At 69.4% G+C, this 53,549-nt stretch carries 63 protein-coding genes (2 of these 63 only partly in view); 7 read left to right on the plus strand and 56 right to left on the minus strand.

The window, feature by feature from the left end:
* The 25 genes from JNK84_RS06425 to JNK84_RS06545 form a co-directional block, all read right to left on the minus strand.
* A protein-coding gene (locus JNK84_RS06425) for a sensor histidine kinase (protein ID WP_293421723.1) crosses the window boundary here: on the minus strand, positions 1-1,274 show its 5' portion. 205 nt of this gene lie to the left of the window's left edge; the window shows 1,274 of its 1,479 coding nt (coding positions 1-1,274); it begins with the start codon at positions 1,272-1,274; the stop codon falls past the left edge of the window.
* Positions 1,271-1,942, minus strand: a complete 672-nt coding sequence (locus tag JNK84_RS06430) for a winged helix-turn-helix domain-containing protein (protein ID WP_293421725.1) — start codon at positions 1,940-1,942, stop codon at positions 1,271-1,273. Before JNK84_RS06430 ends, JNK84_RS06425 begins: the two co-directional genes overlap by 4 nt.
* 207 nt (positions 1,943-2,149) lie before the next feature.
* Positions 2,150-3,718, minus strand: a complete 1,569-nt coding sequence (locus JNK84_RS06435; protein ID WP_293421727.1) for a Do family serine endopeptidase — start codon at positions 3,716-3,718, stop codon at positions 2,150-2,152.
* A 125-nt stretch (positions 3,719-3,843) separates the two neighbouring features.
* Positions 3,844-4,299, minus strand: a complete 456-nt coding sequence (locus JNK84_RS06440) for a cytochrome c-type biogenesis protein (protein ID WP_293421729.1) — start codon at positions 4,297-4,299, stop codon at positions 3,844-3,846.
* Between the two features lie 4 nt (positions 4,300-4,303).
* A complete protein-coding gene (locus tag JNK84_RS06445; protein ID WP_293421731.1) occupies positions 4,304-6,289 on the minus strand; it encodes a heme lyase CcmF/NrfE family subunit in 1,986 nt (661 codons plus the stop codon).
* Positions 6,289-6,768, minus strand: a complete 480-nt coding sequence (gene ccmE, locus JNK84_RS06450) for a cytochrome c maturation protein CcmE (RefSeq protein WP_293423502.1) — start codon at positions 6,766-6,768, stop codon at positions 6,289-6,291. Before ccmE ends, JNK84_RS06445 begins: the two co-directional genes overlap by 1 nt.
* A 38-nt stretch (positions 6,769-6,806) precedes the next feature.
* Positions 6,807-7,874, minus strand: coding sequence for a c-type cytochrome biogenesis protein CcmI (gene ccmI, locus JNK84_RS06455; RefSeq protein WP_293421733.1), 1,068 nt, complete (start codon positions 7,872-7,874; stop codon positions 6,807-6,809).
* 237 nt (positions 7,875-8,111) lie between these two features.
* Complete coding sequence (locus tag JNK84_RS06460; protein ID WP_293421735.1) at positions 8,112-9,575, minus strand: hypothetical protein; 1,464 nt, start codon at positions 9,573-9,575, stop codon at positions 8,112-8,114.
* A 47-nt stretch (positions 9,576-9,622) separates the two neighbouring features.
* Positions 9,623-10,069, minus strand: a complete 447-nt coding sequence (locus JNK84_RS06465; RefSeq protein WP_293421737.1) for a glycine zipper 2TM domain-containing protein — start codon at positions 10,067-10,069, stop codon at positions 9,623-9,625.
* Between the two features lie 88 nt (positions 10,070-10,157).
* Positions 10,158-11,546, minus strand: coding sequence for an ATP-binding protein (locus JNK84_RS06470; RefSeq protein WP_293421739.1), 1,389 nt, complete (start codon positions 11,544-11,546; stop codon positions 10,158-10,160).
* A gap of 3 nt (positions 11,547-11,549) precedes the next feature.
* Complete coding sequence (locus tag JNK84_RS06475; RefSeq protein ID WP_293421741.1) at positions 11,550-12,218, minus strand: response regulator transcription factor; 669 nt, start codon at positions 12,216-12,218, stop codon at positions 11,550-11,552.
* A 33-nt stretch (positions 12,219-12,251) separates the two neighbouring features.
* Entirely contained in the window at positions 12,252-12,566 is a 315-nt protein-coding gene (locus JNK84_RS06480; RefSeq protein WP_293421743.1) for a PepSY domain-containing protein, read from the minus strand.
* A 70-nt stretch (positions 12,567-12,636) separates the two neighbouring features.
* The gene (locus JNK84_RS06485) at positions 12,637-12,849 is read right to left on the minus strand and encodes a hypothetical protein (protein ID WP_293421745.1); all 213 of its coding nucleotides are present in this window, start codon (positions 12,847-12,849) and stop codon (positions 12,637-12,639) included.
* 58 nt (positions 12,850-12,907) lie between these two features.
* Positions 12,908-16,729 carry a baseplate multidomain protein megatron gene (locus JNK84_RS06490; RefSeq protein WP_293421747.1) on the minus strand — a complete coding sequence of 1,274 codons (3,822 nt, stop codon included), beginning with the start codon at positions 16,727-16,729 and terminating at the stop codon, positions 12,908-12,910.
* On the minus strand, positions 16,729-17,172 hold the full coding sequence (locus JNK84_RS06495) for a DUF6950 family protein (RefSeq protein WP_293421749.1): 444 nt from the start codon (positions 17,170-17,172) through the stop codon (positions 16,729-16,731). The genes JNK84_RS06490 and JNK84_RS06495 overlap by 1 nt, the downstream gene beginning before the upstream one ends.
* 34 nt (positions 17,173-17,206) lie before the next feature.
* Positions 17,207-18,097, minus strand: coding sequence for a DUF2163 domain-containing protein (locus JNK84_RS06500; RefSeq protein WP_293421751.1), 891 nt, complete (start codon positions 18,095-18,097; stop codon positions 17,207-17,209).
* A gap of 4 nt (positions 18,098-18,101) precedes the next feature.
* Positions 18,102-18,728 carry a DUF2460 domain-containing protein gene (locus JNK84_RS06505; protein WP_293421753.1) on the minus strand — a complete coding sequence of 209 codons (627 nt, stop codon included), beginning with the start codon at positions 18,726-18,728 and terminating at the stop codon, positions 18,102-18,104.
* Positions 18,729-18,738: 10 nt separating this feature from the next.
* Entirely contained in the window at positions 18,739-19,338 is a 600-nt protein-coding gene (locus JNK84_RS06510) for a phage tail tape measure protein (protein ID WP_293421755.1), read from the minus strand.
* A 9-nt stretch (positions 19,339-19,347) separates the two neighbouring features.
* A complete protein-coding gene (locus JNK84_RS06515) occupies positions 19,348-19,674 on the minus strand; it encodes a rcc01693 family protein (protein WP_367272252.1) in 327 nt (108 codons plus the stop codon).
* Entirely contained in the window at positions 19,557-19,904 is a 348-nt protein-coding gene (locus JNK84_RS06520) for a gene transfer agent family protein (RefSeq protein ID WP_293421757.1), read from the minus strand. Before JNK84_RS06520 ends, JNK84_RS06515 begins: the two co-directional genes overlap by 118 nt.
* Positions 19,905-20,024: 120 nt before the next feature.
* Complete coding sequence (locus JNK84_RS06525) at positions 20,025-20,432, minus strand: phage major tail protein, TP901-1 family (RefSeq protein ID WP_293421760.1); 408 nt, start codon at positions 20,430-20,432, stop codon at positions 20,025-20,027.
* A 40-nt stretch (positions 20,433-20,472) separates the two neighbouring features.
* Complete coding sequence (locus tag JNK84_RS06530) at positions 20,473-20,880, minus strand: DUF3168 domain-containing protein (RefSeq protein WP_293421763.1); 408 nt, start codon at positions 20,878-20,880, stop codon at positions 20,473-20,475.
* 3 nt (positions 20,881-20,883) lie between these two features.
* Positions 20,884-21,156, minus strand: a complete 273-nt coding sequence (locus JNK84_RS06535) for a hypothetical protein (RefSeq protein WP_293421766.1) — start codon at positions 21,154-21,156, stop codon at positions 20,884-20,886.
* Positions 21,153-21,473, minus strand: a complete 321-nt coding sequence (locus JNK84_RS06540) for a head-tail adaptor protein (RefSeq protein WP_293421769.1) — start codon at positions 21,471-21,473, stop codon at positions 21,153-21,155. Before JNK84_RS06540 ends, JNK84_RS06535 begins: the two co-directional genes overlap by 4 nt.
* Complete coding sequence (locus JNK84_RS06545) at positions 21,470-22,042, minus strand: head-tail connector protein (protein WP_293421772.1); 573 nt, start codon at positions 22,040-22,042, stop codon at positions 21,470-21,472. The genes JNK84_RS06540 and JNK84_RS06545 overlap by 4 nt, the downstream gene beginning before the upstream one ends.
* Positions 22,043-22,189: 147 nt before the next feature.
* Between JNK84_RS06545 and JNK84_RS06550 the strand changes: the two genes are divergently transcribed.
* Positions 22,190-22,936, plus strand: coding sequence for a S1 family peptidase (locus tag JNK84_RS06550; RefSeq protein WP_293421775.1), 747 nt, complete (start codon positions 22,190-22,192; stop codon positions 22,934-22,936).
* A complete protein-coding gene (locus JNK84_RS06555; protein ID WP_293421778.1) occupies positions 22,933-23,787 on the plus strand; it encodes a trypsin-like serine protease in 855 nt (284 codons plus the stop codon). Before JNK84_RS06550 ends, JNK84_RS06555 begins: the two co-directional genes overlap by 4 nt.
* Before the next feature lie 9 nt (positions 23,788-23,796).
* On the opposite strand, the gene JNK84_RS06560 is transcribed toward JNK84_RS06555, so the two are convergent.
* The 26 genes from JNK84_RS06560 to JNK84_RS06685 all read right to left on the minus strand — a co-directional run bounded on the left by JNK84_RS06560 (position 23,797) and on the right by JNK84_RS06685 (position 44,145).
* The gene (locus JNK84_RS06560) at positions 23,797-24,141 is read right to left on the minus strand and encodes a DUF6968 family protein (RefSeq protein ID WP_441343207.1); all 345 of its coding nucleotides are present in this window, start codon (positions 24,139-24,141) and stop codon (positions 23,797-23,799) included.
* A 50-nt stretch (positions 24,142-24,191) separates the two neighbouring features.
* The gene (locus JNK84_RS06565; protein ID WP_293421784.1) at positions 24,192-25,451 is read right to left on the minus strand and encodes a phage major capsid protein; all 1,260 of its coding nucleotides are present in this window, start codon (positions 25,449-25,451) and stop codon (positions 24,192-24,194) included.
* 88 nt (positions 25,452-25,539) lie between these two features.
* A complete protein-coding gene (locus JNK84_RS06570; protein WP_293421787.1) occupies positions 25,540-25,803 on the minus strand; it encodes a hypothetical protein in 264 nt (87 codons plus the stop codon).
* 4 nt (positions 25,804-25,807) lie between these two features.
* On the minus strand, positions 25,808-26,467 hold the full coding sequence (locus JNK84_RS06575; RefSeq protein WP_293421790.1) for a hypothetical protein: 660 nt from the start codon (positions 26,465-26,467) through the stop codon (positions 25,808-25,810).
* Positions 26,464-27,612 (minus strand): hypothetical protein, encoded by a 1,149-nt coding sequence (locus JNK84_RS06580; RefSeq protein ID WP_293421794.1) that lies wholly within the window; start codon positions 27,610-27,612, stop codon positions 26,464-26,466. The genes JNK84_RS06575 and JNK84_RS06580 overlap by 4 nt, the downstream gene beginning before the upstream one ends.
* Before the next feature lie 176 nt (positions 27,613-27,788).
* Complete coding sequence (locus JNK84_RS06585) at positions 27,789-27,989, minus strand: hypothetical protein (protein WP_293421797.1); 201 nt, start codon at positions 27,987-27,989, stop codon at positions 27,789-27,791.
* Between the two features lie 24 nt (positions 27,990-28,013).
* Positions 28,014-28,685 (minus strand): hypothetical protein, encoded by a 672-nt coding sequence (locus JNK84_RS06590; protein WP_293421800.1) that lies wholly within the window; start codon positions 28,683-28,685, stop codon positions 28,014-28,016.
* Positions 28,682-29,164: a hypothetical protein gene (locus JNK84_RS06595; protein WP_293421803.1), complete on the minus strand. Its 483-nt coding sequence runs from the start codon at positions 29,162-29,164 to the stop codon at positions 28,682-28,684. Before JNK84_RS06595 ends, JNK84_RS06590 begins: the two co-directional genes overlap by 4 nt.
* A 179-nt stretch (positions 29,165-29,343) precedes the next feature.
* Positions 29,344-30,030, minus strand: a complete 687-nt coding sequence (locus tag JNK84_RS06600; RefSeq protein WP_293421806.1) for a hypothetical protein — start codon at positions 30,028-30,030, stop codon at positions 29,344-29,346.
* Positions 30,031-30,104: 74 nt separating this feature from the next.
* Positions 30,105-30,377, minus strand: a complete 273-nt coding sequence (locus JNK84_RS06605) for a hypothetical protein (protein ID WP_293421809.1) — start codon at positions 30,375-30,377, stop codon at positions 30,105-30,107.
* Positions 30,378-30,427: 50 nt separating this feature from the next.
* Positions 30,428-30,877 carry a hypothetical protein gene (locus JNK84_RS06610; protein ID WP_293421812.1) on the minus strand — a complete coding sequence of 150 codons (450 nt, stop codon included), beginning with the start codon at positions 30,875-30,877 and terminating at the stop codon, positions 30,428-30,430.
* Positions 30,878-31,503: 626 nt separating this feature from the next.
* Positions 31,504-31,953, minus strand: coding sequence for an HK97 family phage prohead protease (locus JNK84_RS06615; protein ID WP_293423506.1), 450 nt, complete (start codon positions 31,951-31,953; stop codon positions 31,504-31,506).
* Positions 31,953-32,141 (minus strand): hypothetical protein, encoded by a 189-nt coding sequence (locus JNK84_RS06620; RefSeq protein ID WP_293421815.1) that lies wholly within the window; start codon positions 32,139-32,141, stop codon positions 31,953-31,955. Before JNK84_RS06620 ends, JNK84_RS06615 begins: the two co-directional genes overlap by 1 nt.
* Before the next feature lie 41 nt (positions 32,142-32,182).
* Entirely contained in the window at positions 32,183-32,710 is a 528-nt protein-coding gene (locus JNK84_RS06625; protein ID WP_293421818.1) for a retropepsin-like aspartic protease family protein, read from the minus strand.
* Between the two features lie 116 nt (positions 32,711-32,826).
* Positions 32,827-33,030 (minus strand): hypothetical protein, encoded by a 204-nt coding sequence (locus tag JNK84_RS06630; RefSeq protein ID WP_293421821.1) that lies wholly within the window; start codon positions 33,028-33,030, stop codon positions 32,827-32,829.
* Between the two features lie 24 nt (positions 33,031-33,054).
* Complete coding sequence (locus tag JNK84_RS06635; protein WP_293421824.1) at positions 33,055-34,212, minus strand: phage portal protein; 1,158 nt, start codon at positions 34,210-34,212, stop codon at positions 33,055-33,057.
* A gap of 83 nt (positions 34,213-34,295) precedes the next feature.
* The gene (locus tag JNK84_RS06640; RefSeq protein ID WP_293421827.1) at positions 34,296-34,673 is read right to left on the minus strand and encodes a hypothetical protein; all 378 of its coding nucleotides are present in this window, start codon (positions 34,671-34,673) and stop codon (positions 34,296-34,298) included.
* 524 nt (positions 34,674-35,197) lie between these two features.
* The gene (locus JNK84_RS06645; protein WP_293421830.1) at positions 35,198-35,413 is read right to left on the minus strand and encodes a hypothetical protein; all 216 of its coding nucleotides are present in this window, start codon (positions 35,411-35,413) and stop codon (positions 35,198-35,200) included.
* Between the two features lie 51 nt (positions 35,414-35,464).
* Positions 35,465-36,748, minus strand: a complete 1,284-nt coding sequence (locus tag JNK84_RS06650; protein WP_441343208.1) for a DNA-packaging protein — start codon at positions 36,746-36,748, stop codon at positions 35,465-35,467.
* Positions 36,708-37,220 carry a hypothetical protein gene (locus JNK84_RS06655; protein ID WP_293421833.1) on the minus strand — a complete coding sequence of 171 codons (513 nt, stop codon included), beginning with the start codon at positions 37,218-37,220 and terminating at the stop codon, positions 36,708-36,710. Before JNK84_RS06655 ends, JNK84_RS06650 begins: the two co-directional genes overlap by 41 nt.
* Before the next feature lie 181 nt (positions 37,221-37,401).
* Positions 37,402-38,415, minus strand: a complete 1,014-nt coding sequence (locus JNK84_RS06660) for an inorganic phosphate transporter (protein WP_293421836.1) — start codon at positions 38,413-38,415, stop codon at positions 37,402-37,404.
* A 15-nt stretch (positions 38,416-38,430) separates the two neighbouring features.
* On the minus strand, positions 38,431-39,075 hold the full coding sequence (locus JNK84_RS06665; RefSeq protein WP_293421839.1) for a DUF47 domain-containing protein: 645 nt from the start codon (positions 39,073-39,075) through the stop codon (positions 38,431-38,433).
* A gap of 144 nt (positions 39,076-39,219) precedes the next feature.
* Positions 39,220-40,998 carry a metallophosphoesterase family protein gene (locus JNK84_RS06670; protein WP_293421842.1) on the minus strand — a complete coding sequence of 593 codons (1,779 nt, stop codon included), beginning with the start codon at positions 40,996-40,998 and terminating at the stop codon, positions 39,220-39,222.
* A 48-nt stretch (positions 40,999-41,046) separates the two neighbouring features.
* Positions 41,047-41,487, minus strand: a complete 441-nt coding sequence (locus JNK84_RS06675) for a DUF1330 domain-containing protein (RefSeq protein ID WP_293421845.1) — start codon at positions 41,485-41,487, stop codon at positions 41,047-41,049.
* On the minus strand, positions 41,471-43,273 hold the full coding sequence (locus JNK84_RS06680; RefSeq protein WP_293421848.1) for a hypothetical protein: 1,803 nt from the start codon (positions 43,271-43,273) through the stop codon (positions 41,471-41,473). The genes JNK84_RS06675 and JNK84_RS06680 overlap by 17 nt, the downstream gene beginning before the upstream one ends.
* A 368-nt stretch (positions 43,274-43,641) precedes the next feature.
* Entirely contained in the window at positions 43,642-44,145 is a 504-nt protein-coding gene (locus tag JNK84_RS06685) for a YcgN family cysteine cluster protein (RefSeq protein ID WP_293423510.1), read from the minus strand.
* A gap of 156 nt (positions 44,146-44,301) precedes the next feature.
* Here JNK84_RS06685 and JNK84_RS06690 point away from each other — a divergent pair, with 156 nt between their 5' ends.
* From JNK84_RS06690 to JNK84_RS06700, 3 genes are read left to right on the plus strand one after another with little or no spacing between them, the layout of a single operon-like run.
* On the plus strand, positions 44,302-46,476 hold the full coding sequence (locus tag JNK84_RS06690; RefSeq protein WP_293421851.1) for a transglycosylase domain-containing protein: 2,175 nt from the start codon (positions 44,302-44,304) through the stop codon (positions 46,474-46,476).
* Positions 46,477-46,479: 3 nt separating this feature from the next.
* On the plus strand, positions 46,480-47,052 hold the full coding sequence (locus JNK84_RS06695; protein WP_293421854.1) for a DUF1214 domain-containing protein: 573 nt from the start codon (positions 46,480-46,482) through the stop codon (positions 47,050-47,052).
* A complete protein-coding gene (locus tag JNK84_RS06700) occupies positions 47,049-47,672 on the plus strand; it encodes a DUF1254 domain-containing protein (protein WP_293421857.1) in 624 nt (207 codons plus the stop codon). Before JNK84_RS06695 ends, JNK84_RS06700 begins: the two co-directional genes overlap by 4 nt.
* A 145-nt stretch (positions 47,673-47,817) precedes the next feature.
* Here the strand turns inward: JNK84_RS06700 and JNK84_RS06705 are convergent, their stop codons facing one another.
* Together JNK84_RS06705 and JNK84_RS06710 are read right to left on the minus strand one after the other, a co-directional pair.
* Positions 47,818-48,651: a hypothetical protein gene (locus JNK84_RS06705; protein WP_293421860.1), complete on the minus strand. Its 834-nt coding sequence runs from the start codon at positions 48,649-48,651 to the stop codon at positions 47,818-47,820.
* 71 nt (positions 48,652-48,722) lie between these two features.
* Positions 48,723-48,923 carry a hypothetical protein gene (locus JNK84_RS06710; RefSeq protein ID WP_293421863.1) on the minus strand — a complete coding sequence of 67 codons (201 nt, stop codon included), beginning with the start codon at positions 48,921-48,923 and terminating at the stop codon, positions 48,723-48,725.
* A gap of 267 nt (positions 48,924-49,190) precedes the next feature.
* Here JNK84_RS06710 and JNK84_RS06715 point away from each other — a divergent pair, with 267 nt between their 5' ends.
* Positions 49,191-49,910, plus strand: coding sequence for a hypothetical protein (locus JNK84_RS06715; RefSeq protein ID WP_293421865.1), 720 nt, complete (start codon positions 49,191-49,193; stop codon positions 49,908-49,910).
* A 289-nt stretch (positions 49,911-50,199) separates the two neighbouring features.
* Positions 50,200-51,300, plus strand: a complete 1,101-nt coding sequence (locus JNK84_RS06720; protein WP_293421867.1) for a hypothetical protein — start codon at positions 50,200-50,202, stop codon at positions 51,298-51,300.
* Between the two features lie 61 nt (positions 51,301-51,361).
* Here JNK84_RS06720 and JNK84_RS06725 read toward each other — a convergent pair whose 3' ends face one another.
* The 3 genes in view from JNK84_RS06725 to JNK84_RS06735 are tightly spaced (at most 6 nt apart) and all read right to left on the minus strand, a layout consistent with a single transcriptional unit that may run on beyond the window.
* Positions 51,362-51,715, minus strand: a complete 354-nt coding sequence (locus JNK84_RS06725) for a DUF1491 family protein (RefSeq protein WP_293421869.1) — start codon at positions 51,713-51,715, stop codon at positions 51,362-51,364.
* Between the two features lie 6 nt (positions 51,716-51,721).
* The gene (locus JNK84_RS06730) at positions 51,722-52,465 is read right to left on the minus strand and encodes a peptidoglycan-binding domain-containing protein (protein WP_293421871.1); all 744 of its coding nucleotides are present in this window, start codon (positions 52,463-52,465) and stop codon (positions 51,722-51,724) included.
* Positions 52,458-53,549 carry the 3' portion of a PAS domain-containing sensor histidine kinase gene (locus JNK84_RS06735; protein WP_293421874.1) on the minus strand. The gene runs 699 nt beyond the window's last position, so only the last 1,092 of its 1,791 coding nucleotides appear in the window; its start codon lies beyond the right edge, outside the window — the gene reads right to left on this strand; its stop codon occupies positions 52,458-52,460. Before JNK84_RS06735 ends, JNK84_RS06730 begins: the two co-directional genes overlap by 8 nt.

Raw genomic sequence — 53,549 nt, forward strand, 5'->3', positions numbered from 1 at the left:
CGGCCGCGATCGGCCTCGGCGACGCCCGGCCCCTCGTCGGCAATGGCGAGAACCGCGTCGCCGCCTTCGGTCTCGACGGTCAGCGCGACGCGTCCGCCGCCTTCGGCCGGCCGGCCATATTTCAGCGCGTTGTCGACCAGGTTCGCCACCACCTGTCCCAGCAGTTCGCGGTTGCCCGTCACCATGGCCGGCGCCGCATTGACCACGATGGCCATGCCGGCCTCCTCGGCCAGCGGTTCGTAGAGTTCGGCAACGCTCTGGGCGATGGCCGTAAGATCGACGGGCGCCATGTTCTCCCGCTGGTTGCCCGCCTCGGCGCGGGCGATCATCAAGAGTGCGTTGAAGGTGCGGATGAGCCCGTCCGATTCCTCGATGATGCTGCCGAGCGCCGCCTTGTGCGCCTCGTCGCTGGACGCGTTGCGCAGTGCCTCCTCGGCGCGGTTCCTGAGGCGCGTCAGCGGCGTCTTGAGGTCGTGGGCGATGTTGTCGGAGACCTCCTTCATGCCGGCCATCAGCGCCTCGATACGGCCGAGCATCTCGTTGACGCTGCCGGCCAGGCGGTCGAGCTCGTCGCGCGTGCCGGCGATCGGCAGCCGGCCCGCGAGGTCGCCGGCCATGATCCGCCGGGACATCTCCGTCATGGCGTCGACGCGGCTGAGCACGCGGCGGGTGACGAAATAGGCCCCGATCAGCCCGAGGATCAGCGCGACCAGCAGCGACAGGCGGAAGCCGCGGCCGAAAATCTCGCGCATCCGGTCACGCTCCTCGAGGTCGCGGCCGACCAGCAGGCGAAAGCCGCCGGGCAGGCCGTAGACCTGCGCCAGCGCCCGGTGCGGGCGGTCGCCGGCATCCTCGCCGGCGCGGCGATAGTCGGTCTCGATCCAGCCGGGCCGGCCGAGCGTACCGGCCGGCAGTTCGCCGATATTGCCGCCGATCACGTCGCCACCGAAGGTCGCGACCAGATAGAGCGAGGCGCCGGGCCGGCGGCCGCGATCCTCCACGGCCTCGACCAGCCGGCGGATACCGCCGACGGAATATTGCTCGGCAATGCCCCTCACCTCCGCCGTGATCGTCTCGGTGAGCTGGTCGGTCAACAGGCGCTGGGTCGCAAAGCCCAGCCAGCCGATGACGAAGCCCGCGAACATCACGAAGATGGCGAGATAGGCGGCGATGATCTTGAAGGCGGTGGTCGACAGAAGCGAGCGCAGACGCGCGAAGCGCCCCTGTTTCGGCCGCGCCGCCGGCGCCGCCTCGCGCGGCAGCACGGCGGTCACGCGCGCACCGTGTAGCCCGCACCCCGGATCGTGTGGATCAGCGGCTTGTCGAAGCCTTTGTCGATCTTGGAGCGCAGGCGCGAGACGTGGACGTCGATGACATTGGTCTGCGGGTCGAAGTGATAGTCCCAGACGTGCTCCAGCAGCATGGTGCGCGTCACCACCTGTCCTGCATTCTTCATGAGATATTCGAGCAGGCGGAATTCGCGCGGCTGGAGCAGGATTTCGTCCGCGCCGCGCGCCACACGATGCGACAGCCGGTCGAGTTCGAGGTCGCCGACCTTGTAGACCGTCTCGGGCGCCCCGGCCGCGCGGCGACGGGCCAGAACCTCGACGCGGGCGAGCAGTTCGGAGAAGGAATAGGGCTTGGGCAGGTAATCGTCGCCGCCGGCGCGCAGACCCTTGACGCGGTCATCGACCTGGCCGAGCGCGGAGAGGATCAGCGTCGGCGTCTCCTTGCCCGCGGCACGCAGCTCGCCGATGACGGAGAGGCCGTCCTTCTTCGGCAGCATGCGGTCGACCACCAGCACGTCGTAGGGGCCGTCCATGGCCATGGCGAGGCCGTCCTCGCCGTCCGCGGCATGGTCCGCGACGTGGCCGGCCTCCCGGAACGCCTTGACGAGATAGGACGCCGCCTCGCGGTCGTCTTCGATGATCAGGATGCGCATGGAGGGCATCTTAGCCGGGCTCTCGAATGCTTCGCCAGTGAACGGGCGGGACGCCGGGGCGAAGAAAAACGGGGCGGCCGGACATGGAGTACCGACCGCCCCGCTCGAGACGATCCAGGATGGCGGGGGGCGACTGGGGATGCCATTCCAGGATCACTCGTGAGTAGCTGCCGGCGCCGAAGAGGTTCGACGCCGATTTGATTTTTTTTAAGAGGGGTTCAGGGGGATGGCGACGAAGCGCTGGCCCTCGCCGGACCGCAGCCGGATCAGAGCCGAGCGGCGGCCGTCGGCACGGGCGGCGGAGAGCGCCTCCCGCACATCCCGCAGCGAGGCGACCGGACGGCCGGCAACGTCGAGGATGACGTCGCCCGCGCGGATGCCGCGCTGGGCAGCCGGTCCCGAAGGATCGACCTCGGTCACCACCATACCTTCGCCGCGACCCGCCGGCTCGATCGACATGCCGAGGCGGGGAGCCGCCGGGGCCTGGTCGCGGTTCAGCTCGCCACCACCACGATTGCGCCGGCCGTCCTCCAGCGAGGCGCGCCGCGTCTCGCCCGGAAGCTGGCCGAGGGTCAGCTGGACGGTGCGCTCGGCGCCGTCGCGCATCACCGTCAGGCGGACACTGGCGCCCGGCCGGGCCGCGCCGATGCGGCGGGTCAGGTCGCGCGCATCGCGCACCGGCTGGCCGTCGACCGCGACGACGACGTCGGACGGCTTCAGGTCGGCATTGGCGGCCGGGCTGCCCTGCTGGACGCCGGCGACGAGAGCGCCCTCCGGCTTCGGCAGACGCAGGCTTTCGGCGATCTCCGGCGTGACCGGCTGGATCTGGATGCCGATCCAGCCGCGCTGGACCGAGCCGTTGTCGCGCAGCGAGGCGACGACGTTCTGCGTGGTCTCGGAGGGGATGGCAAAGGCAATACCAACGTTACCGCCCGAGGGAGAATAGATCGCCGTGTTGACGCCGATGACCTCGCCATTGGCGTTGAAGGTCGGGCCGCCGGAATTGCCGCGATTCACCGCCGCGTCGATCTGCAGGAAGTCGTCATAGGGACCGGAGCCGATGTCGCGGCCACGGGCCGAGACGATGCCGGCGGTCACGGTGCCGCCGAGGCCGAACGGATTGCCGACCGCCAGCACCCAGTCGCCGACGCGCGGGGCGGCGGAGGCGAAGCGGACGAAGGGGAAGTCGCTGCCCTCGGCCTTCAGCAGGGCGAGATCGGTGCGCTCGTCGGTGCCGACGACACGGGCCTTCAGCGTGCGGCCACCGTCCATGACGATGTCGGCCTCGGTCGCGCCGCGCACGACGTGGTTGTTGGTGACGATATAGCCGTCAGCCGAGATGAAGAAGCCGGAGCCCTGCGAGGCGGTGCGGGGGCCACGCGGCATGCCAGGCCCGCCGAAGCGAGGATCACCGCCGAAGCGCGGGTCGCCACGGAAGCGCGGATCGTTGCGGAACTGCTCGCCGAAGCGGCGCATGAACTGTTCCATCTGGCCGTCCTGGCCACCCTGCATGCCGTCTTCGTCGTCCTGACCCCGGCCGGGCATCTCACGGAACGACATCTGCTCGGAACCGGCGGAACGGGTGACGCGGACCGAGACGACCGCCGGCTTCACCCGCTCGACGACATCCGCGAAGGACATCGGGGCGGTCTGGACGCCCTGCGCCGTGGCGCTGGCGATGAAGGGGGCGCGGGTCGGCTGGACGGCGACGGCGCCAGCGCCGACGGCGAGGATGGCGACGGTTCCGAGGAGGGCGGCGCGGAGGCGGGACGTCATGGGGGATCTCCATGGGGTAAGGGGGCGCACGGGGTCTGCCGTGCTTGCACCGGACCATGGAGCAGCGTGGATTACGCCACCCTGTCGGGGAAGTTACAGTTTCGTAAGGTCAGGCGCGGACGGCCTCACCCCTTCAATGCTTCGTCCAGCTTGCGCTTTTCCTCGTCCGAGAGCGGTTCAGGCTGTGCGGCCTCGCCGGTACGCCTGCGGCGCAGCGCGAAGGCGAGATAGCCGATCCCGCCGACCAGGAACACGGCCGGCGCGCCCCACAGCGCCAGCGTATGCCAGCCGAGGCGCGGGCGCATCAGCACGAACTCGCCGTAGCGCGCGACGAGAAAGTCGGTGACCTGCCGGTCGCTGTCGCCGGCCTTCAGCCGTTCGCGCACCAGCAGGCGAAGGTCGCGGGCGAGCGGCGCGTCGGAATCGTCGATCGACTGGTTCTGGCAGACCATGCAGCGCAGGTCCTGCGACAGCGCCCGCGCGCGCGCCTCCAGCGCCGGATCGCCCAGCCGCTCGCCCGGCAGCACCGCATGGGCCGGCGCGGCGGCGAGAAGGGCGAGAGCGAGGATCAGCGCGCGCATCGGCTCACTCCGCGGCCTGCACGGCCGGTGCGCGCCGGGCGGCCGGCTTCGGCGCCCCGACCCTCAGGCGACGGTCCGACAATGACAGGAGGCCGCCCAGCATCATGACCAGCGTGCCGATCCAGATCAGCAGCACCATCGGCTTGTAGAAGAACCGAAGCGCGATCGATCCATTGGTCTCGACATCGCCGGGTGAAACGTAGAGCTGCGAGAAGCCGCGCGTCTTCAGCGCCGCCTCGGTGGTCGGCATGTTGCGCGCGGTATAGACGCGCTTGGCCGGCTCCAGAACGCCGGCGTCGACACCGCCCTCGCGCAGCACCAGCCGCGCGACGACATCGCGGTAATTCGGCCCCTGAACCGGTGCGAGCCCGGTCAGCGTCACCTCGTAGCCGGCGACCTGAACGGTGTCGCCCGGCTTCATCTGGACGATCAGTTCCTGCCGGTAGCAGGTCTCGCCGACAATGCCGATCAGCATGACGCCGACGCCGGCATGGGCGACGGCGGTGCCCCAGGCGGAGCGCGGCAGGCCCCTCGCCCGCTGGAGCGTCGTCGTGACAGGCGCGCGGAACAGCTGGATGCGCTCAGCCACCTCGGCGAGCGAACCGACGATGATGTAGGCGGCAAGGCCGATGAAGACCGGCGCCAGAACCGGCCCGCCGCGCGTCACCGCGAAGGTCAGCAGCATCGCCGCGATGCCGGCGGCGAAGGCCACCATCATCCGCTGGGCGGCGGCGAAAAGGTCGCCGCGCTTCCAGGCGAGGAAGGGCCCGAAGACCATGGCCACCATCAGCGGCACCATCAGCGGGCCGAAGGTCCAGTTGAAGAAGGGCGGGCCGACCGAGATCTTCGCGCCGGTCAGCGCCTCCAGCGCCAGCGGATAGAGCGTGCCGACGAAGACGGCGGCGCAGGCGGCCGTCAGGAACAGGTTGTTGAGGACCAGCGCTCCCTCGCGCGATACCGGCGCGAAGATGCCGCCCTGCCGGAGCATCGGCGCGCGCCAGGCGTAGAGCGCCAGCGAGCCGCCGATGAAGGCGATCAGGATGGCGAGGATGAAGATGCCGCGCTCGGGATCGACCGCGAAGGCGTGAACCGAGGTCAGCACGCCGGAGCGGACGAGGAAGGTGCCGAGCAGCGACAGCGAGAAGGTCAGGATCGCCAGCAGCACCGTCCAGATCTTCAGCGCCTCGCGCTTCTCCATGACGATGGCGGAGTGCAGCAGCGCCGTGCCGGCGAGCCAGGGCATGAGGGACGCGTTCTCGACCGGGTCCCAGAACCACCAGCCGCCCCAGCCGAGCTCGTAATAGGCCCAGAACGAGCCCATGGAGATGCCGGCGGTGAGGAACATCCACGCGGTCAGCGCCCAGGGCCTCACCCAGCGCGCCCAGGCGGCGTCGATCCGCCCCTCGATGAGCGCGGCGACGGCGAAGGCGAAGGACATCGAGAACCCGACATAGCCGAGATAGAGCAGCGGCGGATGGATCGCGAGGCCGGGGTCCTGCAGCAGCGGATTGAGGTCGCGGCCCTCGAAGGGCGCGGGATTGATGCGGTTGAACGGGTTCGAGGTCTTCAGGATGAACAGCACGAAGGCCGCCGTGATCCACGCCTGCACCGCCAGCACGTTGGCCTTCAGCGGCAGCGGCAGATTGCGGCCGAACAGCGCGACGAAGGCCGAAAACAGGGTCAGGATCAGCACCCAGAGGAGCATCGAGCCCTCGTGGTTCCCCCAGACGCCGGAGATCTTGTAGATCAGCGGCTTGGTCGAGTGGCTGTTGAGGACGACGTTCTCGACCGAGAAATCCGAGACGAGATAGGCATGGGTCAGCGCCGCGAAGGCGATGGCGACGAAGGCGAACTGGCCGAGCGCGACGGCGTCGGCCGTGCCCATCAGCGCCGCGTCGCGCTTGCGCGCGCCCCAGATCGGCACCACCGACTGGAACAGCGCCAGCGCCAGCGCCAGCACGAGCGCGTAGTGGCCGATCTCGGGCGACATCAGCGCGAGCCTCCCGGCTGCGCGGCATTGGGGTTCGGCGCCGGATCGCCCGGCTTCCAGTGGCCCTGCTGCTTCAGCGCGTCGGCGACTTCCTTGGGCATGTAGGTCTCGTCGTGGCGGGCGAGCACGCTGTCGGCGCGGAACTGCCGGCCGGGCTCCAGCACGCCCTCGGTGACGACCCCCTGCCCCTCGCGGAACAGGTCCGGCAGCACGCCGCGATAGGAGACGGGAATGGTGGAGCGCCCGTCGGTGACGACGAAGCTCACCTGCATGTTCTCGCCGCGCCGGATCGAGCCGGTCTCGACCAGACCGCCGAGGCGGATGCGCTGGCCGGGCTGGACGTTCTTCTCGACGATGTCGGTCGGCGAATGGAACAGGGTGATCGAGCCCGACAGCGCGTAGAGGACGAGGCCGGCCGCGACGCCGAGCACGGCCAGAGCCAGGCCGATCAGCGTCAGGCGACGCTGCTTGCGCGTCATGCCCTTGCGGGCCGGGGTCGGGCTCATGGTCGTGGTCATCAGCCGCCCATCCCCAGTTCGCGCATCAGCGCGTCCAGCTGGCCGATCTTGTCGGCCTCCGCCGCGAAGCGCTGGCGTACCGAGGCGGCGGCGGCGCGCGCCTTGTCGGCCTCGCCGAGCACGGAATAGGAGCGCACCAGCCGCAGCCAGCCGTCGAAATCCGAACCGTCGGCGGCGAGCCGCGCGGCCAGCCCGTCGACCATGCCGCGAATGTCCGACGCGGTCGGCCGCGGCGCATCCGCCGGGCCGAGCCGGGCGACCTCGCTGCGCAGCACGCCCAGCCAGGGCGCATTGGGCGGCGCGATGTCGATCAGCCTGGACCAGATGGCGCGCGCCTCGGCCGGGCGGCCGTCCTGTTCGGCCGAAAGCCCCAGGAGATAGCCGGCCTTGGGATGGTCCGCCGACCGCGCGATCGCGCGCTCAAGCCCCGCCTTGGCCTCTGCCGTCACCACGCCGCCGGCGGCCGCGACCTGCGCTTCGGCGAGATCGGCCTCGCGGTCAGCGGTCGCGCCGAGAAGACGCAGGGCGTTGGCCCGGGCGCGGACAGCCTCGCCGGCACGGCCGAGGCGAAGGTAGACGGGGGCCACGACCTCCCAGCCGCGCCCGTCTTCCGGATTGGCGGCGAGATGCGCCTCGATGCGCGCGATCAAGGTCGCGATGTCGTTCTGGCCCGGCGCCTGCTGGCGGCGTTCGGCAAGCGGCTGGCCGGGGTAGCCGGGCTGGCCGCGCAGGCCATAACCCGCGATGGCGACCAGCGGCACGGCGACGAGCGCCGCCAGCGCAGCCACGCGGCGGCGGCCACCAGCGCCCTCCGGCGCCGTCGCCCCGCCCCGTTCGGCGGCTGCGATGATGCGTCGCGACACCTCGATCCGGGCCGCCTCGGCCTCGGCCGCGCCGATCACGCCGGCATCCCGGTCGCGGCCGATCTCGTCGAGCTGGTCGCGATAAACCGCGAGATCGCTGCCGCCATCCGCCGCGCGGGCGCGGGCGAGCGGCAGGAGCACCGCCATGACGGCGGCGGCGGTCATCAGCGCGAACATGGTCCAGACGGCGAAAGAGCCTTCCATGGCCCGGCGAGAAATCCCTGTCAGCCAGCCGTCCTGCGACGGCTCCGGTTTGGAATGGTGCCAAATAGCCCACCGGACAGGGGGCGACAACGGGAAGATTGTCGCGCGCACGCGCCTTTGATGGAGATCAGATGCCCGGGAGCATTTTCGAGCGCAATGGATGCCGGTTCGCGTCAGGAAAATGCGACAAGACAAAAATCAGGAGCGTTTCGGGCTTCAGGGAAGCACGAATACGCTTCAGCCCTGCCGGCCGGGCGCCTTGCCGGCATTGATCGCGACATCGGCGGCCTTCTGGAGGAGCTGTGCGTAGCTCGCCCCGAAAATGCGCGCGGAGAAGCGCACGGCGGCCTCGATCTGGCTGATCTTCAGGGCGCGGTCGACGTCCGGCGCGTTGCGGATGTTCTCGAGCAGTTGCGTCAGGGTCGGGTCGAGATAGCCCTGAATCTCGGTGAAGATGCGCAGGGTAATCTCGTTCAGCGCGATTTCGGAGGCATAGCTGCGGCAGGCCGACAGCAGGTCGAGCCGCGTCTCGACATCAGCGACCACATCCTCGGAGATGGCCTCGGCCGGCTGGTCGCCGCGCTGGCGCGGCCGCAGCAGCCGGCGCATCTCGCCGGGCACGCCTTCGATCTCGGCGGTGAGCAGGCGGGCGAGGTCGGCCCGCAATTTCGCGAGGCGTCGCTGCCACGGGCCGTCGCCGGCAAGGCTCATGTCGGTGCGCAGCGAGCGGACCGCGTCGTGCAGGTCCTTCAGCGCCGCCGCGACCTTTTCGCCACGACCCTCCTTCAGCGCGCGCGACACGCGGAGCGCCGACCGTTCGATCTCGCCGACCACAAGATCGACCGCGTAGCGATAGGGATTGACCGCGATCTTGGCGGGCTCGTCGCTCTCCGCCGCCGATACGGCGAGGCGCGCGAGATGGGCCTTCTGCACGAGGCGGCCCTGGAACAGAACCAGCGCGAAGGCCAGCAGGTCCGTGCGGGTATTCGCCATCGGGTCGAGCATGGCGCGCGCATTGGCGAGCCCGTCATCGGCGAGGTTGCGGATCGTCGTCGGCGCCTTGGCGATGACGGCGGCGATGGCCGGCGCATTGCCAAGCACCACGAGAACATCGGTCAGGTCGTCGAGGGCGCGCTCGTCGCCGAGGCGGGCGAACAGCCGCTTGCGCACCGCCTCGTCGACGGAGACTTCTTCGAGCTCAGCCCGGATCGCCGCGCAGAGCGGTATGGCGAAATCAGCGGCGAGCTGCGTCGCCCTCGCCTCGTCGCCGGTGGCGATGGCGGCGGTGCAAGCCGCCTCCAGCGTCCTGGCTTCGTCAGGCTGGAGGTCGCGCGCGATCCAGGTCCAGATGGCGGTGAGCGAGTGGCGGGCGATGCGGCCGCGAACCTTGGTCTCCAGCCGCTCGTCGATCAGGAACGGCTCGACCGGGCGGAACACGAACCGCGCCGCGACCTCGTCGCGGACGGCCGGCGGCGGCACGATTTCCGGTGGCTTGGGAGCGACCGGCGGCGGCGCCGGCCGCAGCGCCGCGATGATCATGTCGCCGCCCGGAATCGCCTCGCCGCGCTGGCGGGCGCGCTCTATCTCGGTCGACAGGAGCCTGCGGGCCGATTCGGGCAGGGCCGCCAGATAGGCGCGCAACCGCTCCGCGGGCGAGCGGGCGGAAGCGCTGTCCTGGCGTTGGGCGGCAGCCTCGGTCATGGAGCGCCGAGCCTATCCGCCCTCCGTTAAAAAGTGGTGCGTGGCGCTCAGCCGACCGGTGACCAGCTGCCGTCCGGGTTGCGGCAGGCGGTGCCCACGGCCGTCTGCGGACGGCCGTTGATGTAGATCGTGTGGGTGTATTCGCGGCAGTAATTGGCGCCGCGATAGTAGGTCCGGCCCGGCTCGACATAGCCGTAAGCCTTCTCCGAGCGCCATTCCGAACGGCGGCCCTCGACCCAGACGACGCGTTCGGCCTCATAGGCGCGCTGGCGGTCCTGCGCGTCGAGATCACGGCCGATGGCGTTGCCGATCAGGCCGCCGATGGCAGCGCCCGCAAGGCCCGCCGCGAGGCGCTCGCCCGGTCCGCCGCCGAACTGCGAGCCGATCAGGCCGCCCGCGACCGCGCCGATGGCGGTGCCCGACTGTTCGCGGGTCTCGCACCCGGCAACGGTGAAGCCGATCAGGGCGGCGGCGGCAACGAGGCGATAGCGCATGGACAATTCCGTCTGATGAACGCCGGGATACCGGCGCAGGAGGACGGCAGATGTCCAGCCGATTGAGGCGAAAAGGCGGCGCTGCGGGTCAGACGGACGGCAGCCGCAAGGTCGACCGGAGGCCGCCGATCCCCGCCTCGCCCAGTGACAGCCCACCGCCATAGAGGCCGGCCAGTTCCGAGACGATGGACAGGCCGAGGCCCGAGCCGGGCTTGGTCTCGTCCAGCCGCTTGCCGCGCCGCCCGACCGCCTCGCGCTCGTCGGCGGTCAGGCCCGGACCGTCATCCTCGATCGCGATGGTGAAATAGGTCCGGTCCGCACTCGTCTCGGCCGCCTCGCGCTCGACCACGATGACAACCCGCTCGTCCGCCCATTTGCAGGCATTGTCGACGAGGTTGCCGACCATTTCCTCGAGATCGTTGCGCTCGCCGCGAAACATCAGCCCCGGCGGCACCTGGGCGGAAACGCTCAGCCCCCGGCCGCGATGGATCTTCTCCATGGTGCGGGCGAGCCCCTCGACCACCTCGCCGACCGGCACCAGCGTCGAGGCGACGCGCGCGCGGGCCGCGACGCGCGCCCGTTCGAGGTGGTGGTTGACCTGGTCGCGCATGATCCGCGTCTGCTCGGCCACCTTCACCGCAAGCTGGTCGTCGCGGCCGGCGGCTTCGTTCTGGATCACCGAGATGGGGGTTTTCAGCGCATGGGCGAGGTTGCCGACATGGGTGCGCGAACGCTCGACGATCTCGCGGTTGGTGTCGATCAGCGCATTGACCTCGCGGGCGAGCGGCGCGATCTCGGTGGGGAAATTGCCCTCCAGATGCTCGCTCTCCCCTGCCCGCACCGAATGGAGGCCGCCGACGAGGCGCTGCAACGGGGCGAGGCCGACGCGCACCTGCAGGAAGGCAGCGATCGCCATGCCCGCCGCCAGCAGCACCAGCGCGGCGATCAGCGTGATGTTGAACTCGCGCACGGCCGCCGCGATGTCGTCCGCGGGACCCGCCACCATGATCTGGAAATCGCCGTCCTCGCCGAGCTCGATGGTGCGCTCGACGGCGCGCAGCGCGACATTGTTGGGGCCGGTGACATAGCCCTCGCGCGAGCGGGTCGGCCCGTCGGCAAGCGCCTCGGCGCCCAGCGCCGGCAGCCTGACGTCGAACAGCGAGCGCGAGGTGCGCACCTCGTTGCGCCCGGCATCGGTGCGCACGATCTGCCAGTACCAGCCGGATTGCGGCAGCTCGAACAGCGGCTCGCCGAGATTGGCGCCGACGACGATCTGCTGGTCGTCCACCGCGCCCGCGATATCCGCGATCAGCAGCTTGACGTAGACGCCGAGGCGGCGGTCGAAGGCCCGTTCCACCGCCGTCCGGTTCACCGCCGCCAGCACGATGCCGGTAATGCTCAGCAGCACCACGGCGAAGGCCAGCGCCAGAAGGATCAGGCGCCGCGCCAGCGAGGGCGCGCGGGTCGCGCCGGCCATCGATCAGGCGGCCTGGGGCGGCTGGAGAATGTAGCCGAGACCGCGCACCGTCTGGATCACCTCGACGCCGAGCTTCTTGCGCAGGCGGCCGATGAAGACCTCGATCGTGTTGGAATCGCGGTCGAAGTCCTGGTCGTAGATGTGCTCGACCAGTTCAGTCCGCGACACCACCTTGCCCTGCTGGTGCATCAGATAGGCGAGCAGGCGGTATTCGTGCGAGGTCAGCTTCACGGGATTGCCGTCGACGGTGACGCGCCCGGCCCTCGCATCGAGCCTGACCGGGCCGCAGGTGAATTCGTTGGTCGCCTGCCCCGCGACGCGGCGCAGCAGGGCGCGCAGGCGGGCCAGCACCTCCTCCATGTGGAAGGGCTTGGCGACATAGTCGTCCGCGCCGGCGTCGAAGCCCTGCACCTTGTCAGACCAGCGGTCGCGGGCGGTGAGAATCAGCACCGGCATGGTGCGGCCCGAGCGCCGCCACTGTTCCAGCACCGAGATGCCGTCCATTTTCGGCAGGCCGATATCGAGCACCACGGCGTCATAGGGCTCGCTGTCGCCAAGATAATAGCCCTCCTCGCCGTCGAAGGCCTTGTCGACGACATAGCCCGCATCGGTCAGGGCGGTGGTGATCTGCCGGTTGAGATCCGGATCGTCCTCGACGACGAGCAGGCGCACGCTGAATATCTCCCGAAAGTCCCGTGATGCCGATCAGCGAACCTGGACGACCTGTCCGGTATTCGCCTCGATCCGCACGCGCGTGACCTTGCCACGCCGGTCGACGACTGTCAGCAGATAGAGCAGGTTCCCCCCCGCGCGGCACAGCCGGGCATTGATCACCTCGCCGCGCTGTTCGGGCCTGAGATTGCGCTGGGCCTGGGCGAGCGGCAGCGCCTGCCCGCCGGCGACGGCGGCGCGCCGGTCGGCGGGGTTGAGGCAGTTGACCTGCGCGGCCGCCGGCCCGGCGAACATCGCCAGGCCGAACAGGATCACGCCGGTTTTCGCGAAGGTCGTCGCGACTGTCATGGCACCGATGAACTGGGTTGACCGTCATCCCGCCTAGGCCCGACGGCCTGAACCCGCGATGAATGGCCGTTCATTTGGACGTGAGCTGGCTGGTCGCCGTCACGCGGAAGATGATCGAGCCGACGAAACTGACGCCGGTTCCGACCTGCAGCAGCGCCTCGGCCAGCGCGCCCTGGTCGATCAGGCGCGTCTCGACGCCGAAGACCGAGGCGATCAGGCAGAGGATGCCAACGAGGCTCGACCACACGCTGCGGCTCTGGAGAATGGGTTTCAGATCGGTCATTGCCGTCTCCTTGCGGTTGAAGATGGTGGGTTGAATTGCCGGCCGGCGTCTGAAGGATTCAGAGCGCCAGCACGGCCTCGGCGGGCACGCCCGGCCCGATGAGCGCGGAAATCTGCGCGACGGAAATCCGGAGCGTCGCTTGCGGCGCGCCGAAATCGGCGATCTCGTCGGCCGATGCGTAGAAATGCGTGGCGGCGGTCGTCTCGACGGCGCGCAATTCCGTGCCGCCCGCCGACAGGATCGCCAGCCGATAGCGCTCGGCCACCTCGCCGAGCGGGACGTCCGCGAGCTCCCAGCCATCGCCGCCGAGCCGCGTGCGGCGGACCCAGCTCAGCCGGACGCCGCCGGCCTCGCGCCGGGCGGAGAGGTGGACGGGCGCGAAGGGCATCAAGGCCGTCGCGGTCGCCGCCGCCTCGACCTCCGCCATGGCGGGATCGGCCGCGAGCAGCACCGATGACCCGACCCGGTAGCGGAACGGCCGGCCGATCAGGTCGCTCGCGGTTCCCAGCGGCACCAGCGGCCCCGACAGGAACACGACGCGCGCACCGGCCGACACCGACCCGATGCGGTGCTCCGTGCCGCGCTGCCCGCGCAGAAGGTGCGTCAGCCGCCAGCTCCGCTCGGCGATCAGCGTCGCATCGCGAAACTGCACGACTTCCCAACCATCGGCGCCTTCCAGCGCGAAGGAATTGGCCCCGCCGAGTACCTGCGCCTCGGGGAGGCTTTCGAGCGCGCCGCGGACGAGTTCCACGACGACGCCCTCGCCGCGATCCCAGAGCCAGGGCCGGCCAGCGGGCATGGCGGTGAGCGTCCGGCCCATCAGCGACGGGGCCGCAAGAGAGCCGACGGCTTCGTCGCCGCTGCCCTCCCCGCCGCGCCAGACCGTATAGGGTCCGCGCCACGGGTCGGAAGCCGCCGCGATATATTGCAGCACCGGCGGCTCGACCTCCGTCAGCGGCGGCAGGTCGAGCACCGCGACGGCCGGACGGCCGTCGCCGGGCGGCACGCGATAGGCGCGATGGACCGGCCTCGGCCGGGCCGGCCGGATCGGCGGCGCGAAAGTCTCCGCTTCGGCGCGCCGCATCAGCGTGCCTTCCAGCCCGCCGAGGCGCAGCGGCAGGGCCCGCCCGCCGGCGGTCAGATTGACCTCATCGCCCGGCTCCAGCGCCAGCCGCGACGGCGGCAGGGCAAAGGTTGCCTGCTCACGCCCCGACCAGAGCCGGTGCAGCAGGCTTTCGGCCCGAACGCTGATCTCGCCGGGGTCGGCGGCGGTCGCGAGCGCGAGGCTCGATACGCGCCGGCTCTCGCCCGCGAGGCGACGAGACGTCACGGCCGAAGCGCGGAAATCCGCCTCCGTGTCGGAGAAGGCGATGGACAGTTCCGCCGGCAGTTGCCCGTCATCGCGCCGGGTCACCGCCACGAGGCTGCGACCCTCCTCGTCGGCAAGGTCGTCCTCGCCGAGGGCGACAGCGGTACCCGCCACCCCGCCGAATACGAGCGCGCCGCCGCTCTCGCGGACATCGACGCCGAAGGCGCGCGCCAGCGGCTCAAGCGCGTCGCGGGCCGACATGGGACGGTCGATGACCAGCCCGTCCACAACGCCCTCGACGGCGGAGGCATCGACATCGCCGATGCCCCAGTCGGCCAGAATCCGCGCCATCAGGTCGCCCACCGGCGCGGAACCGAGCCGGCCGTTCAGCCAGTGGCCGGTATCCCAGTTGACGCCGTCGCTCCACACCTCGCCGGCGCGCGGGAAGGCCGGCCATGGCCGCGCGTCCCAGGCCCAGAGCGCCGTGCGGGCGGCATCGACCATGCGGCCGCCCACGCCGAAGGGCGGATTATCCGCCTCGCTCGCGCCGAATGCCGGATCGAAGCGCGAAATGACCGCCTCCAATGCCCGGCGCTGCACGAGATCGTCCCGGCCGCCGTTCGAGAACGGCGGCAGGCCCGCCTCGCTCGACTTGGCATCAGGGAAGACGGACGGGCGGTTCGGACCCCGATCGACCGCCGGAAAACCCACCTCCGTCAGCCAGACCGGCTTCGATTGCGGCACCCAGACCGTCGCGGCGGTCTCGACGCCCGCAACGCGCTTCACATGGGCGTTCGCCCACCAGCTCCGGATATCCTTCTGCCGGTGGACCCAGGGCTTGCCGAGCCCATCCGTGATCGGCGTCCGCGCACCCGCCGGCCGGTCGGCGTCGGAGGCGTAGAACCAGTCGTGCGCCTCGCCCGCGCCCAGCGCCGCGCGCAGCGCCGCGATGTCGTAGGGCGAGCCCGGCGTGCCGTCGCGGCGGTCGTCGAGCGGCGCATACCAGTCGATGCCGACCGCGCCGATGGCCTCGCTCGCCCAGAGCGGATCGAGCGGGAAATGCAGGTCGCCGCCTTCCGTCTGACCGCCATATTCGGTCCAGTCGGCGGCATAGGTCAGCGTCGCCTCGGGCAGAACGACTTTCACGTCCGCGGCCAGTGTCACCAGCCCGTCGACGAAGGGATGGCCGACCGCCGAACGCAGCCGCGTCAGGCCGACCATTTCCGAGCCGATGGCGAAGGCATCGACGCCGTCCGCCGCCGCCGCGAGGTTCGCCATGTGCAGGATGAAGCGGCGATAGCGCCATTCCGGCGCGCCGAGATAGATCACCACCTCGCCGAAGCGCAGGAACTGCGCCCGCGTCGCGGTTCCGAGGAAGTTCGCGGCCTGCATTGCCGCGCCTGCCGCGCCGTGGGGCGAACCCGGCCGGCCGGGCGCGGGGTCGCAGGTGATCCGCCCGCGCCAGGGATAGGCCGGCTGGTCCGCCGCGCCCGAATGCGGATCGGGCAGATCGTTGTCCGCCGGCACATCCATCATCACGAAGGGGATCAGCGTCACCTTCAGGCCGCGCGCCTTGAGGTCGCGGATGGCGCGGATGACGGTCGCGTCCGAAGGCGAGCCGCCATAGGCCGGCTGTCCCTCGATCTCCGACACCAAGGCCGCCGTCGCCCGCGTCTCGCCGGCCGCCAGCCAGGTCAGCCCGGCCACCGCCTTGTCGCGCCGCTCGACCTTCGGCCGGATGGTGCAATGGCCGGCCCTGATGTCGTCGCCGAACCAGGCGACCACCAGCGACACGGATTCGAGCCTCGGGCAGAGCGCCTGCAATTCATCGATGGAGGCGGAGAAGTCGGAAGCGTCGAGGCTCGTATGCCGCGTCTCCGGCGCCGAGCGGCCATAGCCGAACTCGCGGGAATGCACGCCCGGCTCGTAGCCGAACTCGGTCGCGCCGGGGATGATCACCACCGAGCGCACCTGTTCCTCCAGCGCGCCCACCGGCCGGATCACCTCGAAGGTGAGTTGCGGAATGCGGCTGCCGAAATCGTCGAGGTTCAGCCGCTCGAACACGACATAGGCAAGGCCGCGATAGGCCGGCGTCAGCCCCGCGCCCTCCTTGGCGACGATCAGCGGATCGGCCGGCTGGTCCTCTGTGCCGCGATGGACGCGGATGGTGAGGCCGCGCTGGTCGAGTTCCTTGCCGTCGGCCCAGATGCGCCTGACCGCCGCGATCGGCCCTTCGCACAGCCCCACCGCGAAATTCGCCGTGTAGCTGTAGGTGCGCGGGCGCGCCGCGCCCTTGCCGCCGCCTGAGGCGTGCTCCTCCAGCTTCGTCGCCCAGATCACCTGCCCCGCGATCCTGACGCGCCCGTAGATGCGCGGGATCGGGCTGCCCTCGGTCGAGGACATCACGTCGAGGTCTTTCAGGCGCGGCCCTTCCGGCGCGCGCGGGCCGAACAGCGCCCGGTCGATCATCGCGCCTGCGACCGCGCCGACGAGGCGGCCGGCCATCGCACCCGCCGTGCCGAGCGTGCCGCCGAGAGCGGCGCCCGCGAAGGAAAGAACGAGGGCGGCCATCAGAAGGGCTCCTGGACCATGTCGGGAAAGGCGAAGGCAAAGGCGATGCGCCGCTGCCACCAGGGCGCGAAGTGCGCCTCCGCGACGGCCGCGCCGTCATGGGCGTGGATCAGCGTCGCGGGACCGGAGAGGATCGCGCAGTGCTTGGCGGGGTAGCCCTCCCGCCAGCGGAACAGCACGACGTCGCCGGCCTCCGCCGCATCGGGAGAAATCTCGGCGAGGTGGCCGCGCGCCGCCTCCGCCAGCGTTTCGTGGCCGTGCGCCTCGGCCCAGTCGGGCGTATAGGGCGGCACGAAGACCGGCTCCGGGCCGATCACGTCGCGCCAGACCCCGCGCACGAGACCGAGGCAGTCGCAGCCGATGCCGCGGACGGAGGCCTGATGCCGATAGGGCGTGCCGATCCAGCCGCGTGCCGCGGCGACGATGGCGGAACGGGTGGGCATGGAGGTTTTGCTTTCTGGTTGGCCGGGCCAATGCTCAGCCGTTCAGCGACGATCCGTCATGGCCGCCCTCGCCGGGCACGGGCACGGAGACGATCCGGTCGATGCCCGGCATGTGCGGGAAACCGCGGAAATTGAGGGCATTGGCGAAGCGGTCGCGGCAGGTGGTGAAATGCTTGTCGCAACCCGCCGAGACCGTCACCGTATCGCCGGCCGCGATGGGCTCGGGCGGCGGCTGCCAGAGCGTCAGCCGCGTGCCGCCGGCAACGGAGGCCTGCGCCGCGATCTCGACCGTGAAGCCCTGCGCCGCGCCGGACGCGACCGCCAGCCGGCCGCCGACCAACAGGTCCGGCGCGAAGACGCCGAGCCCGGCACAGATGACATGGTCCGGGCCGACCGCCGCGACGGCGACCGTCGTCATCAGCCCAGGAGCGGCGAGGTTCAGCCCGCAGCGATGGTCCCCGAGGTCGGCCGAGCAGCGCGGCGTGTAGAGCCGGCCGCGCTCCTCGTCGAGCGCGTCGGTCAGCGCCCGCAATTCGGCGCGGAAGGCGGCGCCGTCGCGGCTGATCTCGCCGAGCCGCATGACCCGCAGCAGCACGGACAGCGAGGGTTCCGACCAGTCCGCGACATGGATTTCCACCCGCGCGGCGTCGTAGCGGCCGGCGCGGATCTCGGCCTCGGCAATGGCGTCGCCGACCAGCGCTCCGGCCACCTCGCCGGCACCGACCGCGAAGCCGAGCTTCTCGGCGGCGGCCGCGCCGTCGAAGCCGCTGGCGGCGCGGCAGGTCACACCGTCAAGTTGAATATCCTCGTCGTGGTCGGTGAAGCCGAGCACCTCGCCATCGCCGCGCCGGACGATCCAGCAGGTCGCGAGCGTGGTGCAGCCAGTATCGAGCTTCGTCTGGAGGGCGGGAGGAATGGCGCGCATGGCTTCACTCCCTGATCTCGATGAGCGGGATGGACGGGATCTCCCCCGCCGCGAAGGAGGTGAGGTTCACGTCGAGACGGTCGGCGTCGAATCTCACGGGCACGTCGAACAGGAAGCCGGCGGTCACCACCGCGCCGTCGGCCGGGGCCAAAGCCAGCGTCACGACGCCGGTCGCGGCATCGACCGCGAAGCTCCCGGTCTCGACGCCGCCGACCGCGACCCTCACCGAACCCGCCACCGGCTTCGCGACAGGCCGACGATAGGCCGTTCCACCCGCGCCGTAGGTCTTGGCCAGCCGGAAGGCGACAGTCTCGCCGTCGCCCGTGCCGATCTCTTGATCGGTGGGCGACGGCGCCGCGCCGGGCTGGGCGGAGGAGCAATCCAGCCGGTCGCGGAAACGAAAGCCATGGAGCCGGCCGCGCCGCTCCTCGAAGAAGGCGATAACGGCCTGCAGGCCGGCGAGGCTTTTGACGCCGTAGTCGGCGTCGTAGCGCCGCCTCGAATGCGCCCAGCGGGCATTGCGCTCCTCGCGCCCCGAGCCGAGCAGCACGACATCCGTGCGCCGCTCCGGCCCGCCGGACGCGCCGAGCGCGATGTCGAGCGGAAAGGTCACCTCGTGGAAGGCGGACATGGCAAAATCCTCACAATCCGCGCCGACCGCGCGCCACGGCGCGGGCGAGCATGGTGGTCACCTCGGCCTCCGAGCGGCGGAAGCTCGCGGCGTCGGCGGCATTGACGTTCATGACGATGGCGGGGCCGGCCCGCCCTGCTCCGCCGGCGGCGACGCCGAGGCGGCCGTCGGCGGTGCGGGCGAGCGGCATGATCGCCTCCGCGCCCCTCTCGCCCATCAGGCCGGCGCGGCCGTCGGGCATCGGGAAATAGGCCGGCGTCGCGATCACGCCGCCGCGGGCGAAGGCTTGCGGGCTCATGCCCGAGAGCAGACCGACATCGCTTTCCGCGCCCTGGCCGAGGCCCCTGAAGCCCGCCAGCCAGTCGCCGATCGAACTGGTCAGGCCGCTCATGACAGGCTGGATCGCGCTCCTCAGCGCCATCGCGGACATCTGCATGGCGAGCGTCCGCAGCACGCCGCCGAGATCCTGCCCGCGCAGCACCGCGCCGGTGAAGGCGCGGGTCATCGAGGAGCCGAAGCTCTTGGCCAGCTTGTCGGCGTCGGCGATCTCGCGCCGGAACGCGGAAGTATCCGCCGTGATCGCGACGGAGAGGGTATCGACGGGGGTCATCAGGTCACCTCAATCGGGATAGGCCGCCATCAGGCGGTCGAGCGCGGGGCGGTCCACGGGCATGCCGATGCGGCCGAGCCGGCCTTCGAGGGCGGCGGCCAGCTCGCGCGGCGTCGCCCGCCAGAACACATCCGGCGGCCAGCCGATGACGCCGAGCGCGAGGCGCAGGGCATCGTCCCAGGGGAAGGGGTGCGGCTCTGCCGGCGGCGCGCCGGGGCTCAGACGAAAGGGCCGGCGGCCTTCGCCTCCGGTGCCGCGCCCGCGCCGAATGTCGCGGTTAACAGGTCGGAAACGATCCTGGCGTAGGACGCCGCCCCGCCCTCCACCGAGAGGCATGCCGCCTCCCGGTCGGTGATCGTCTCGCCGGCGCCGCGCAGCCCCGCGCCGATGACGGCGGCAAGGTCCGTGGCCGACAGGCGGCCGGTGCCGAAGCGCTCGGCAAGCTCGACGAGATCGCCGGCCTCGAAATGGGCTTCGAGTTCGGCAAGGCTGCCGAGGGTCAGGACGAGGCGTCGGCTGCGGCCGCCGAGATCGGCCGTGATCTCGCCGCGACGGGCATTGGGCATCGGCACCTCCGGTGTGCAGAGATTGATTCAGGTCGAAGAGATTTCGTGAGTCGGTTCAGCGGCTTGCGCGGCGCTTCGAAAGCGCCGCCGCGTTCACGCGGCGATTCCGATTCAACGGCTTCAGGCGGCGGTGAAGGTCAGCGCGCCCGCGCTTTCGAGCGCGATGTCGTAGGTCACCTCGCCGTTGTGGTTGCCGGCGAATTCCAGCGCCGTCACCTGAAACGCTCCGGCCACCGTGCCGAAATCCGGCACGATCACCTGAAAGTCGCGAACCGCGCCGTCGAAGAACACCTGACGCATCAGCGCGTCGGAGGCTTCGTCCCGGAAGATGCCGGAGCCGGACACCGAGGCGCGCTTGACGCCGGTGCCGCCGAGCAGTTCGCGCCAGCGTCCGGCGCTCTCGGCATGAGTCACGTCGACGGTCTCGGCATTGAAGCGAAGCTGGCGCGAGCGCAGCCCCGCAACCGTGACGAAGCCCGCGCCGTCGGCGATCTTGACGAGCAGGTCCTTGCCTTTCTGGGCAGTCATGGAGTTCTCCGTTGTTGGATGAAGGCGGCAGTCGACGGCGTCACGCCGGCTCGGTCACCGCGCGGAAGCGCACGACGCCGTGCCAGGTGCGGCCGTCCGCCTCGCGGCGGATGTCGGCGGTGGCGAAGCGCAGGTTGACGAGGGTCTGGCCCTCGGGATCGAGCGGCACGATCTCCAGCGCGGCGATCACCTCGCCGGCGACGACATGCGCCTCGGACTGGCCGCCCTGCCGCGACCAGACATGCAGCGTCAGGGCGTGTTCATGGCCGGCCGAGGAGCCGGTCGACCAGTCGTTGGTCTGGGCCTCGCCCAGCGTGACATAGGGAAAGGCGGCGCTGCGCGGCGGCTCGTCATAGACCTTCGCGCCGCCGAGGACGGCGACGAGCGGGGCATACTGGTTGAGCACGTCATGCAGCGACCGGCGGAGCGCCAGGGTCGCGACCACCATGGGTCAGGCTCCCGAGCGCAGGCGCGCCGCCGCCGGACCGAGGCGCGGCGCTGCCGGCCGGTCGAGCGAGCCGAACTCGCGGGCGAAGGCGTCCGCGCCGGTATCGACCACCGACGCCTGTTCGCTGCCGCGAATGACGCGCAACGCCGGACCACCGCCATTGGCGACCTCGACGCGAAAGCGGTCCGCGAGGCGGACGACGAAGGGCATGGTCCAGCCCGGCAGGCGGGCGTCGGCGGAGAGCCCGCCGAAGGCGACGGTGACGAGCGGCTTCACGGGGCGATCTCCTCGCAATGGCAGGTGGCGTAGAGGCGCGAAGGCGTGTCTTCGCGGATGGCGCGGATGTCGAAGATGCGCGCGCCCTTGCGCAGGCGGTGCGCGGCGCTCAGCCCGGCGAAGGGGCGGATGACGATCGCGTGGGTCAGGCGCTGGACCAGCCGCTCCTCGGCGCGCGTTTCCGTGCCGCCCATGGGCTGGATCAGGCCCCAGATCTCGCCAACCGCCGCGAAGGTCCGGGCGACCCCGCCCGCGCCGTCGGCGATCTCGGCCGGAGCTTCGACGGTCAGGCGGTGGCGCAGTGTGCCGACGGTCATGCCACCCTCCTGACGAGGAAGGGGGCGATCAGCGCATCGACCGCGCGCGGCATGACCGCGACCTCGTGACCGACCGTCACCAGCGTCCGGTTCTCGTACCAGTGCGCCGCGAGCAGCCGCACCGCCTGCACCAGCGGCGCCGGCACGTCTCCGGGACCGCCATAGCCGGCGGTCACGTCGATGGCGATGCCGGACATCGGCACGGCGGGCATCGGCACGACGCTCGGCGTCCAGGACAGGCGCGGCGGCAGGCCGTCGCCGTCGAGCCGGAACAGGTCGAGCGGCAGGCTGACCTCGCCCGCGACGCGGGTGACAGTCACGGCGTCGAGGCTGGCGATCGGCCCGATCGGCAAGGTCAGGCGGCCATGCGCCGCCCAGGCGTCGCGCCGGACGCGCCAGCGCTGCGTGACGAAGGCCTTGGCGGTCAGCGCCTCCAGATGGGCGCGCGCGGCCGTGGCGATCGAGCCGATCAGCGCGTCCTCGTCGGTCCCGTCGACCTTCAGGAAGGCTTTCAGGTCGGCAAGCGGCAGGGGCTCCGCCTCGGGCGGAGAGGTCAGTGTCAGGCTCATGATGCCTCGTCCTTGGTGGGAATGCGTGGCGCCATCAGGCGTTTTGGTTCAGAAGCGGGCCGCCCGCGCATCCGGCCGGGAGCCGCCTTCGTATTGACACCGGGCCCGGTCAAAGGCCCTGATCACCGGGACTCGCAGGGAGCCGACGTGTTTCGAAGCCTTTCCGCCGCGCTCGCCGCGACCATCCTTCCAGCCGGGGCCGCGCTGGCCGTCATCGGCGGCGCCGAGGTGCCGGCCGGCGACCCCGTCAGCGCCCATGTCGTGATGATTTCCGGGCAGAACGGCTTCTGCTCGGGCGCCGTGATCGGCGAACGGCTGGTGCTGACCGCCGCCCATTGCGTCGAGGATGGTGGCCGCCTCGGCGTTCTCGTCTTTGGGCCGGGCCGCCAGCCTGTCATCAACGAGGTCGTCGAACGGCGCGTCCATCCGGCCTATCGCCGGGCCGACTGGCAGGCCCGCCGCACGGCGGTCGATCTCGCCGTGGTGCGCACCGCCAACCCGATCGGCAACGGCCGGCGGACCGTCGCGCTGTCCGGCGGCGGCATTCCGCAGGCAGGGGCGGCCATCCGCCTCGCCGGCTTCGGGCCGTCGGCCGAGGGCGATGCCCGCAGCGCCGGGGTGCTGCGATCCGCCGCCTTGACCGTCACCGGCCGTCCCTCCTCCTATCAGGTCCGGCTCATCGGCCCCTCCGGCGCGTCGCTCGGCGCCTGCACCGGCGATTCCGGCGGTCCGGTCTTTGCATCCGAATCCGGGCGGCCTGCCGTCGCCGGCGTCGTCAGCTGGACGACCGGGCGCGGCGCCGGCCGCTGTGGCAATCTCACGGGGACGGTCCCCGTTTCCCCGCACCGCCGCTGGATCGAAGAGACGATCCGGGGCCTTGGAGGATCGCGATGACGCATCGTATCTCGGCTGCCGTTCTCGCGGCGGCGCTGGCGGGTGGCCTGACGGCGGCCTCCCCCGCCCATGCCATCATCGGCGGCAGTGCGGTCGGCACGGGCGATGCGCTCGCCCGCTCCTCGGTCCTGATCGTCACCGGCGACGCCAATGGCTGCACCGGCACGATCATCGGCCGGCGCTCGGTGCTGACCGCCGCCCATTGCGTGGCGGGCGCAAGGCTCGCCGTCGTCGCCTTCATCCGTTCGGGGCGCATCGTGGCGCTCAGCCCGGTTGTGTCGGCCTCCGGCCATCCCGGCGTGCCGGGGCCGCGCGGCGGAACCGCGCCGATTGACGTCGCCGTGCTCACGATGCGCGACCTGCCGCCGGCCGGCTACGGCCCGGCGCGCATCGGCGGGCGCGATCCCGCCCCCGGCACCAGCGTCACCATTGCCGGCTTCGGCCGCCAGCAGCTCGACAGCATGCGCAGCGCCGGCCAGCTCCGGCGGGTGACCCTGCCTGTCCTCCAGCGCTCGCCGTCCGGTTACACCGCCCTCGGCAATGCGCAGATGATCGCCCGCGGCTTCGGCCCCTCGGCCTGTCAGGGTGATTCCGGCGGACCCGCCGTCGCGGGCGGCTCCGTCGTCGGCGTCGTCAGCCTCGTCTCCGGCCCGCCGGAGACGCGCGGCTGCGGCTCGCTCACCGTCGCCATGCCCGTGGTCGCCATCGCCTCGTGGATCCGCGGCGCGGTCGCCACCGGCGAGAGCCGCGCGCCCGCAAATCCCCGCGTCGCCACCCTGCCGCCGCCGCGCGCTCCCGAACGGCAGGGCCTGCCGCCCTGGGCGCGGATCGACGGCGGCACCGCGCCGTGAGGCGGGCGATCAGCCGTCGAATTCCTTGTCGTAACCGACGAGAAGGTCGCGGCCGTTCTTGGTGATCGGGAAGCCGTAGCCTCCGCCCTGTCCCAGCCAGGCCAGCCGACCCTGCTTGTGATAGGCACTGGCATAGAGTTCGCTCGCGATCTTCTGCATCGCCAGACGAACTGCCTGAAGGGCATCGAAGCCCCAAGCCGTGCTGGTGCGTGTCCTTCGGGGCCAGCCGATCTCATAGCGGCAGCCCCAGCCCAGATCGTCCGCCACGGGAGCATATAGACTGACCGGCACCTCGGCGGTGCCGGCCTTGCTCTTCACATGCAGTATCCGCGTTCCAATGAGCATCGCGGCCATCCGGCTGTTCGACGGGACCGCGACATTATCATTCGGCGGATTGCTTCCAATCAGCTCGCGGCCACCTTCAGTAGCTTGATCGCGTCGTAGTCGGCGACGCCGCCGCCCACCCGCTTGGTCGTGTAGAACAGCACGTAAGGCTTGGCGGAGTAGGGATCGCGCAGGATGCGCAGGCCCAGCCGGTCGACGATCAGGTAGCCGCGGCGGAAATCGCCGAAGGCGACCGGCGTCGTCCCCGCGCCGATATCCGGCATGTCCTCGGCCTCGGTGACGGGAAAGGTGAACAGGCTCGCCTCGCCGCCCGCCTGCGCCGGCGGATTCCAGACATAGGCGCCCGACGCATCCTTGAACTTGCGGATGGTCGCCTGCGTCTTGCGGTTCATCACGAACCGGCCGTTCTGGCGGAAGCCGGCCCGCGCCGCATAGACGAGATCGACCAGCACGTCGGCCGGGTTGCTCGCCGGGAAGGCCGAGGCGTGGCCGGTGATCACCGTGCCGATATTGCCCCAGCTCCACGAGGCATTCGCCACCTGCGTCTCGGCGAGAAAGCCCTTCGGCTTGTTGACGCCGTCGCCGGCGACGAAGGCAGCGCCCTCCTGCTCGGCGAAGACGGTGTCCACCTCGCTGGCGATCCAGCTTTCGAGATCGACCGCAGCATCGTCGATCAGCGTCTGCGTCGCCGCCGGCATGGCATAGAGCTCCATCGCAGGAAACACCTGCTCGGCCAGCACCGGCGAACTGGTCTGCGCCCGGGCCGCCGTCTCGCCGACCCAGCCGGTGACGGGGCCGGTCCGGGCGAAGGGCCGCTTGAACGTGCCCGCCGAAATCTGGCGCACGCCGGCAATGGCGCGGATCGGCGAGATCGCCGCGAGCCGCTGCGTCACCGCCGTCTCGACCTCGGGCGGGGCGAGATAGCCGCCGTCCGGCCCGGAGCCGACCGACATGGCCCTGGTTTCGAGCGCCTTCAGACCCGCAACTTCGCCGGAGCGGATATAGGCCTCGAAGGCGGCCTTGTGCTCGCTCGCGCCGGCCCGCTGCTCGTGGCGCTCCAGCGCGAGGCCCGGCCGGCGGGCGGCCAGCGCCGCCCGGTCAAGCGCCGCCATCTTCTCGTCCAGCGCCCGGTTGATGCGGGCGACCTTGTCGTCGGCCAACACGTCCGCCGAGCGGCGCTCGATGTCGGTGATACGCTGGTCGTTGGCCTCCTTGAAGGCCTCGAAGATGCGCATCACCTCGGCATGGGTGACACTGGCCTCGTGCGGCAGCACGGCTTTCGTTTCGGGGGAGATGGACGCGGATTGGGTCTCGTGCATGGTCAGGTCCTTCGGTTGGGGACAGGGCATAAGAAAAAGCCCCGCGCAAGGGCGGGGCTTGGGGCATGCGATTTCGGTCTTCGACGGGTCAGGCCGAGAGTTGCCGTAGCCGCGCGGCCACATGGCGAGCGCGCTTGGTGTTGGGCGGCAGAGACATTTGGTCGGTCTCGATCCGGCGCAGATGTTCGGCGATGGCGTCCGTCTCGACGCCCGAATGCAAGAGTTCAGCTATCGCCGGGGCATAGTCGTCATACTCGTCCTGCGCTTTCGGTTCGTCGCGGATGCCGATCGAGTCCCAATCAGCGAGTAGCAGCGCACGGACGAGATCGATGAGATCCGGCAGGTTAGTCAAGAGGTTAGCTCGAAGGGGAAAGGAGCGGGCTGCCAGATGTGCGACATGCCATATTTCTCCGCCACTCGGCCTCCCATCGACGAAGGAGGGTGGCAACTCCCGCGCGGTCATTTGCCTGCAGAAGCGGAAGCAGATCTGTGACGATTGGCTCCCAAGATTCCCTGAGATCGGGCGGTGCCCAGCCGTTGCGACCCTCTGCGATTGCGAGGGCGATCTCGAGTGCCTCGTCGAAACGCCCAAGGGCGGCAAGAATCTTGACATGGCGACGCGGGAATCTGGCGACAGGAGAGCGAATGCCCGTGCCATCAACGAACGGGACGAAGTCATCGATCGAGCGGACTGGTTCCAGCATCGGAACGATGTTGTTGTCGATCTCAGCGAAGAAGGCCTCCAGCGAGGAGGGGTCGTTCAGAAAGAACCTGGCGGAAGACCCGGCATAGATGACCCTCCCGTCAGACAAAGCCAGCGCGTGGATGCGGTCGAACATTGGCGAGATCGACCAATTGGCGACAAACTCGCCCGAGGCGAAAAGCCGGCTGAACGTTATGCCGCGGTAAATGTGGTGCAACGGCTTGATAACGATCCAGTATTTCGCAAGCGTGAGGCTGGGCCGCCCCTCCATATAGGGCTGCAAAGCCAATTGAATGCGGCGAGGGCCTTTCATCTGCGTGGACGAATCTCGGTGAGGATGACGCGAAGTGGCGATCCGTAGTATGCACGAACGTGAGTGGGAATCTCTTCCATCCTGCCGCGTGGAAAACCTGCTCTGCCTGTCTTGACATCATAGACACAGACAGTTGCCGTCCCTTCTGGCTTTTCGAAGACATCGACACGAACCGAACCACGCTCACCATAACGAACCGCCTCTTTTTCTTTTAAGAATGAGTGCTCGGCATGAAAATAGCCTGGCCGGAATGGTTGCGTTCCTTCCGACCTCTGAATCCTATCTCTGATCTCTGTGTGAACCAACGTCCCATACATGGATGGTGACACCCCCTCCCGGCTGATGAGCGCCGCAGACGCGTTTGTTATGTCCTGAACATTCCCGAGTCCCGGGCAGGCCCTTTGGACCTCCGCCTGACTTAGGCGTCCTACATAGGTCAGTTCAGCATCCGGTGTTCCCGCAGAGAATTCTCTGGCATTGAACGCTGCAACCGCTTGACCGTCTGGCCCGTTCCTCGTCGACAGACCACCCAGCAGGATCAAGCCCAGTTGGCCGGTCGTGCTGACCACCGTTGGCGCAGCCGGAACGACAAGCGGCAGGAACGCCGGCTCCAGCACCGCGCCATCCGGCCGGAATTCCGACCGGCTCAGCACCTCCCCGAGCTCGTCGCGAACCGTCTGTCTCAAACCCTCCGTCTCGAAGCTGCGCAGACTCCCGTCCGGCGTCATCACCGTATGCCGCTCGTCGAAGCCGGCGGCCCGCGAGGCGGCGTATTCCGAGCGGATCGTCGTGCCGTCGTCGCGGATGTTCGTCTCCGTCCGCGTGCCGTCCGGGCCGACGCCGCGCGCGATCGTCTTCCAGTCGCCGCCGTCGTCCGAGCCGGTTGGTGCGTTACCGCCAGCGCCGAACTCGGTATCGCCGGCACCTCCTTCCGGATCGAGGCCGAGTCCCCCGCCCCCTCCCGCACTCGTCCATTGCCCGCCATCCGCCGAGCCGGCCGGCACGCGCGGTTGGTCCGGGTCGTAGCGCAGCCAGAGCGCGAGGCGGGCCGCGCGAATGCCGGCGTCGAAGGCGAGGCACTCGGCCTTCAGCGCGGCGATCTCCTTCCGAAGGGCCGCCCGGCGGATCGATTCGATGTCGGTCATGGCGCCTCGCGGACAACAAAAAACCCCGCGCGAGGGCGGGGTGAGAGGGGACACAGGACGGCAGCGCGGCCGAGAAGCCGCAAGCTCGAACGGGAAAAGCGTTCGTCCCCGATAGCGGCTCACGACCGGGCTCCGGCTTCGCTCGAACTCCCATGCGTGGAGTTGACAGGCGATGCCTATGCCCGGCGCGGAACCGAACAGATGCAATACACCCAGATCGGACAGCAATGGTCGGCGCTGCTTGTCCTGTCGATGAGGGCGAACCTCACCAGGTGGTCGACCGGCTGCACGATCAGCCATTGGCATGACGGCACCGGATCGTTGTGACGGCCGAGCAGCGGCTTCAGCAGCCTGCGGATCTGGGCAGTAGTGGTCATTCGAAGGGTCTGATCTCGTTCATATCAGGACCAGGATTGCTCGAGCGGGAAAGGCGAAGGCTCCCAGATGCCAGCAAGCTTGCGCGACTGAGCCACTTCGCGCTCCCATCGATGCAGAAGGTTCGCAACGCCTGCGCGGTCGTCGGCCCTAAGCAACGGGCAAAGCTCTGTCAGGATCGGCTCCCACAATTCGCGCATTCGAGGCTCGGTCCAGAAGGTTCGGCCGGAGGCAAGCACCTCACCGACCGCTCTTGCCTTGTCGAAATTGCCCAACGCTGCTTGAATCTTGATGTTGCGCAGCGGAAATTGCTCGAGTCGGCCCCGAAAGTCGTGATGGTCGCAGAAGGCGACATAGTCTTCGATACCGCGAACCGGCTCGAGCAGGGGCAGAACTTCGGTCTCGATGGTGTCGAGCAGAGCTTTCTGGATCGTGGGTTCGCTTAAGTTCCACCGCAGTGGTTGCGGGGGGTAAAAGGGTTGGCCATCGGAAAGGCTGAAGACGTTGTCCTGGTCAAAGGTCGCGGATACTGACCAGTACGCGCGGAAGAAGCCGGGATAAAACCCGCGATCAAAGGTGACGAGGCGGAGAATGTGATGAGTCGGCTTGATGATCAGCCAGCGCGACACATAGGCGAGATCGTTCCGCCGCGCGATCAGCGGTTCGAGCAGTTTTCCGATCTTGCGGATATTGCTCATCGCGTCGGCCTAATCTCGGTGATGATGATGCGCGGCACGAATTGGAAAGCATGTCGGACGCGGCCAACAATCTCAAGGGTGCGCGTTGGACCCAAACCTGCCTCGCCGGTCTTGATATCGTAGACGCAAACCGTATCGGAGTTGGTGCGCTCGAATACATCAATCCGGATTGATCCACGCTCACCACGGCGATTTGCCTCTTCGGCTTTCAGGAGTGACATCTCGGCTCTGAACTTGGGATCGTTCAATCCATCGATCTGATGCTTCAGATGCGTGTGTACCGCTGTCCCGTATCGCTGCGGACTCACCCAGAAACGATCCCCTGCAAAGGCATCGGCGGCAATATCGGTCCGCTCCTGTACCTCTGGCAGACGGGGGCAGGCCTGCTCGACCTGCTCACGCGTGAGCTGCCCGACAAACGACAGCTCGCGCACCGGGGCCGGCCCCGCCGAATAGTCCCGCGCGTTGAACGCCGCCACAGCCTGGGCATCCGGCCTTCAGTGCGGCGATCTCCTTCGCGAGGATCGCGCGGCGGATCGATTGGATGTCGGTCATGAGGCCTCGCGGACAACAAAAAACCCCGCGCGAAGGCGGGGCTTGGCTTAGGAATGGCTCGGTTGACGGCCTGTCGGCGCGGCCGGCGGAAAAGGCCTGCCCGTCAGGTGTCCGTCAGTTCGAGCGGAAATGGCGTGGGCTGCCAGTATGACTCCAACTTGTTCTTGTGGACGCTCGCCTCCTCCCATCGGTGCAGAAGCGCCGTAACCGCGCTCCAGTCGCCAGCCAGAACCGGCGGGCAGAATTCCTCGACGATCGGCCGTGCCTCTTCCCACAGCCAGGGCCTCGTCCACGGGCTTTTTCCAGATGCCAGCTCCCTGCAGATCGATGTGGCCACTTCCTTGTCACCGAGCGCGGCGGCCACCGGCGCATGGCGCAGCAAGTCATACTGGATCGTCTGGCGCGTGAACTCGTCGGGCATAGACGTGTGCGCATAGAAGTCTTCCAGCGTCGCGATCGCCCTCAGGACCGGCAGCGCCTTGTCTTCGACCTCCGCAATCAGAAGCTCCAGCGCGCGCGGGTTCAGCACCGACCAGTATTCGTTCACGCCTCGCCGTGGATAGTAGAGCGCATTTCCATACATGGGCGGCAGCCTTCCATGATGAGCAAAGAGCTCTGCGACCATGTACAGTGGGCGAAACTCGTCCTTGGGGAGCGCGCCATCGAGCAGCACGCCGCAGGCAAAATGCCGGACCGGCCGCAAGACAATCAGGCGTTTGGCGAAACCAAGATCATCGTGCCGGGCAAGCAATGGTTGGACATAGCGCCTCAGCTCTGCGGATGCCGGCATCGCGAATTCTGCCTAAAGCTCTTGTGGTATCGACCCATCGTTCGACAAAATCTGCAAATATAGAGGCCATTTGACTATCGAGCGTATGGCCTCACCGCCGTAATGAGGGTTCGCCTTGTCTCGGGATAAACTGCCCGGACGCGCCCGACGATCTCATCGAGGCGCGGAATATCCATCCCACGTCGACCCGTCTTGATGCCATAAACACAGACCGTGTCGTGGCGAGCACGCTCGAACACATCGACGCGGATCGTCCCAGCATGACCATAGTTTACCCAACCGGACTTCAGCAACGACGCCTCCGCGCGGAAGTTCGGGTCGCGCAAATCATCGATCTGATGCTTCAACGCCGTATGCACCGCAGATCAGCCCGGCATCCTCGCGCGACATCCGCAGCTCAACCAATGGCAGGCATTGGCCCGACACTCATTTTGCGCTCGTCATCCGCAAGGCCAATGCCGATATGGATGTTTGCTGGCCAAAGGGGATGATCGACCCAAATACGAACATTCGTTTCCGCCGTGGGCGTTGGGGTTTCGAGCAGCACCTCTCCCTCGCTGGTCGAAACGAGAACCGATCCGCCGGCGGTCTTGAGAGCGCCGCTGATCACCGGCGCATAGCCAGGGTCAACCTCGGCCGACCATCCCAACGTAATGGTCGTCTCGCCTTCCTGGCCATGCATGCAACTGACGCTGATACATGTATCCGTATAGCGGAATTGAGTAGCCCGCGTCGGATAGGGAGGCTCACCGCCGTCACTATTGGAGATGAATACCAAGCCATGCGGCAAATTGTACTGGATTGATTGCTTCAAAATCCATTCTCCCGCCTGATCGATCTGACCCATCCGCCTTGGCGGTCACTGCAATGCCGACATTGAGGATAGCCTGTTTGAGGCTCCCGGGACCAGTTGAGACCTGTGGGCTTCTGATGATCCCAATACCAGTTTCCCGAAGCGCTTCCCGGACTCCTTGCGCCGCACGTGTGGCAGCCATTCTGCTCGCCGGATTGATTGAGCTGCTGCCTTCCGCCTGACGTCATAGGGCCGAAAGGCAAGTCAGCGGGACTTCCGGCGTATTCGCCAGGGCCAATACCTCGCAACCGCAATAGCGCCAAATAAGCCTCGGCTTCGTCGCGGCGCGCCCGCAGCGCGGCAATGTCTCCTTCCGCACCCCCGCTCGTTGCACTCTGGTTCTTCGGTTGCCAACCGGGATTATACTGCTGCACGTTGCGGATTGCGGCATTCGCCTCTGCACGAGCGACAGCCAGTTGCACTGCAGCGCTTGGCCTGTTGCCGGCAGCTCCACGAATGGGCCGCGTCATTTCGCGGGGCGGCCCTGCTTCTCCGCCCCCACCGCTGGTCCATTGCCCGCCATCCGCCGAGCCGGCCGGCACGCGCGGCTGGTCCGGGTCGTAGCGCTGCCACGGCCGCTACGCGGATGAACCGGACGGAGGACATCCGGCCATGCCGTCTCACGCCGCGATGCGCGTGACCCTTGCCGCCGCCAGCGCCGGGAAGGTCACCACCGAGACCTCCCAGAGATCGACCTCCAGCAGCCGCCGCGTCGCCCCGCGCCGGCCACCGGCCGCGCGCAGCGCCTTGAAGCCGATGGAGAGCCCGTCCACCGCGCCCGCCGCCATCAGGTCCAGCGCCTCGCGGCCGCGCTGCGTGTGCGTCACCAGCCGGCCGGTGACGCGCAGGCCCACCGGATCTTCCGCCAGCGACAGCCAGGTGCCGATCGGCTCGGCCGGGTCGTGCTGCCACAGCATGCGGATGCCGGCGACCCCGCGCTTGGCCAGCGAGCCCGCGAAAGCGCCGCGCTCGACGATGTCGTTCTGCGTGTCGGCGATGCCGAACAGCGAGGCATAACCGGTGAAGAGGCCGGTCCGGGGATCGAGACGAGTGGTCGGCAGGCCGGACATCACGGCTCGCTCCGGGGTTTCAGGGCGGCGGGAGAGACGAAGAGGTCGAGCGCGCGCACGCGCCCGCCGCCGCGGCGCGACCGGCGCTGTTCCAGCGCCTCCAGCGTCTCGACGAAGCGGCGGATCGGCTCGTCGGCGGGCATGGCGATGCGTTCGCGCCGCAGCGCGCCGAGAAGACGGACGGGCATGGTTGAGGCTCCCGCGAGGCGCGCCCCGTGGGAGAGGCCGCCTATTGTTCGAGGATCAGGGCGTTCTGCGCGAATTCGACGCGGCGCAGGCGCGACAGGTAGCTCATGCCGAGCAGGTTGATGCCGAGCGCCCCTTCGGGCAGCACGACAGCGGCCACGGACGCGACCGTCAGCCCCTCCACCTCGAGGCGGGGGATGACGACGCGCTTGCCCATGACCCGGCCATTGGCGGTCTGCATGGCGGTATCCATGGTCTCGCCGGGGCGGACCAGGTGAAGATCGAGCGCGGTGCGCCAGGTCAGCGCCACCACGGTCGCGCCGGTGTCGACCAGCACGTCGAACGAACGGCCGTTGGCCCGCGCCCGGGCGCGGACATGGCCGTCGCGGTCGGCGGTGAGCCGCTTCGGCCCGAAGGGATTGGCGGTCGTCGGCGGCTCCGGCGTGGCGACGGCCGCGACCTCGGCGCGCTGCGGCATGGCGACCGCCAGCAGCGCGGTATAGGCCTCGGGCTTCGCCACGGCGACGAGGCCGGCGGGCAGCATCAGCAGATAGAAGGCCCTGGGCAGCATGGGCAAGGCTCCGGTCCGTTGCCCAAGTCAGCCACGGATCGCCTTTGATATCGATGAACCGACCTCCCTCTCCCTGAAGCATGGTGAACGGAACCTCGCCTTGATCGCGCACCCGCTCAATCCCGCCGGCCCGCCCGCTCGTTGAAGCGCGTCAGCTCGCGCACGAAGGCGTCGAAGCGGCGGTTGGCGGCGGCAAGCTCCCTCAGCGTCCAGACCAGCAGCCCGGTCGCGCTCGCCGCCCACATGAACAGCGCCAGCGCGGCGATGTCGGCCCGCTCCACGAAGGCGCGAACGACCGGCTCGGCCCCTTGCGGCAGCATGGCGGCCTCCTTTCGCGTTCCGTCTCAGATCTCCGGCTTCTCGCGGGCATAGCCCACCGCCTCGCGCTTCTCGCCCTCGGTGAGGAAGGGCGCGCGCTCGACACGCCGCCACAGGCTCTCGCGCTCGGCATGGAGCGCGCCGATGGCATCCTCGTCGGGTGTCGCGGCCAGCCCCTCGCCCGGCGCCAGCCAGCCGATCAGCCCCCCCATCACCCGGCGCGCCAGCGGCAGGGCCGTGTCGCGGCAGAAGGCGCGGTTGGCCTCCTGGTAATTGGCATAGGTCGCGTCGCCGGGAATGCCGAGCACGATGGGCGGCACGCCGAAAGCGAGCGCGATTTCGCGGGCGGCCCCGTGCTTCGCCTCCATGAAGTCCATGTCGCGCGGCGAGAGCGACAGCGCCTTCCAGTCGAGCCCGCCTTCCAGCAGCAGCGGCCGGCCGGCATTGCGGCTGCCCGAGAAGCCCTGCTCGAGCTCGGCCTTCAGCCGCTCGTACTGGTCCTCCGACAGCGTGCCGTCGCCACCGGAATAGACCAGCGCGCCCGAGGGTCGGGCGGCATTGTCCAGGAGCGCCTTGGTCCATTGCGTCGCGGCGTTGTGGATGTCGATGGCGGCGGCCGCAGCCTGGAGCGGCGCGAGGCCGAAATGGTCGTCGAAGGGATGCGGCAGGGTCAGGTGCAACACCGGCGGCGGCCCCTCACCGCCATCCTGCGCGAAGCGCACCGTGCGTCCTTCCACCTCATAGTCCCAGGCCGCCGGCCTGCCGCCCGCGCCGGGCACGAGACGCATGCGGTCGGGCCGGAGCACGTGCAATTCGCGCAGCCGCCCGTCCAGCGCCACGGCCTCGACGAAGGCATTGCCGGTGAGCAGGAGATGCGTCACCAGAAGCTCCGTCAGGGCGACGCGGCCCTGCGCCTCGTTCGGTTGCTCGATCAGCAGCGCCGCCGGGTGGGCTGAAGCCTCCGCCCCATCGACTGTGAACTGGAACGGGATCTCGGCCACGGCCTGGGCGATGCGCGCCACGGCGCGCGCCGCCACCGGGTTCCTCGCCAGCGCCTCGGCATGGAAGCGGCGGGGTTCGGGCGAGGACCACAGCGCCCGGCCGGGGCCGGACAGCGCCACCAGCGCGGCCGTGCGGGATCGTTTGGCGGACGGGGCGCCGAAAAGGGTCGAGAGAAAGGACATCGGGAGCCTTCCGATTGCGGGAAAGAAAAAGGCCTCCGGACTGTCGTCCGAAGGCCCGGCAAGGCCGCCGCTTCAGGAGCGGATCATTCGAGGCCGATCGTCACCTTGTCCGGCCATTTCGGATGACTGAACCAGATGCTGACCTTCGTCGTCGCGCCAGCCACCGGCATCTCGAAGACGACCGTGTCATCGACCTCCACCACGCGCACGGCGCGCGAGGGCGTTTCGATCTCCCCGCTGAACTTCGGAGGCGTGCCGGGGTCGATCTCATGGCGAAGACCCATGGTCACTTCGGTCGGTCCGTCCGGTTCGGGCAGGATGTGAAACAGCACACAGGATCGCGTGGCCCAGGCCTGAGCAGGATCGTCCTTCGCCGGCGGCTGCGGCGTATTGTCCCCGCCGGCCACATCCTCAAGATAGAGGATGGAATGTTCTGGTCTCACCAAGGCCTTGTGGATCATCAATCGAGCCTCCGTCGCATCATTCGGATGTAACCGCCTTGCGTGGCGCTGCAATGGGCGCACTGAGGATGAATTTGCTGAGCGCTCCCGGAGAAGTTCCACCCAGTGTTCGGCTGATGATCACCACGGAATCCCCCTGATGGCGATCCCGGATCAAAAGTCCCGCAGGTGCTACAACCGTTGCGAAAGCCAAATGTATCGTTCAGGTCCCGTTCCGCCCGATTCAGCGAGCGACCGACCGGCGCAGGAAACGATTCGACCGCGAACGCTCCAGGACCGCCGATGCCCCATCGCACAAGAAAGGCATGATGGGCATTGGCAGCGGCCTCGATGGCTTGCTGATGCAGGATCATCCCTTCGGTCGTGCGCGTAACACTCGTCGGCGGCTTCCACGTCGGGTCTCGTCCTAGGACACGGGCGACTGCCGCATCTGCCCTGGCCTTTGCAAGGTCGAGCCGGATTCGTTGCGCCAGCGTCGCATGCGGCATCGGCGGCCGAGGCGAAGCCGGTCGCCGGATCATCTCCTACGGTTGGGTTCCCTCCCCGCTCGTCCATTGCCCACCATCCGGGCTGCCGGCCGGCACCCGCGGCTGGTCGGGATCGTAGCGCCACTCCAGCAGGAACTGGCGGGCGCTTCGAATCTCTCTGACGAATGCGACGTGCCGCCTGAGCAGCCGACGCGCATGCTCGATATCCGCGCGGATTTCCTCCGCGAGGCGGTGAAAGGCCGCTTCGTACATGGTCAGATCCCGCGATGTCGTTGAATGTCCGGCCAATGCGGTCCGCGGGGACTACAACCCCCTCACCCGCGCTTCCGTCTTCGGCCTCAGCGCCAGATGCGTCACCGCCCAGACCAGCGCGTCGAGCCGGTCGGGGCTCCGGCCCGACGACAGGCCGTCCGGCCCGAAATCGGCAAGTTCGTCCTCCAGCGCCGGAAAGATTCCGGCATGCCGCACCCGGCCTTGCGCGTAGAGCGCCGCCACCGGCTCGGCCCGCAGGTGCTTCGACCGCACCGCCCTGACCGAGGTCACCGGCACGTCGGGCGCGACCTCGCCGATCACCGCGGCCACCATGTCGCCGCCCTGGTTCACCTCCACCACCAGCGCATCGGCGGACAGCTTCCGATAGAGCGCCGCCGCGCGGTTCGCCCATTCATGCGGCTTGAAGCCCTGCACGCTCTCGTCGGCCAGCATGAAGACCGTGCCGTCGCCATCGATGCCGGCCGCGACGATGCCGCAGGCATCCGCGCCCTTGCGGTGCGAGGCCGGCGGATCGACCGCCACGACGATGCGCTTCAGCGCCGGCGCGGCGGCCACCCGCCCCGCCTCGATCACCTCCCTTGAGAACAAGGCGCCCTCGCGGTCGTCGATCAGTTCGCCGTCCAGTTCCTGCCGGCCGAGCCGCGTGCCGCCATAGCGGGCGACCAGCGCCCTGACCAGGCCGGGGGCGAGGTTCGCCGCATTGGCCGATGTCGCCGAGCGCGTCACCACCGCATCGGGCTCGGCGAGCAGCCGGTGCATCAGCGGCGTCGCGCGCGGCGTCGTCGTCACCATGACGCGCGGGTGCTCGCCGAGCCGCAGCGAGAAGCTCAGCATGTCCCACGTCGCCTCCGCCTGAACCCATTTGCCGGTTTCGTCCGCCCAGGCGGCGTCGAATTGCGGCCCGCGCAGCGCCTCCGGGTCTTCCGAGGAGAACCCGTGCGCCACCGCGCCGTTCGGCCAGACGAGCCGGCGGCGCGAGGGCTCGAAACGCGGGCGCTCGGCCGGAAAGCCCGAGGCCCTGAGGCCCGAGACGCCCTCCACCATGACCTCGCGCACCTGATCGATCGTCTCACCGACAAGGGCGATGCGGCCCGCCTGCGGGCCGAAACCGTCGCGGCCATGGACGATGCCGTGAACCCATTCGGCGCCCGCGCGGGTCTTGCCCGCGCCGCGTCCGCCGACAAAGGCCCAGACACGCCAGCGGCCGGGCGGCGGCATCTGTTCGCGCCGCGCGAAGGCCGGCCAGAAAGCCCTGAGCCTGACGATCTCGTCTTCAGCCAGCGCCGCCAGCGTCTCCGGCCTTGCCCGGCTCAAGCTGCGCCGCAAGCGTTTCAGCCCAGGCTTCGGCGTCCACAGGCGCGGCGACGGCGGCAGCATGGGCATCTCCGGCATGGTCGCGCGCCGCCATCGCCTTGCGGTCGAGGGCGGCGAGCCTGTCGAGCGTTGCGGCCAGCGCGCCGAGGCGGCGGGCGGCCGTCGCGGAAGGTCCGCCGAGGCTCGCCTCGACATGTGCGATCTCGCGCTCGGCGGCGTCGTAGAGGCGGCGGACGAGGCGCGGGCGTTCGGGACAGTCGGCGAGCCCCGGACAGGGCTTGCCCAGATGCGTTTCGGCCAACGCCCCGACAGGCGGGGCCGGCGCGCGCGCCAGCGACGCGGGGCGGCCGGCTCTCGCCGGCGCGGCGGGAGCGGCCCGTTCGGGCGCGGCGGCGACAGCGCGGGATGAGGCGGCACGGTCGGGCATTGCGCCGGCCGTCTCGGGCGCGGCGGAGCTGCGGGCGGTCGGCAAGGCGGCCTCCGTCGAAGTCGTCGGAAAGGTGGTTCGGAGGGGCTGGAAACAAAACGCCCGGCCGGGGTTTCCCCCGCCGGGCGCAGTTGTTGAACATGCCTGAAACCTACCGAACCAGCGTTACGCTGTCAAGGCCTATTTTCCTTGTACAGGAATTTTTATCGATGACGTCAGGCGCGATTCACCGCCCGGTGAGGAAGAAGCCCGAGGCGAGATAGGCGAGCGAGGCCATCAGCCCGGCCATCGGCATGGTGATGATCCAGGCCCAGACGATGCCGCGCGCCACGCCCCAGCGCACCGCCGAGACGCGCCGCGCCGCGCCGACGCCGACAATGGCGCCGGTGATCGTGTGGGTGGTCGACACCGGCACGCCGAAGCCGGTCGCCATGAACAGCGTGATCGCGCCGCCGGTCTCCGCGCAGAAACCCTGCTGCGGCGTCAGGCGGGTGATCTTCGAGCCCATCGTATGGACGATGCGCCAGCCGCCGCAGAGCGTGCCGAGGGCCATCGCCGCCTGGCACGAGATGACCACCCAGAACGGCACCGAGAAGGTGCCGCCGAGATGGCCGTGCGAGAACAGCAGGACCGCGATGATGCCCATGGTCTTCTGGGCGTCATTGGCGCCGTGGCCGAGCGAATAGAGCGATGCCGAGACGAATTGCAGGATGCGGAAGGTGGAATCGACCTTGATCGGGGCGACCCGCACGAAGGCCCAGGAGACCAGCAGCACCAGAAGCAGGGCCAGCGCGAAGCCCACGGCCGGCGACAGGAAGATCGCGACGAAGGTCTTGCCGAGCCCCCAGAACACGATGCCGGAGAAGCCGACCTTGGTCAGCGCCGCGCCGACCAGCCCGCCGATCAGCGCATGCGACGAGGAGGAGGGAATGCCCGCCATCCAGGTGATGACGTTCCAGGCGATGGCGCCCGACAGCGCGCCGAAGATCACGCGGTCGTCGACGATGGCCGGCAGGATGATGCCGGAGCCGACCGTCTGGGCGACATGCAGGCCAAAGAACAGGAAGGCGATGAAGTTGAAGAAGGCCGCCCAGAACACCGCCCATTTCGGCGCCAGCACCCGCGTCGAGACGATGGTGGCGATGGAGTTCGCAGCGTCGTGCAGGCCGTTCAGGAAATCGAACAGCAGCGCCACGGCGATGAGGAAGATCAGGGCGTAGGAGAAGGTGGCGAAATCCACTGGGACCGCCCGGCGTCAGAGATGTTCGAGCACGATGCGGCCGGCGCGCTTGGCGACGTCCTCGAAGCGGTCGACGACCTTTTCGAGGTGATCGTAGATCTCCGCGCCGGCGATATAGGCCATGGTGTCCGAGGTCCGGTGGGCCCTGAACAGCTCCTTCAGGCCCTGGTCGTGCAGTTCGTCGGACTTCTCCTCCATCGCGCCGATCTCGCGGGAGAGCATGCCGATATTGACCGCGTGCTTCTTGATGTCGCGCAGCATGGGCAGGAGGTCGGCGACACGCTCGGAGGTCTGGACGATGACGAAGCCGAGCTCCTGCATGCAGGGCGCGAAGTCCTCCACCTCGAACAGCGCGATGGTCTTCACGGTCTTCTGCATCTGGTCGATGGCATCGTCCATCGAGCCGATCAGTTCCTCGATGTCGCCGCGGTCGAAGGGGGTGATGAAGGTGCGCCCCACCGCCTGCATGACCTCGCCGGCGATCTCATCGGCGTGGTTCTCCTGACGCAGCACCTCGGCGCTGCCCGCCGCGACGCTCTGGCTGCCGTCGAGCAAACCCTTCAGGGCTCCCGCACCCGCCACCAATGTCGCCGCATGGGCCTCGAACAGGTCGAAGAACTTGTCTTCCCGGGGAAGGAGCTTGCGGAACCAGCCGAGCATGCGGGGTCTCTCCAGACCGTCACGAAGACGTCATGAAAGGCGATAGGCGTCCGAAATCGCGCTGTAAAGTGATGGCTGTCCGGCTTTGCACAGGGAACAGGGCTCGCCAGTCCGCCCCTTCGGCCATCCCGCCCCCCGGGGGCTTCAGCGCACGGCCGGCGACGCCGGACTGTCCTGCGATGCGCCGATCCGATCCACCGGCAGCGGCGCCGGAACGACGACCCTGTGCGGCGTCGCCAGCGACAGGCCGCCACCGGGCTCCGCCGCCAGCGTGTGGATGTGAAACCATGTGTCCTGGTCCTCCGGCGCCATGACCGGCGACGGCGCCGAGACGATCGCCACCTCGCCGCAGGAGCCGATCCAGTCGACGTGGCGGTGCCCATGCATCACCACGCAGCGCCGGCCGAGCCGTTGCAACTCGCGGACGAACCAGCTGCCGTTGATCAGCGCGGTGCCGATGCGTTCCGAGAAGGCTTTCGCGGGTGCCGGATACTCGACGACATGGTGGTGCAGCGCGATGATCCAGCGCGCCTGCGGATAGCGCCGCACCGCCTCGGCGAGGCGGTGCGCCTGGTCCAGCGGCATCATGCCGAGCGCGTTGGTGAAGGAGAAATGGGTGTCGGCATTGGAGTTCAGGACCGCGATGCCGAGCCCGTCCGCGCTCTCCGGCGGCAGGATCATCGGGAAAGCCTCCTGCCAGAGGGCGTTCAGCTCCCGGCCGGCGCTCCAGTCGCCGCGATCGGCGAAGGCGGCCATGGCCTCGCGGTGCGGCGCAAGCATCGCATCCAGCGTCCGGTCCAGCACGCCCTCCCCGTCCGGCACGCGGACCCTGCCGCCCTGAACCGCTGCAATCGCCGACAGCGTGCGCAGCCTCCGCCACAGCCGGGCCGGGCTCGCCGGCAATTCGAGCCGCGCCGGGTTGGCCCGATCGACGATGTTGAGGTCGTGGTTGCCGGGCAGGATCAGCATCCGCGCCCCGAGCGCCGGGAAGCGCGCCACCGCGTCGCGGAATTCCGCCCATTCCGACGAGCGCCCCGCATCCGTCACGTCGCCGGTGACGAGCACGAGATCGAGCGGATCGGCGGCGTGGATGGCGGCCAGTCGCTGGAGCACCATGTCGAGCCGGCCATTGCCCTGCGCGCCGGCCCGGCCGCTTTCGAGCCGGAAACCGTAGCGCTCGCCGACAATGTGGAGGTCGGAGAGATGAGCGACGCGCCAGCGTTTCGCAGCGCCCGTGACCGGAACGAAGGACGCGTGGTCCACCGCCGGCGCCATCGTGCCGTCCGCGAGCCCCCAGAACAGCGCCGCCGCGGCCAGGTAGAGCGATCCCGCGACGAAGGCATTGGCGAGCGCCGGCACGATCAGCCGGAGCGGCGTCGCGAGGTCGGCCGCCTCGCCCATCCAGCGCGTCGCCGGCCAGACCAGCGCCGCGAGGCCCAGCGAGACGATGCAGACGATGAGGCCGGCGCCGAGCGCGGCCCGCTGGCGCAGCAGAGCCCGCCGCCGGGCGTGGCCGGCGCCGACCCAGCGGTCCGCGAGGTGACGCAGACCCTCCCGCCAGAGCGCATAGAGCGGCTGCACCGCCAGCGCGTTGAGCGACCAGAAACTGCGCTCGGCGAGGCGGAACAGCGGCGGCGCCACGAACCAGGTGAGAGCCACGAGCAGCGCCAGAACCGCCAGCGAGCCGAAACCGGCCATGGCGACGATCTTGCCGGAAACCGTGTTCAGCCAGCCCGTGACCACGAGTGGCGCAAGCCCGACCAGCACCGCCGGCAGGCCGACGAGGCTGGTCCAGGCAAGGGCCAGTTTCGGCAGGCTGATCTCCGAGAACATCGTTCCGGCGATGGCCAGCAGCGAATGGGCGGCGGTGCTCGATACGTCGTCTTCGGCATCACCGCGGCGGGGATCGAGGATATCGGCCATGCCTCATGATGCTGGCCGGCCGGCAGCCATGGCAAGGGCGCCGCCGCGTCAATCCTCTTCGCCGAAGCCCGATCCCGGCTTGCCCGGCTTCATGCGGATGAGGCGCGAATCCTCGACCGCCGCCTGCCGGTGCCTGACCGCCTCGCGGTAGACGGGGTCGCGGAGCATGTCGATGAAGGCCTGTCCGCTCGGATATTCGGCGATGAAGGCGAGGTCCCAGCGCTCGCTCTCAGGCCCGATCAGGACGAGATCCGGCCGGCCGATCCAGTGCTGCCTGCCGCCGAGACGGCGGAAGACCGGGCCGCTCTCGCGGCCATAGGCGCGGTAGGCTTCGAGGCCGGTCGTCTTGCTGCCGTCGGGATAGGTCGCCTCGGCCTTCAGACGGACGAGATTCAACATGTGCACGGGCTCGTCGCGCGGCAGGTCCTTGAACAGCGCGAACCGCTCGCGCGTGGGGTCGACATGGCCGGTTTCAGTTGCGTCGCTCACGGAAGAAGTCCTCCCATTCCCGATACCAGTCTTCGGGCCGGATCGGGCCGTAGACGCGGGGGTAATCAGGAATCTGCCGCAGAATCAGGATCGGTGAAGCATGGGTCGCCCAGGGCAGCCGGCGCGTCACGGGAACCTGATCGACGACGCGATAGCCGGGCATGCGATCGACCAGAATGAGGTATTCCGGTTCGTTGTGCCAGGTGCTCAGGCGATTGGGTTGACCGACCTTGCCGTGGAGATGCCAGCCGTTGAACGACCAGCCAGCATTGATCCGGTCGCGCGGCACGCCCTGCGCAACGAGGCGTTCGAGGGCGGCAGCCTGCGCCCGCTTGGTCGAGAGGAAGTCGTGGGTGGCAAGCACCGAGAACAGGCCGGTGGCCGCGATCAGCACCCACGCGGTCGCGCGGGCCGGCCATGCCACCCGCGCGAGGCGCTCGCCGATGCCGGGACTCGCGAACAGGACCACGATCAGGCACGGCACCATGGGAATGAAGTAGCGGTCGAAACGGTCGATAATGAACAGGACCGGCGCCAGCAGCACGGCCATGGTCAGTCCGGCGAACAGTTTCATCGCTGTGACGGCGCTGTCGGACCGGTCGGTGAACACCGTCCAGACGCGCATGGCCAGCAACACGGTGCCGAGCGCGCCGCCAAGCGCGGAGAGCCAGGTGAAGGCGTAGCGGTAAGGCCAGGTCGCCCAGGGGCCGATCGCATCGTTGCCGATGCCCCATTCGGTGATCGTGTCCCACCAGATCGGCATGGGACGCTCGATCGTGATGATCGCAATGCTGGCGGCGGTCGAGAAGATCAGGAAAGCGGCGATCAGCCGAATGCGCTCGCGGCGGCGCTTGAGGCGACCCAGTTCGTCCGCCCAGACCACCAGTGACACCGGAAGGGAAAAGAAGCCGAGATAGAAGAAGGCGCAGCCGAGCAGCAGCACCGCCTCCAACACGGTCTTGCCGATCGGCCCCCGCAGGCGGGTGAGGATGCTGTCGCTTTGCAGGCCATATTGCAGCGGCAGGCGGCCGGTGGCGTCCAGCCAGCCAATATAGCCCTTTTGCACCGCGTAGAAGACCAGAACCGGCAGGATCGCCAGTGCCAGCGTCCGCCAGGTCAGGCCGTAGCGACCGACATGGGCGCCGGCATGACCGAGCGGGATCGCCATGCCGGTCTGGCGGGCGAGCAGGGCGGCAAGGCCGATCGCCCAGCCCCAGGCGGCGACCGAACCGGCGCCGCCGACGAGGCCAAAGCTGATCAGCCACATCGACACTGTCTGTAGCGCCGCATAGGTCACGTCGGTCATGAACGTGTAGGACAGCGCGAAATAGATCGGATTGGCCATCAGGCTGGCCGCGCCGAGCAGGGCCGTCGACGGCTTCAGCGGGATGAGGCGCAGCCAGCCGTACAATGCGACGATGCCGATGAAGCCCATGACGAGCATGGCTGCCCGCAGGGTCAGGAAGCTCGCGCCGAATGGCCAGGCGAACAGCGCGCCCCACAACGTGTGGGTAATCAGATTGCCGGCCGCCCAGTCCGAGAGGCGCAACGTGCCCTCGTCGACCAGCGCGCGCACCGAGGCCGCCCAGGCCCAGTCATCGACGAGCGGGAACTCGCCGCGCGGATCGACGATGAAGATCGCAGCGATCCAGACGGCCGCGAGCATGGCGATGTTGCGCCAGTCCGCCCGTTCCCAGCGCGTTCGTCGGACGTCGGCCTTGTCGGTCGCGGCCCGCGCCGGGGCATCGGGCAGCGCGTCACGAGCGAAGGTCGCGGAAGATGTCATGTCGGAGCTTGCCGCCACATACTTGCCGGTCCGCGCGCCACGGAAGCGCGCATCCTACATCCCAAATGCCCGGCAAGCGCTCCGTCCAAGACGACACGCCAGGTCGCGCGCGAACAATAGGGCCTGCAATCCGGCCACGCTACCAACTGCCCGCAACCGGCTACCGTTCGTGAGAAATATGCTGACACAGTGGCATCCGTTCGAAACGTGCAACCTTTATCATATGCTTCGACGCAATTGCCACCTTGGCGCGATCAGCCGCGCGGGACGCGATAATCTGCTTCGATTCCCGATCCATCCGCCCGTGTTCCCGCGCGGCCTTGCGCAAGGTCGATCGGCGATGCGACATCACCGCCCGGTGGAGCAATCTATCCCCGGCGCCCCGCATCGGGCGCTTCCTTCGGCCAGTCGGCCAGATGCCCCTCCAGCTCCTGCAATTCCTTCAGATCGTGCTCCCAGGCGGTGATCCGCCCTCGCACGGAGACGCCGGCCTGATGCACCGTGTCGGGATCGCCGGAGACCAGCGGATGCCACCAGTAGAGATCGTAGCCCTCCGCCACGAGCCGGTAGGCGCAGGTCGGCGGCAGCCAGGGCAGTGTCCGCGCCTCCTCCGGGGTCAGGCGAACGCAGTCGGGAACCTTCGCCTGCCGATTCGGATAGTCGCTGCACCGGCACGTATCGCCGTCGAGCAGCGTGCAGGCGACCGAGGTGAAGTGGATCTCGCCGGTATCCTCGTCCTCGAGCTTGTTCAGGCAGCAGCGCGCGCAGCCGTCGCAGAGGCTCTCCCACTCCGCCCCGGTCATGGCCTCGAGCGTCTTCCGCCGCCAGAACGGCGCGGCTTCGGCCGCCTTCCCCTTCACGTCATCCGCCATCGGCGATGTCTGCTCCGTCATGCCATCCGCATGGTCCGCGGGGCCGGTAACCCTGTTGTCAGAGAACCGTGGAACGCCGCGCGCGGCGTTGGCTCACCCGGCCGATCTCCGATATGGTAAGCGGATCGTCAAGAGCTTGCCCAGAAAGGGTTCCGCTTGAGCGATTTCCAGCCCAGCGGCGGCCGGGGCGGCGCGATCCGGCGCTTCCTTCTCGACCTCGACGCCCGCCTCAACGATGGTCTCTGGCGTCTCGCCGGAGCCCTCGGCCGTGGCTGGGAGCGGCTCGCGGACCTGTCCGACCGCGTCCAGGTCTATGGCTGGAAGCGGGTCGCCGCCGAATTCGGCTCGGAGGGCATGACGCTCGGCACCGGCGGCCTCGTCGTCCTGCTCATGCTCGCCATCCCCGCCTTCAAGGAAACCTCGGACGACTGGCGCCGGCGCTCCGAGCTCGCCGTCACCTTCCAGGACCGCTACGGCAACGAGGTCGGCCGCCGTGGCATCCGGCACAACGATTCCGTGCCGCTGGAGGAATTTCCCGACCATATGATCAAGGCGGTGCTCGCCACCGAGGACCGGCGCTTCTACGAGCATTACGGCATCGACGTGATCGGCACCTTCCGCGCCATCATGACCAATGCCCGCGCCGGCGGCGTCGTGCAGGGCGGCTCCACCCTCACCCAGCAGCTCGCCAAGAACCTGTTCCTGACCAACGAGCGCTCCATCGAGCGCAAGATCAAGGAAGCCTTCCTCGCGCTGTGGCTGGAGGCGCGCGCCGCCAAGAACGAGATCCTCAAGACCTATCTCGACCGCGCCTATATGGGCGGCGGCGCGTTCGGGGCCGAGGCGGCCTCGGAATATTATTTCGGCAAGTCGGTGCGCGACGTGACACTGGCGGAAGCGGCCATGCTCGCCGGCCTGTTCAAGGCGCCGACGCGCTTTGCCCCGCACGCCAACCTGCCGGCCGCCCGTGCCCGCGCCAATACCGTGCTCGACAACCTCGTCGAGGCCGGTTTCATGACCGAGGGCCAGGTGTTCGGCGCGCGGCGCAATCCGGCGACGCCGGTCGACCGCAAGGACGAGATCGTCCCCAACTACTATCTCGACTACGCCTTCGAGGACGTGAAGCGCCTCGTCGCGGCCAGCCCCAATCTCGTCGACCGGGTGCTGACCGTGCGCACCGGCCTCGACCTCACCATCCAGCGGCAGGCCGAACTTTCGGTCGAGGGCATCATCCGGCAATACGGCGCCGATTACGGCGCCAGCCAGGCCGCCTCCGTGGTCATGGATGTCGACGGCACGGTGCGCGCCATCGTCGGCGGGCGCGACTACGGCGCGAGCCAGTTCAACCGGGCGACCGAGGCGATGCGCCAGCCGGGCTCCTCGTTCAAGCCGATCGTCTATGGCGCGGCCATGCGCGAGGGCCTGATCAACGGCCGCTCCGTCGTGGTCGACCGCCCCATCTGCCTCGGCAACTGGTGCCCGCAGAATTACGGCCGCTCCTTCTCCGGCTCGACCACCGTCACCTCCGCGCTAGTTCGCTCGATCAACTCGATTCCCGTCATCCTGACCCAGCAGATGGGACGCGGCGACAGCCGTGTCGGCCGCCAGAAGATCATCGCCACGGCGCGCGACATGGGCATCACGCGCCCGCTCACCGATTCCGCCCCGCTGCCCATCGGCGCGGCGGAGGTGACGCTGGTCGAACTGACCACCGCCTATGCCAGTTTCGCCTCCGGCGGGTTCGGCGTTCAGCCGCATGCGGCGGTGGAGATGCGCAACTCGGCGGGCGAACTCGTCTGGCGCGCCGACCGTGACCTGCCGCCCCGCCGCCGCGTCTTCTCGCAGCAGGTGGCGGCGGACATGAACGGCATCATGGTCGGCGTGGTCGAATCCGGCACCGGCCGCCGCGCCGGGGTGCAGGGCGTGCAGGTCGGCGGCAAGACAGGCACGACCAATTCCTACCGCGACGCGCTGTTCGTCGGCTATTCCAGCCATTTCGTCACCGGCGTCTGGTTCGGCAACGACGACTATTCCGAGACCAACCGGATGACCGGCGGCTCGCTGCCCGCCATGACCTTCTCGCAGATCATGACCGCCGCCCATGCCGGCCTCGACCGCCGGCCGATCTTCGGCCTGACCATCGGCCCGCAGCCCGCGCCGGGCGTTCCCGCCGCCGCCTCGGGCCCGATGGCCGGCGTGCCCGACCGGCCGCAGGTGCTGTCGCGCCGCTCCGTCGAGGTGCTGGGCCGTATCGAGGGCCTGTTCCGCGACGCCGCCGTGCCGCGGCCCGGCCCCGTCTCCTCGGCGGCACCCCGTGCCCTGTTCCAGTAGGTCATGAGAGCCCTCTCCGGCATCCTCCTCGCGCTCGGCATCGGCGCGGTCACCGGTCTCGGTCTCACCGCGGCCTCGGTCGGGCGCGGCACCGGGGCGGGAACCCTGCGGATCGGACCGTGGCTGGCGAGCCCCAAGGCCGGCACGATCGACGCCGACCCCTACGCCCGCGCGGTGTCGGCGCGGCTCGGCACGCTGCCCATCGCGCTCGCCGACGGCCTTGCCCTGCTCGCCGACAGCGACAGCCAGGGCGCGGCCATCGACGGGCGCTGCACCTATCTCGTCTCCGGCGCCATGCCGCCGGCGCGCTACTGGACACTCGCCGCGACCGGGCCGGACTTCCGGCCGCTGGTGCACGAGAGCGTCCGGCAGGTCTTCACCAGTTACGAGATCGTCCGGCACGGCGACCGGCCGCTCGACATCCTGCTGGCGCCCGAGGCGCGGGCGGGCAACTGGCTGCCGTCCGGCGGCGCGCCGGCGCTGCGGCTGGTGCTGCGCCTCTACGACACGCCCATCGCCACGACGATCTCCTCCGGCACGGTGCTGCCGACCATCACGCGGGTCAGCTGCCCATGATCGGATGGCGGAGCTCCGGCGGGAACAGGCATGGCGGGACGCGGATCGGCCGCGTCCTGTCGGCCGTGCCCTGGATCGTCGCCGGCCTGCTGCTGGGGCTTGCCGTCCACATCGTCTCGGTCTTCGCGCTGCCGCGCCTCGCCCCCGACGACGCCCGCGCCCGCCTCGCGGAGGTCACCGCCCTCAACCGCGCGACGACGCTGGCCGGTGGAACGGAAGCGGCGCTGCCGCTCGCGGACCCCGCTTTCGAGACCGCCGTCTGCCGCTACGACCTGACCGGCGGCGCGCTGCATGTCCGCGCGCCGGTGACGCCGCACTACACCGCGATCTCGCTCTACACCTCGACCGGCATCGCCTTCGGCGCCATCAACGACCGCGCCGCCACCCGCCGCACCATGGACCTGTTCGTCGTCACCGCCGCCCAGCGCCGCGAGCTTGCCACCGGCGAGGACGAGACCGCCGCCGACAATCTGATCATGGTCTCGCCGACCACCGAGGGCTTCGTGCTGATCCGGGCGCTCGCCGTGCAGCCGAGCCTTGCCCCGCTGGTGCGCGAGCAGCTCGCCAGCCAGGCCCTGTGCGAGATCCTGACGCCGGAACATCCGCCGACGGCGGAGTGATCGTGGCGCCGTGTCGGCATTCCCGGCTCTGTGCAGGGGTATCCGCCCATAGCCGAGGCAGCGCCTCGGCGCTCAAGCCGAAGAACGGCGGCCAGACGCCGCCTGTGCCCGGCCACGACGCATGCGGGACGCGTCGCGACCGCCCCTATTTGCTGATGATCTGCTCGTCGGCCGGCGGCGTTCCGCGCGGGTAGTAGCGCGGCGGGGCCTGTTCCACGCCGATGGAGCCCCGACCCGAGGCCCCCGCGCAGAGCTGGTCGAAATCGCGAATGTCGGCCTCCAGCCCGGCAAGCTCCCGCTCGGCCATCACGGCGTCCGGCTCCGGCGTCGCGACCAGCTGGGTGTTGAGCGCGCAGCGATAGGCGTCGGCATGCTGGCGCAGGCCGTGGCGCACCCACGAGACGATGGTCCGGTTCTCGGCGATGCGGTCGTGCGCGGAGCGGATCTCCACCGCCGTCAGCGTCGGAATGTGACGCATCGCGCCTTCGCGCACCCGGTCCGCCTCCATCACCTGCCGCGCCTTCTCGCAGAACGGGCGGATGCGCTGGCGGTCGGCGCGCATGTCATCGGTCATGCGGATGAAGCGCGAACGGGACGAGCGGTAGTCCTCGCGCGCCAGCGTGCGGCAATAGCCGCGCGGGTCCGGATCGGTGGCGACGGGGTCGCCGATGCGCGTGCGCCGGAGCTCGGCCCAGAACTGGTTCCAGCGGTCGAAGGGATGGGTCGGCATCATCAGCGCGTAACCCATCTGGCGCATCTCGCGCTCGGCGTCGGTGAAAGGATAGCCGGAGACCGGCTCCTCGCGCAGCCTTGCCGCGCGGGTGCCCATCCACGGCATGATCTCATCGTTGAGGACATTGGGGGCCGGACGGCCGAAATCGCCCTGCGGGGCGCAGGCGGCGAGCATCAGCATGAAGCCGCCGAACAAACCGCGCCGCGTCAGGCCGGCGGCCGTGATGCGCGGAAGCGGAAAAGCCATGGACGGACCCTCTCGGCGGGCTCAGCCCGCATCGACGACTGGTGAGCCCGGGTCCTGGGCGTGGGGGAAGGTCAGGCGCTCCTGCGCCGGCGCTTCGGTCCATGGCCGCCCTTGCGGGGCGGATCGACGGTCAGGACTGGCGGCGGGGGGAGATCGTGACGCTCAATGCGGATCACCGGCAGGACGAGGATCTGCCCCATCACATCCGGCACGCTCGGGTCCTGCCGCAGAGCGCGGCGTCTTTCGAGCGGGAAACGAAGCACCAAACCCATCGAACCCTCCTTTGCGCCTGCCCTCCGATGCGGCCATGCCCGGCGACAATTCGCCGACGCGCAAGGCTATTTAGAAACGCCTTTGGTTAATGGAAGGTTACGCGCGCGTTCCGGGATTGTTGAGACCCGGTTTCATGCTGGGCGCGCGATGTCGGCTCCATGCAAGACACGCCCGCCACCTGCCGTTGCAACCTGCTTCCGGACAACCCCTTATCGACAGAGCCAGCAGGTGAACTAACCTGCAGCGACTGCAAGGAGGTGATGCCCATGCGCATGACGTTCGTCGCGGCATTTCTGGCGCTTGTTGCGCTTCATGAGCCCCTGTCCGCGCAAGGGCGGCAGGCGCGGCCAGCTGCCGCGGCCAGCGGGCCGGCCATTCCCGGCTGCCAGTGCAGCGAGGGCACGGAGATCCGCTATTCGGACTCGGCCAGCATGGGCAAGGTCTTCGCCGCAACCTGCGTGTGTGGCCCCCAGACCTGCGCGGTGAGCTGGAACCGCGCCATCGACATGCAGTGCATCAAAACCGACGTGGCGCAGCAGCCGAACCACTGCGCTGATTTCACCAAGCTTCCGGTGGGCGAACTGGGCGTGTCCGCGCGCGTCGGCAGCTTCGACATCCGCCAGATCGCCGGCCCTCCGGGCACGCCGCCGAGGCCGTTGCGGATCGGCCACGACACGATCGTCGGCACCAACCCGCCCCTGGAGACGCCGAACTCCCTGTTCCTCGCCGATCCCGGCGTCGAGTTCGTCTATCCCGTGCTCTACCGCACGGCCGAGATCGACCTGACCTACTACATCCGCGCGGGAGCCTGGATCACCATCCATACCGGCCGCAACGACACGGTGAGGTTTCACTACCCCTTCGTCGGGCCCGAGGGCAGGCCGCAGCGCATCACCGTCACCCATGCCGACGGCATCAAGAAGATGATCATGGCTCCCGCCGAGGTTCACGTCTTCCAGGTCTGTGCGTTGGATCAGGCCCGGTAGGCCGAGGACCACGGCGAACTGAACTGTAGAGCTGCGGCCGGGGTCCGCAGCCACAACGGCTGGTCCGGCCCGATGGCTCGCGCGCCAGCCATCGCCGTTCAACGGACCGGTTCCGGCACCCTTTGGTCGAACGCGAATGCGTGATCGCGTGGCAGGGCTCTCGCCTGATCGCGGAGCTCGCGCCGACCGCCACGATATCCGTGAGCGGGCAGATGGCGTTGGTTAGCGGAACGTTAGCGAAATCCGTCCATGTTGAGGGAGTATCGCCCGAGTACCCGCCGCCATCCGCATGTCGCCGCCCCATCCGCCCCTGCCTCCGCGCCTGCCGCAGGTCCAGCGACTGATCGGCCTTTCGCGCTCGAACGGCGTCGATGTCCGGCCGACCCTGCTGCGCGTCGTCGTCGATCAGTTCGTCGCCGAGCCGCATCATGGCGCCGCCGAGGTCACGCGCTTCGGCGAACTGGTGCTGCATCTCCTCGACCGCGCGGACGAAAGCGAGCGCGCCATCGTCGCCGCCAAGCTCGCCCCGCACCCGCAGACGCCGACCGCCCTCGCGCGCCGCCTCGCCGCCGACGTGCCGGCCGTAGCCTGCCCCGTCCTCGCGCAAAGTCCCGCGCTTTCGGACGACGACCAGTTCCTCGCCGTGCGCTCCGGCGATGCGGAAAAGGCGGCCGCCGTGGCGAGTCGCGCCGATCTCGGCCTCGCCGCGCTGGTGGCGCTGGAGGATTTCGACGATGCCAGCGTCGCGGCGGCGCTCGCCGCGCGCGTGCCGGTCCAGCCGATCGCCATGCGCAGGACCATCGGAGACGGGCCGCGGGATCTCGGCAGCGCCTTCCTCGGGGGTACGGCGGCGCAGCGCGAGACGCTGATCGCCGAACTGGTCCTGCGGCCCCTGTCGATCGCGGCTGAAACGCCTTCCGACCCGAAGCGGGCGGTCGAACTGTCCGCCCTGTCCCGCCGAACCGGAGCCCTCGCCGCAGCGCTCGTCAACGTCCTTGGCCTTGCGCCGGATACCGCGGGCCGCATCGCGGGCGACGAGAGCGGCGAAACCCTGATCGTCGTCGCCCGCGCGCTCGACCTCGGCCGCGAGGCCGCCGCCCGCATCCTGCTGTTCGCCCACGAGGCCGTCGGCACCTCGGTCGCGCGCGTCTACGATCTCACCGCGCTCTACGACGCGCTGCCGCGACCAGCGGCGCTGACGATCCTGCAATCCTGGCAGGCCGCGTCGGAGGCCCTGCCGGCGCCTGTCCGAACGGCGCGCCATGCATCCGTCCTCGCGCAGGACGCCTCCGACCGTATCGGCGCACGGCAGGCGGCGAACCCGGCAGGCCGCACGGTCGCGAGACCGACCGCGCAGCCGGGCGGCATTCGCCGTCCGAACGGCGGCTAGAGCGCTTTGTTTGGTCGCGTCTGCTTCACGCGAACCGGTACCCACTTCGCTGGAAAACGCTCTACGTCGCCGCGATTTCCACGAAAGGACGGCCGTCGCGGTCGTCGACATCGACGATCCAGAGGTCCGGGTCGAATTTCTGCTCGCGCGTCAGCTTCTCGGCGACCTTCATCTCCTCGACGAAGACGTCCGGCCATGCCGGCACGAACAGCCGGTCCACCGGCCGTTCCTCGCCGAAGGCCGTCTGCGGCGCCTGCAGGTAGAGCGCGACCAGCCGATCGCTCGCGCGGGAAACCGTCACCGCGATGGCGCCGGCCTCCGCCGCGCCGCGCTTGCGCAGGGTCGCGAAGCCGCCTTCGAGATTGACGCGCCGGATGAAGGCGGCGACCCAGAACTCCGACGTGAGCCGCGCCACGGCGGTTCAGCGCGTGCGCTGGGTCGCGGGCCGGGTGTCCGCCGTGATCAGGTCGCCGATCGATTGCGGGCCGGCGGGGCGGGCCGGCGGCGCCGGGCGGGCAGCCTGCGGGCGCTGGTCGCGTTCAAGCAACTGGCCGATGGTCTGCGGCTCGGCCGGACGCGCGGGAGCCGCCTGCTGGGCGGCGGGCGTCCGCTGCGCCGGGCGGCGCATGTGGCCGAGCACGGCCTCGCTCGCCTCGCCGGTCTGGCGCAGGCCCGCCTGCTGCTCGTATTTGCGGATGGCGGCGTCGGTCTTGGGCCCGGTCAGGCCGTCGATCGCGCCGTCATAAATGCGGCGGCGGGTCAGTTCGCGCTGGATGTCGGCGACGACCTCGTTGCGCGGCCGGGCCTGCGCCGGCGCGCTCGCCGCGCTGGCGAGGGTCGGCGCGGCCGGCGTCACCGTCGCGGTGGTCTGGACATCGGCGGGCCGCGCGGCCGGCACCGGCACGGCGGCCGCCGCCGGTCGGATCACCGCGGTAGCGAAAAGCGGGGCGGGATGCGGGCCATTCTGGCGCACCAGCGCGTTGACGCCGATGCCGACCGCGATCAGGCCGGCCAGCGACACCGCGATGGTGTCGCCGAGATTGCGCCCGATCAGGCCGCGCCAGAACGAGGGCTTCTCGTCCCGCTCGTCCATGCGATCGAAATCGTCCTCGACAGCGCGGCCCCGGCGGGCGCGGCGATCATCGTGATAACCGTCGTCACGCAATTTTCCGTCCCTCCTGGACCATCGTCGCCGTCCCTTGCGACGGGAGCGTCCGGCCGACCGGCAGGCGCTCCACCACATTGCGATGCTGTTCGCAGTCCAGCGGCATGCGCGCGGTGACGCGCGTGCCCTGCCCGACCGCCGAGGTGATCTCGATGCGGCCGCCATGCAATTCGGCGAGGCCCTTCACCACGGAGAGGCCGAGGCCGGTGCCCTCATAGGGGCGGTCATAGGAGGCGCGCGCCTGGAAGAAGGGCGAGCCGAGGCGCGGCAGATCGTTGGCCGCGATGCCGATGCCGGTATCGGCGACCGAGAGGCCGAGCCACGAGCCGTCGCGGCGCAGGCTGATGGTCACCGTGCCGCCGGCCTTGGAGAACTTGATGGCGTTCGACAGAAGGTTCAGCAGGATCTGCCGGTAGGCGCGCTTGTCGCCGACGATCTCCGGCAGGTCGGCCGCCGCATCCGTCACCAGCGCGATGCCGCCGTCCGACGCCTTGAGCTGCATCATCTGCGCGCACTGGGTCACCAGTTCCGGCAGGGCGAAGGGCTCGGGCGTGATCTCGAAATGGCCGCTCTCGATCTTCGACATGTCGAGGATCGAATTGACGAGGTTGAGCAGATGCTCGCCGGAATCGCGGATCAGCGTCGCATATTCCCGGCGCCGCGCGAGGTCGAGGCGCATGGCCTCCTCCTGCATCAGCATCTCGGAAAAGCCGTTGATGGCGTTGAGCGGCGTGCGCAGTTCGTGGCTGACATTGGCGAGGAACCGGCCGCGCGCCTCGTTGGCGCGGTCGGCCTCCTCGCGGGCGGCCTCGACGGCGGCCTCGGTGGCCTTGCGGTCGGTGACGTCGCGCAGCACCGAGACGACCTGCAATTCGTCGCCGGCCTGGCCGGCGAGCGGCCGGCAGCGCATCTCCACCCAGACGAAGGCGGGATCGCCGCCCTCGGCCTGTTCGCGGCGCAGGCGGAACTCGACGGAGGCCTCGACGCCGCGCGCCGAGGCCATCGACACGGCATTGAGATAGGCCGGGCGGTCCGCGACATGGACGCGGTCGAACAGACCCTGTCCATGCAGGGCGAAGGGCGG

The sequence above is a fragment of the Phreatobacter sp. genome (assembly GCF_016793595.1).
GTDB lineage: Bacteria > Pseudomonadota > Alphaproteobacteria > Rhizobiales > Phreatobacteraceae > Phreatobacter.

What these genes read in the sequence shown, in the direction of transcription:
- JNK84_RS06440 (WP_293421729.1), bottom strand. Translation starts at nt 4,299, where the DNA reads ATGCGCGCGCTGATCCTCGCTCTCGCCCTTCTCGCCGCCGCGCCGGCC.
- JNK84_RS06635 (WP_293421824.1), bottom strand. Translation starts at nt 34,212, where the DNA reads ATGTCCTTTCTCTCGACCCTTTTCGGCGCCCCGTCCGCCAAACGATCC.
- JNK84_RS06685 (WP_293423510.1), bottom strand. Translation starts at nt 44,145, where the DNA reads ATGGCGGATGACGTGAAGGGGAAGGCGGCCGAAGCCGCGCCGTTCTGG.
- JNK84_RS06545 (WP_293421772.1), bottom strand. Translation starts at nt 22,042, where the DNA reads ATGAGCCTGACACTGACCTCTCCGCCCGAGGCGGAGCCCCTGCCGCTT.
- JNK84_RS06665 (WP_293421839.1), bottom strand. Translation starts at nt 39,075, where the DNA reads ATGCTCGGCTGGTTCCGCAAGCTCCTTCCCCGGGAAGACAAGTTCTTC.
- JNK84_RS06715 (WP_293421865.1), top strand. Translation starts at nt 49,191, where the DNA reads ATGCGCATGACGTTCGTCGCGGCATTTCTGGCGCTTGTTGCGCTTCAT.
- JNK84_RS06620 (WP_293421815.1), bottom strand. Translation starts at nt 32,141, where the DNA reads ATGCCCGTCCGTCTTCTCGGCGCGCTGCGGCGCGAACGCATCGCCATG.
- JNK84_RS06490 (WP_293421747.1), bottom strand. Translation starts at nt 16,729, where the DNA reads ATGGCCGCCCTCGTTCTTTCCTTCGCGGGCGCCGCTCTCGGCGGCACG.
- JNK84_RS06710 (WP_293421863.1), bottom strand. Translation starts at nt 48,923, where the DNA reads ATGGGTTTGGTGCTTCGTTTCCCGCTCGAAAGACGCCGCGCTCTGCGG.
- JNK84_RS06520 (WP_293421757.1), bottom strand. Translation starts at nt 19,904, where the DNA reads ATGCCCAATGCCCGTCGCGGCGAGATCACGGCCGATCTCGGCGGCCGC.
- JNK84_RS06610 (WP_293421812.1), bottom strand. Translation starts at nt 30,877, where the DNA reads ATGGGTCAGATCGATCAGGCGGGAGAATGGATTTTGAAGCAATCAATC.
- JNK84_RS06585 (WP_293421797.1), bottom strand. Translation starts at nt 27,989, where the DNA reads ATGACCACTACTGCCCAGATCCGCAGGCTGCTGAAGCCGCTGCTCGGC.
- JNK84_RS06720 (WP_293421867.1), top strand. Translation starts at nt 50,200, where the DNA reads ATGTCGCCGCCCCATCCGCCCCTGCCTCCGCGCCTGCCGCAGGTCCAG.
- JNK84_RS06435 (WP_293421727.1), bottom strand. Translation starts at nt 3,718, where the DNA reads ATGACGTCCCGCCTCCGCGCCGCCCTCCTCGGAACCGTCGCCATCCTC.
- JNK84_RS06480 (WP_293421743.1), bottom strand. Translation starts at nt 12,566, where the DNA reads ATGACAGTCGCGACGACCTTCGCGAAAACCGGCGTGATCCTGTTCGGC.
- JNK84_RS06485 (WP_293421745.1), bottom strand. Translation starts at nt 12,849, where the DNA reads ATGACCGATCTGAAACCCATTCTCCAGAGCCGCAGCGTGTGGTCGAGC.
- JNK84_RS06465 (WP_293421737.1), bottom strand. Translation starts at nt 10,069, where the DNA reads ATGCGCTATCGCCTCGTTGCCGCCGCCGCCCTGATCGGCTTCACCGTT.
- JNK84_RS06525 (WP_293421760.1), bottom strand. Translation starts at nt 20,432, where the DNA reads ATGACTGCCCAGAAAGGCAAGGACCTGCTCGTCAAGATCGCCGACGGC.
- JNK84_RS06495 (WP_293421749.1), bottom strand. Translation starts at nt 17,172, where the DNA reads ATGCCCACCCGTTCCGCCATCGTCGCCGCGGCACGCGGCTGGATCGGC.
- JNK84_RS06630 (WP_293421821.1), bottom strand. Translation starts at nt 33,030, where the DNA reads ATGCTGCCGCAAGGGGCCGAGCCGGTCGTTCGCGCCTTCGTGGAGCGG.
- JNK84_RS06695 (WP_293421854.1), top strand. Translation starts at nt 46,480, where the DNA reads ATGAGAGCCCTCTCCGGCATCCTCCTCGCGCTCGGCATCGGCGCGGTC.
- JNK84_RS06680 (WP_293421848.1), bottom strand. Translation starts at nt 43,273, where the DNA reads ATGACATCTTCCGCGACCTTCGCTCGTGACGCGCTGCCCGATGCCCCG.
- JNK84_RS06470 (WP_293421739.1), bottom strand. Translation starts at nt 11,546, where the DNA reads ATGGCCGGCGCGACCCGCGCGCCCTCGCTGGCGCGGCGCCTGATCCTT.
- JNK84_RS06460 (WP_293421735.1), bottom strand. Translation starts at nt 9,575, where the DNA reads ATGACCGAGGCTGCCGCCCAACGCCAGGACAGCGCTTCCGCCCGCTCG.
- JNK84_RS06510 (WP_293421755.1), bottom strand. Translation starts at nt 19,338, where the DNA reads ATGACCCCCGTCGATACCCTCTCCGTCGCGATCACGGCGGATACTTCC.
- JNK84_RS06645 (WP_293421830.1), bottom strand. Translation starts at nt 35,413, where the DNA reads ATGTACGAAGCGGCCTTTCACCGCCTCGCGGAGGAAATCCGCGCGGAT.
- JNK84_RS06515 (WP_367272252.1), bottom strand. Translation starts at nt 19,674, where the DNA reads ATGCCTCTCGGTGGAGGGCGGGGCGGCGTCCTACGCCAGGATCGTTTC.
- JNK84_RS06565 (WP_293421784.1), bottom strand. Translation starts at nt 25,451, where the DNA reads ATGCACGAGACCCAATCCGCGTCCATCTCCCCCGAAACGAAAGCCGTG.
- JNK84_RS06580 (WP_293421794.1), bottom strand. Translation starts at nt 27,612, where the DNA reads ATGACCGACATCGAATCGATCCGCCGGGCGGCCCTTCGGAAGGAGATC.
- JNK84_RS06500 (WP_293421751.1), bottom strand. Translation starts at nt 18,097, where the DNA reads ATGCGCGCCATTCCTCCCGCCCTCCAGACGAAGCTCGATACTGGCTGC.
- JNK84_RS06430 (WP_293421725.1), bottom strand. Translation starts at nt 1,942, where the DNA reads ATGCGCATCCTGATCATCGAAGACGACCGCGAGGCGGCGTCCTATCTC.
- JNK84_RS06670 (WP_293421842.1), bottom strand. Translation starts at nt 40,998, where the DNA reads ATGGCCGATATCCTCGATCCCCGCCGCGGTGATGCCGAAGACGACGTA.
- ccmE (WP_293423502.1), bottom strand. Translation starts at nt 6,768, where the DNA reads ATGACGCGCAAGCAGCGTCGCCTGACGCTGATCGGCCTGGCTCTGGCC.
- JNK84_RS06555 (WP_293421778.1), top strand. Translation starts at nt 22,933, where the DNA reads ATGACGCATCGTATCTCGGCTGCCGTTCTCGCGGCGGCGCTGGCGGGT.
- JNK84_RS06590 (WP_293421800.1), bottom strand. Translation starts at nt 28,685, where the DNA reads ATGAGCAATATCCGCAAGATCGGAAAACTGCTCGAACCGCTGATCGCG.
- JNK84_RS06700 (WP_293421857.1), top strand. Translation starts at nt 47,049, where the DNA reads ATGATCGGATGGCGGAGCTCCGGCGGGAACAGGCATGGCGGGACGCGG.
- JNK84_RS06530 (WP_293421763.1), bottom strand. Translation starts at nt 20,880, where the DNA reads ATGGTGGTCGCGACCCTGGCGCTCCGCCGGTCGCTGCATGACGTGCTC.
- JNK84_RS06445 (WP_293421731.1), bottom strand. Translation starts at nt 6,289, where the DNA reads ATGTCGCCCGAGATCGGCCACTACGCGCTCGTGCTGGCGCTGGCGCTG.
- JNK84_RS06540 (WP_293421769.1), bottom strand. Translation starts at nt 21,473, where the DNA reads ATGACCGTCGGCACACTGCGCCACCGCCTGACCGTCGAAGCTCCGGCC.
- JNK84_RS06705 (WP_293421860.1), bottom strand. Translation starts at nt 48,651, where the DNA reads ATGGCTTTTCCGCTTCCGCGCATCACGGCCGCCGGCCTGACGCGGCGC.
- JNK84_RS06625 (WP_293421818.1), bottom strand. Translation starts at nt 32,710, where the DNA reads ATGCTGCCCAGGGCCTTCTATCTGCTGATGCTGCCCGCCGGCCTCGTC.
- JNK84_RS06640 (WP_293421827.1), bottom strand. Translation starts at nt 34,673, where the DNA reads ATGATCCACAAGGCCTTGGTGAGACCAGAACATTCCATCCTCTATCTT.
- JNK84_RS06615 (WP_293423506.1), bottom strand. Translation starts at nt 31,953, where the DNA reads ATGTCCGGCCTGCCGACCACTCGTCTCGATCCCCGGACCGGCCTCTTC.
- JNK84_RS06560 (WP_441343207.1), bottom strand. Translation starts at nt 24,141, where the DNA reads ATGGCCGCGATGCTCATTGGAACGCGGATACTGCATGTGAAGAGCAAG.
- JNK84_RS06505 (WP_293421753.1), bottom strand. Translation starts at nt 18,728, where the DNA reads ATGTCCGCCTTCCACGAGGTGACCTTTCCGCTCGACATCGCGCTCGGC.
- JNK84_RS06575 (WP_293421790.1), bottom strand. Translation starts at nt 26,467, where the DNA reads ATGAAAGGCCCTCGCCGCATTCAATTGGCTTTGCAGCCCTATATGGAG.
- ccmI (WP_293421733.1), bottom strand. Translation starts at nt 7,874, where the DNA reads ATGGAAGGCTCTTTCGCCGTCTGGACCATGTTCGCGCTGATGACCGCC.
- JNK84_RS06600 (WP_293421806.1), bottom strand. Translation starts at nt 30,030, where the DNA reads ATGCCGGCATCCGCAGAGCTGAGGCGCTATGTCCAACCATTGCTTGCC.